The organism is Clostridium sediminicola (assembly GCF_050402865.1).
In the GTDB taxonomy this organism is placed as follows: Bacteria; Bacillota; Clostridia; order Clostridiales; family Clostridiaceae; genus Clostridium_AF; species Clostridium_AF sediminicola.
Genome location: NZ_BAABMF010000001.1, coordinates 691368 through 749038 on the forward strand (window position 1 = coordinate 691368; position 57671 = coordinate 749038).

Below are 57671 nucleotides of genomic sequence, written 5' to 3' on the forward strand. Positions count from 1 at the left end.
CCTAAAAAAAATACAAGAGACGGTTTTTTCAAAGAAACATTTGAAAATCCATTATTAGGGTTAGAAATAAATGAAGATCATTGGTTCTGTTATCCTGCAAAAGTGGGAGAGTTAATAGCTTATATATACTTTCATAGAGATTTGATGGCTCACGGAGTTACTCTCTGTAACTTATTTGAAATGGCAAAGCCTTCAGAATATAGAAATAAAAAACCAGACATAGTTTATGTATATGGTTGCAAAGATAATTCTGATGAGATAAAAACAGTATTCTATGATGATAAAGAAAACGACATTATGTTAGGTTACGTTAACTACTCTGACGATATTGACTATTTTGGATATATGAAAAAAATGGTATTGACCTTACACAATTTAATTATGATTAAACAAGGTGCTTTACCAATCCATGGAGCTATGGTGAATATTATAACAAAAAATGGTAATTCAGCAAATGTTATAATTATGGGTGACTCAGGTGCTGGTAAGTCTGAAAGTCTAGAAGCTTTTAGACGTCTTAGTGAAGATTATATTAGCGAAATGACAATTATATTTGATGATATGGGTACAATTAAATTAAATAATAACGATAAACCTCTTGGTTTTGGTACAGAAATTGGAGCCTTTGTAAGATTAGATGATTTAGATTCAGGATATGCATTTAGAGAAATGGACAGAAGTATTTTTATGAATCCAGACAAAATAAATGCTCGTCTTGTTATTCCTGTTGCAACTTATAAAGACATAATGCAAGGTTATCCTGTTGATATGTTCTTATATGCAAATAACTACGAGGACGGAGAAAATGGATACTTAGAATTCTTCCAAGATATAGATAAAGCAAAAAAAGTGTTTACTGATGGAGCTAGAATGACTAAAGGGACAACAACTGAAACTGGACTTGTGAAATCTTATTTTGCTAATCCTTTTGGGCCTGTGCAGAAAAAAGAAGAAACAGACAAATTAATTGATATTTATTTTGATGAACTAGCTAAATCTGGTGTTAAAATCGGCCAATTAAAAACTTGTTTAGGTATTAAAGGTAAAGAAAAAACCGGAACTGAAAAGGCCGCTGCAGAATTATTAGAAGCAATCAAAACATCTTTTAACTAGCAAAGAGCCAGCATATGCTGGCTCTTTTTTGACTTTCTTCATTTATTTGCTATAATATTATTTGCTTTATAAATTAGATTTGAGGTGAATTCAATGAATAAACAGAACATAAATAAACTAAAATTATTTTTTATGGGAATAGAAAGTAGATTCAATGATAACAATGATGTTTTTATATCAATCAATGTTGAATTTAAAAATGGTTTAAAGAAATTCTTAGGTAAAGGTGTCTTTGATAAAGGTCAAATTTCATATAACTTTTCAGGTTCAACAAATTTGTATCCTATCTCCAAATTGTTAAATAAAATTCTAAATGATTCAATAAATTTTGACGAACTAAGCTTTACATATAAAGAAAGAGGCACTTATATTTTAATCTCAGCTAATAAAAAAAATGTCACAATGACTTCAAAAGAACCACCTGAAAATGATTTGAAAGATTCAAATGAAAAACATCCTTCAACAACATCAACTCTTCTTAATAGAAACTACTATATTAATGCAGAAAAAGCTGCTCCATTACTTAAAGAAATAAATATAATGACTAAAGATGGTAAAATTAAGAATGATAAAATCAGAAAATATAACCAAATAGATCACTATGTAGAACTTTTAGATAAAACATTTGAAAATATACCCAAAAACAGAAAAATCGCCCTGCTAGATTGTGGCTGTGGAAAATCCTATCTATCTTTTGCCTTAAATTATTATTTAACAGAAGTAAAAAAAAGGAAATGTAACTTTATTGGTATTGACAAATCTGAAGAAGTAATCAATACTTCAAAAATAATAGCTCAAAAATTAGGCTACCGAAACATGGAATTTATAGCAATGGATATAAAAGATTTTGAACATAAAAACAAGATCGATGTTGTATTGTCTTTACATGCCTGTGATACAGCTACCGATATGGCTTTAGCTTTAGGTGTAAAAGTAAATGCGGATATAATAGTAGCGGTTCCATGCTGCCATAAAGAAATGTTAAAACAATATTCCTACAATCCTTTTGACAAAATTTTAAAGCACGGAGTATTAAAATCAAGAATGGCCGATATTCTGACAGATGGAATGCGTTCTTTATTATTAGAAGCAAATGGATATGAAGTATCTATCGTTGAATATATTTCTCCGTTAGAAACTCCAAAAAATTTAATGATAAGAGCCTTCAAAAAAAGCGACGAAAATCCTGAAGCAATGGATGAATATATGCAATTAATGTTAAACCTAAATGTTTCTCCTGCTTTATATAAATATTTATATGTAGAGGAATAAATACTTAACAACAATAAGTGTATGCTTTAAGCATACCTCTTATTGCTGTTTAATATATACATACTGTACTTTTTTATAAAATTCTAATAATTCCATCATTAAAATATGGAATTATATCATAAATATCTCTGCTAAAACAATGTTGCAAGTCATCCTTAAAGCCCTTGTTCAAAAGTAAGTTATAGTGATAACAATTTTTTAGTAGCGCAGGCAAATTATCCTTATAATTTTCATATAAAATTTTTGCAGACATGCCTATATCATTACAATCAATCTTATATTTCTTAGATAATTCATAAATTATTTTTCCCCCACAAATAATGTCATCTAAAGAAAACATTCCATTCGTTCCCGAACAAATAATTGCTAAATCTTTTTCACTCAAAAGTAACTTTTGTATTAATGCTGCAGAATTAAGAAAAGTTCCTATGTATAAATCCTCTGCATCTTTAGCCGAATCGATTGCTTTTGTGCCGTTAGTAGTAGTAAGTACTACTATTTTATCTTTAACTCTCTCTTTTGTATATGATAAAGGTGAATTACCAAAATGAAATCCCTGTATTTGTACAGCTTTTCTTTCTCCTCCAAGTATAATACTATCTTTATCTCCATTATTATGATAATATTGCCAAGCTTCTTCAACTTCCTTAACAGGTACAATAAATCTCGCACCATTATTCAGAGCTGTTACTATTGTAGAGGTAGCTCTCAAGACATCAATAACTATAGCAGTTTTTCCCTTTAGCATATTGGTATCAACTGTTTTCCAACTTTCATAAAACGATATTTTCATCAATTTGCCTCCATATACTAAATTTCCCCTTCCAATACACTAATCATCTTTAGAAGTATCTCATTCATTGGAGTTCTTATATTATGTTTTTCAGCCAATTTCACAATAGTACCTGCAAAAAGTTCTACTTCTGTCTTTCTGCCTGCTTCTACATCTTGAAGCATAGATGTTTTTCCTTCATCTGATAAATTATTTAATATTCTTAACCATTCTTCATAATCCTCATTATTTAAATTGATACCTTCATATTTAGATATTTCTATAACTTCTTTCATGGTTCTTTCCAATAATTGTGTTGCATTTTCATCTTTTTTTAAAACTCCATAAGGTACCCTTAGTACAGCTGATATTTGATTTATCCCAGTGTTAATCATGAATTTCCACCATAATTTTTTAATCATATTTTCTGGAATTATATAAGGTATTTCAGCTCTTTCAAATATATCTTTTATATCCTGTACTTTATTCGATAAATCTATATTTGTTTTCTCTCCAAAAAATATTTTACCTATATTTGAATACTTAGTTTCATTTTCAATTCTAACTGCATCAATTCCCACACACATAGAATATACTAATCTTTCTATGCCGAACTTTTCTCCAAGTATATCTTCGGATGATATACCATTCAATAAAGACATTATAATAGTATTTTTTCCTACAGCTTTTTCAATATTTCTCATTGCTTCAGATAAATGATGATTTTTTACAGCAACAATAATAAAATCAGCTTTTTCTTTAACCTTTTCTGGTATTACTGTTTGAAAAAAATATTCTTTGCCATTTACTTTTATTCCTTTTTTATACTTTTCACATCTTTTTTCATTAGCTATAATTGTAACTGATTCTGGATTCATATCATATAACTTAGCTGCATAAGAAGCCCCTATTGCTCCTGCTCCAACTACATAAATTGAATTTATTTTCAATTTTATTCCCCCTTGATTACTATTCGAGATTGCAAAATGAATAAGGCTTAACTTCAATATCCTCATCCACTTCAATCTCTAGTAGATTTTTATAAACTCTATTTTCTGATTCAATTCCCTCTTCGACTACTAAGGACTTCACCTTTAATTTATCAGCTTCCCTTACTAAAAATACTACTTCTCCATAACCAGCATAGTATGAAAAAGAAGCACTTACAGTTTCTTCAGGTAAATTATAATCTTTAAACTCTTCTAATGAATACGCTTCTCCGACATATGTTCCAATTTTATGTACTTCATCAATTTCACCTTTTATTATTAAATAAATATCGGTATAAGGGATTTGTCCTTGTAAATCATTTTCACTATTTTTATCTGACTGTGAGAAAACTTCATACTCAAATTGAACTAAGGCTTTTTTTATTTCTTTTTCATTACTATCTAAATTAAGGTTAGTTTCTGTTTCACTTTGGATAGCTTTATTAGAGTTTGAAATATTATTTTCAGGAACTTTCCTATTACAACTTATTAATAAAACAGAAAGAATTACTAATACTATACTAGTTTTAATTTTTTTCATTTTTCCACCTTCTTTCTTTAATAATTACAGTTAAATCACAAAAGTTATTCAACTTAAATCATATAATATATAATCATTATATATATACACATCTTATAATACAACAAAAACTAAGCTTCTTCACAAAACCACTAACCTCGACAAAATTACTTCACATGATAATATTCTAAATTTTAAAATATTACGATATAATAATATTGAATAAGTTAATCAGGAGGAAAGTATGATTAGAGAATTTAGAATAGAAGAAACAAACGAAATAATGGAAATATGGAAAGACTCTACAATAAAAGCTCATAAGTTTATACCAGAGAGCTATTGGCTAACGAATTATTCCTTAGTAAAAGAAATCTATATTCCAATGTCAAAGACATTTGTTTATATAGATAAGGAAAAAATTAAAGGGTTTATTAGTATCATTGATGATACATTTATTGGAGCGGTATTTGTTGATGTTAAATACCAAGGACAAGGTGTAGGAACAACATTAATAAACTTTGCGAAAAATATATATAGCAAATTAAATTTAGCAGTATATAAAGAAAATGAAAAATCAGTAGGATTTTATAAAAAATCAGGTTTTCTTATTGAAAGTGAACAAATAAATGAAGATACTGATAAAGTAGAATTCATTATGAGTTGGTCAATATAAACCGTATTCACTCAATTTCATATAAAGCCCAATAATTAGAAAACCAAATAATTTCTAAAAATACCGTATTATTCAGTTAAAATGAATTTTACGGTATCTTTATTTATCAATTCAAATAAAATGTGAACTTGTTTTATACTTTTTTCAATATTGAATAAATCACAAAATTTATAATACTATATCTCAATACCTGCCATTTTCATAAGGTACATAGCATTCCTTGTCTTTGAAACTCCTGTTTTAAGTTTATAATCGAAAAATATTTCATTATTCTTATAATATTCCTCAAAATGGTAGTTTTTAATTTTTCCCATTGACTCATCCTCTAAAGAAGAAAGTTCTAAATCATGAGTTGATACTAACCCAATGCCACCGTAAGATCTTAATTTATTTATTAAAATCTTTGCGCCCGTGTGTCTATCAATTGAATTGGTTCCTTTAAAGATTTCATCAAGTAAAAAGAAAACCTCTTCCTTTTGTTCTATAGCCTCAGTTATTTTTTTAATCCTGATTATCTCTCCATAGAAAGATGATATTCTTTTGTCAATATCATCATTTACTCTCATACAAGTATAAATATGTAATATTGGGCATTGAAAAGTAGATGCGCAAACTGCAGCACCTGTGTAAGCTAAAGCAAGGTTTATCCCTACTGTTCTTAAATAAGTACTTTTTCCAGCCATATTTGAACCTGTAATCAAAGAAATTGGAGATTTTTCATCAATATTTATAGGATTACTTATCCTTTTCCCAGTTATCAGTGGATGTGCAGAATTCTTAGCAATAATTCTTTTCTTTTCTGTAAATTCTGGTGTTACCCATTTAGGATTATCAAAATTTAAAATTGCTAAACTTGATAATGCTTCAAATTCCCCTAAAATCTCCAACCAAGAACCTAAGTTCTCTCCTGATTCTTTTTTCCACTTGTTAAAAGAAAAACATACTCTATAATCCCATAAAAATAATAAATCTTTAATAATATAAAACATATTCCTTCTATCAGATATAGATCTAACAATTTTTGAGAACTCATTCATAGAAGTATAACTATTTTGACCATTTAAATCCACTAGTTTCCCTTTTAACTCCATTAAATACTCACTTTGAAACTTTTTTTTATCAACATGTTTAATCATTGTAAAATATGTTTCTATATCTTTTTTATACTCGTAAATTGAGCTTAAATATTTAGCTCTCTCTCCATATCTAAATCCCGTAATAAGAATTTGAATAACAAATAATATAGCAGGTATAGTATAAGGAATTATACCAAACATAAAGTGCATTACTCCTGCTGAAACTGTGAAAATTGGCAAAATATTTATAATTATTTTCAAAGAATTATTCTCATAAAATACTACTTTGTCTTTACTCCATTGAATTAATTTTTCAGGTTTTTTAAGATTTTCACTACAAAGTGCATAAGCTTCTAATTTTTGTCTCCACCAAAGATTTTTAGCTAATTCTTTAATTGCCACTTGCCTTTTTGATATTAATTCTTTACTATTTGGAAAGTTTGACAATGAATTTTTTAAAGCATTTCTACCAAAGTATGTTCTAGCTGTATTAATGTATTGAAATAATGAATTATTTCCAAAAACATCTAAATCATAAGAAAAATCATGATTTGAATCAATGTATTCTTTCCCTGTGTCCTTAAAACTTTTCCATTCTCCTTTTGTTCTCTCTAAAGATTTTTTATTTATATCTATTATGTTATTACAAATCTTTCTTCTAATCATTAATTCTCCATGTTTTTTAGCTACAAGTATAAAACATAATACAGTAATAATAAAAATTACAAAAGCTAAAAGATAATTATTGTATTTGAGAAAATAAATGAGAAATCCTGCCCCTGAACAAAATATTAATAATCGTAAAATACTATAAAAATTACTTGTTTGTTTCTGTCTTCTATTTAAATTTGCGAATTTTTCGCTTCTGTTTTTATATATTGATGTTGTTTCTTTCATATCACACTCTCCCAAATTTATACTTTTACACTTAAATAATAACACATTAATAAAAATATTATTATTTATAAGAATTATGTTATTTTCAATATATCAACAAAATAACATTTTTATTAATAATTTATTTGTTTTGCTTAATTATTTATTTCATTTTATTAATTGACAAACGTGTATTTTGATAATATAATAATTATCATACTTTTATTATCTATCTATTAATTAATTTACGTATTTTTTATTACATTGTTAATTTAAAAAAATTTTTTTATTACTTTAATAATAAGGAGGGAATAATCATGGAAATAAACTTAGTAATTAATTCAATGTGGGTTTTAGTGGCAGCAATTTTTGTGTTTTTGATGCATGCTGGTTTTGCAATGGTTGAAGTAGGATTTACTCAATCAAAAAATGCAGTAAATATCATTATGAAAAACTTTGTAACAGTTTCAATTGGAGTTCTTGGTTTTTTTATTTTAGGATATGGTATTATGTATGGAAAGAATTTTTTGGGTATCTTTGGAACTAATCAATTTATTCTTTTTAATACTCCAGAAACTGTAGCGGGTATATCATTTGAGGTTTTCTTCTTCTTTCAAGCTATTTTTGCTGCAACTTGTGCAACTATAGTATCTGGTGCAATGGCGGAGAGAACAAAATTTTTATCTTATATAGCATTTTGTATTATTGCCACAACATTCATCTATCCTTTAGTGGGACATTGGATTTGGGGCGGTGGTTTTTTAAGTGTACTTGGTTTTAGAGATTTTGCTGGTGGTACTGCTGTGCATGCTGTAGGTGGATTTGCAGCGTTAGTTGGAGCTAAATTAGTTGGCGCAAGAGATGGAAAGTATAAGAATGGACAAGCTAAAGCTATTCCAGGTCATAACATCCCTTTAGGTGCTCTTGGCGTTTTGATTCTTTGGTTTGGTTGGTTTGGATTTAATCCAGGAAGTACTTTAGATATTACTTCACCGTTAACAGCTCATGCAGCTATTACAACATTACTAGGTGGTTCTGCTGCTACTATGTCATCAATGATTTTCAGTACAATTAGATATAAGAAACCTGATGCTGGTCTTACTTTAAACGGCGCACTAGCTGGTCTTGTAGGTGTTACTGCAGGTGCTTCCATGATTTCATATTTTGGTGCAATAATTATTGGTATTGTAGCGGGTATACTAATGATATTCTCAGTTGAATACATAGATACAAAACTAATGATTGATGATCCAGTTGGTGCTATATCTGTTCACGGTGTATGTGGTACTTTAGGAACTTTTGCTATAGGTTTATTTGCAACAGATGGTGGATTGTTCTATGGTGGTGGATTAAAATTATTAGGTATTCAAACACTTGGAGTATTAATTGTTGCTATTACTGTTCTAACTCTTTCTTATATAACCTTTACTGTTATTAAAAAGACCTATGGTTTAAGAGTTGAAAAACACGAAGAATCTCGTGGATTAGATGCTATGGAACACGGAATCTCAGCTTATATTGATCTATAGAATTGGAGGGATTATTAATGAGTGATAAGATGACTAAAATCGAAATAATTACAAGAAACAGTAAATTTGAAGAATTAAAAGAAGCACTTAATCAAATAGGTGTAACAGGAATGACAATGACACAAGTACTGGGTTGTGGAACTCAAAAAGGGGTAACTGAATATTATAGAGGTGTTCCTTATGAAATGAATTTACTTCCTAAAGTTAAGGTTGAAATAGTTGCTTGTGAAGTTCCTGTAGAAACAGTTATAGAAACTGCTGAAAAAATATTAAATACCGGTGCTATTGGTGACGGTAAGATATTTGTTTATAATATTGATACTGTTATTAGGATTAGAACTGGTGATAGAGATAGAGAAGCACTTAAGTAAAAAACTTTCCCCATTAAGGGGAAAGTTTTTTGGGGTGTAAGTTATAAGTTACAAGGTTTAAGTTTTTTTATTCAAGTCCATTATTCAATTCCCTAATATAATCCATTACAATATCATAATTACAATTTGATTCATGAACTAGTTTCACAATTGCAGAGCCTACTATTACTCCATCCACAAAAGGTTTCATTCTTTGGACATCCTCTTTTGTTTTTATTCCAAATCCTACGGCTATAGGTAAATCTGTTACTTCTTTTACTGTGTTTAAATATTCGTCAATTTCTTTATAAAAACTATCATTCATTCCAGTAACACCTAATGAAGATACGCAATAGATAAAGCCTTTTTTATTTTCTGTGATTTTTTTAAGTCTATCCTTGGAAGTTGGTGCTACTAATTGGATTAGGATAAGTTTATCCCTTTCTAACAATCCTTCTACTTCTTCCTGCTCCTCTAATGGTAAATCAGGTATTATTAATCCATCAATGCCTACATTTATACATTTATTTATAAATTTATTAACTCCGTAAGTTAATATACTGTTATAGTAAGCCATAAATACTAAGGGCATATCAGTGTTTTCTCTGACCTTTTCCACACATTCAAATATGCTTTTTATTGTTGTTCCATTCTGAAGAGAATCAAGAGCTGCTTTTTGGATGGTAGGTCCGTCAGCTAATGCATCTGAAAAAGGAATACCAATTTCAACTATTGAAGCCCCTGCTTGCTCATGAGTATAAATAAGTTTTTCAGTGTTCTCCATTGTAGGTGTACCCGCTGTAATATATGTTATAAGTGCTTTTTTATTCTCTTTTTTCAATTCTAAAAATTTCTTCTCTATTCTATTCATAATCTACCCCTCACTTTAAATGATCTACAAAATATTTGATATAGTTTGAACGTCCTTATCTCCCCTACCGGACAAATTAACCACTACAATTTCATCTTTATCTAGTGTTGGAGCTAATTTCATCGCATAAGCAATTGCATGAGCGCTTTCTAAAGCAGGAATAATACCTTCAGTTTTTGATAATCTTTGAAATGCTTCGACTGCCTCTCCATCTTTGATATCTACATAATCTACTCTTTTAATTGAATTTAAATATGCATGTTCAGGTCCTATACCTGGATAATCTAGTCCTGCCGATATTGAGTAGGCAGGTATTATTTGACCATCATTATCTGAAAGTAGCATTGTCTTCATACCATGTAATACTCCTACTTTACCTCCTGCAATTGCAGCTCCATGTTCGCCTGTTTCAATTCCCTTTCCAGCAGCTTCAACTCCAATTAATTCCACCTTTTTATCATCTACAAATGGGTGGAATATTCCCATAGCATTACTTCCTCCACCTATACATGCAATAATTTTATGAGGCAATCTTCCTTCTGCTTCTAATATCTGTTCTTTAGTTTCTATTCCTATGATTTTCTGGAAATCTCTAACCATAGTTGGATAAGGGTGTGCCCCTACTACAGATCCAATAATATAAAAAGTATCTTCTACTGCACTAACCCAATGTCTTATAGCTTCATTAGTAGCATCCTTTAAAGTACCTGTTCCTGATGAAACTGGTTGAACTTTTGCGCCTAAAAGATTCATTCTGAATACATTTAGCTTTTGTCTTTCAATATCTTCTTCTCCCATAAATACAGTACATTCCATACCAAATAAGGCAGCTCCAGTTGCAGTTGCAACACCGTGTTGTCCAGCACCAGTTTCCGCTATAATCTTTTTCTTACCCATTCTTTTTGCAAGTAAAATCTGCCCTATAACATTGTTGATTTTGTGAGCACCTGTATGATTTAAATCTTCTCTTTTCAAATAAATCTTAGCGCCACCTAATTCTTCACTAAATTTTTCTGCATAATATAGTGGAGAGGGTCTGCCCACATACTGTTTTAAGTAATAATTATACTCATCTAAAAATTCTTTATCCTCTATATATTTCTTATAATTCTCTTCAAGTTCTATTAGCGCGTTCATTAAGGTTTCAGGAACGTATTGTCCCCCAAATTCACCAAATTTTCTATCTAGTTTCATATTCTTTCACCTTCCTTATAAATTCTCTAATCTTTTCTTTATTTTTAAATCCATCTAATTCTACTCCTGAACTAACATCAACAGTAAAAGGTTTTATAATTTCAATTCCCCTTTGAACATTTTCAGAATTTAATCCTCCAGCTAGAATAATTTTATATTCTTTTGATAAATACTTTGCCCAATGCCAATTAAAACTTCCGCCGGAACCAGGGTCTTTTCCATCTAATAAAATTCCATCTAGGTTTTTATAATCTTTGATTAAATCTAAGTCTTTTTCTTCTTTTACTTTAAAAGCCTTCCATACTGGAACATTAATTTTTTCACATTCCTTTATAGATTCACTTCCATGCATTTGAACTATGTCTAAACCAGAAAATTCCACTATACTATTTATTTCTTCTGCAGTGGTATCAACAAAAACACCTACTGTCTTAATTTTTGAATCTAAGTTTTTGATTATTTCTTTTGCCATATACTTATCAACTTTTCTTTTACTCTTTGCAAAAACTAAGCCAATATAGTTTATATCACTAGAATATTCATTTATAATTTCCGTGTCTTTAACACGCTTAAGCCCACAAATTTTTATCTCCATAGCTACCCCTTAAAAGCATTTTTGAAACTCTCTGCTTTTTCTTTAATATTGTCACTTCTCATAAAACTCTCTCCCACTAAGATTCCATTAATTTTTGCTTTATTTAAAATTTCTATATGCTCTCTTTCTCTAATTGCACTTTCGCTTATAATAACTTTATCCTCTGGTATAAACTTTCTCAATCTCAAAGTTGTGTTTAAATCTTCTGAGAAATCTATTAAGTTTCGATTATTTATTCCAATTATATCTGCTCCAGCTTTAAGAGCTCTTTCAACTTCTTCTTTATCATGAGCCTCAACTAAAGGATCCATATTTAATTCTTTAGTGAGTTTGATAAAGTATTTTAATTCACTCTGGCTTAATATAGCTACAATTAGTAGAATTGCACTTGCCCCCGAAATTCTTCCTTCATATATTTCTCTCTCATTAATAATGAAGTCCTTTCTTAATATAGGTAGTGCACAGGTTTTGGAGATTTCATTAATATAAGATAATTTGCCTAAAAAATAATTTTCTTCAGTTAGAATAGACATTGCATCCACTGCATGCTCATATTCTTTTGCAATTTCCATAGGATAAAAGTTCTCTCTTATTACTCCTCTTGAAGGAGAAGCTTTTTTTACCTCCCCAATGATTGAAAGTCCATCTTTTTTCATAGCTTTGTAAAAACTAATTGGTTTAGAAAGAGATGAAACTATTTCTTTATATTCATTGATAGATTTAAAATCCTTTTTTAATAAATCTTCTCTTTTTCTTCTAACTATCTCATCTAATATCATTTTAAAACTCCTTTGTATAAGATGCATACTCCAATAACTTTTCATAAGCCATTCCACTATCTATAATTTCACTAGCCAACTGAACACCTGCTTTTACTGAATCCACCTTCCCAACAACATATAGCCCTGCACCTGAATTCAAAAGAAGCACATCTCTTTTTGCACCTTTTTTACCTCTAAGAACATTTCTTATTATTTCTGCATTTACTTTTGAATCTCCGCCTTTAATATTATCTAAAGAACTTCTTTCAATGCCAAAATCTTCAGGTCTTATATAATAGGATTTTATTTTTCCATCTTTAAGCTCAGTTACTTTTGTGTCACAGGTTATGGAGATTTCATCAAGTCCATCTTTCCCATGAACAACCATAGCTCTTTGAACCCCTAATTTACCTAAAACTTCTGCCATCACTTCTGTCAAATCCTCATGAAACACACCTAAGACTTGATATCTGGCTCTTGCAGGGTTGGTTAATGGTCCTAGAATATTAAACACTGTTTTAAAACCAAGTTTTTTTCTCACAGGTCCAGCATATTTCATTGCCTTATGGAATGTCGGAGCAAATAAGAATCCAATACTTGTTTCTTCAATAGAAGTTTTCACTTCTTCAGGTTTTAACATGATATTAACCCCTAATTCCTCAAGAACATCTGCACTCCCACTTTTACTGGAAACAGATCTATTACCATGTTTCACTACCGGAATTCCAGCAGCAGCACATATAAAAGCTGAAGCTGTTGAAATATTGTATGTTCCTCTCTTATCACCACCTGTACCACATGTGTCTAATGTATTAGTCTCCAATAATTGAAGCTTCTCTGCCTTATTTATCATAGCCATAGCTCCACCAGTTATTTCATCTATAGTCTCCCCCTTTAACTTTAAAGCTGTTAAAAAACTTGCTACTAAACATTCTTCAACCTTGCCTTCCATAATTTCTTCAAAAGACATCATCATCTCTTTAACAGTAAGATTCTTTTTTTCTACTACTTTATCTAATGCTTCTTTAAACATTTCATCACCTCATATTTTTATAAAATTTTGAATTATTTTCATACCTTCTGTTGTTAATACCGATTCAGGATGAAACTGAAGTCCTATCAATGGATATTTTTCATGTTTAACTGCCATAATTTCTCCATCCTGAACTTCCGCAATAATTTTCAATTCCTTAGGTAAATTTCCTCTTTTTATTGCCAAAGAATGGTATCTAGCTCCAGTAAAGGGATTACTTAACCCTTTAAATACTAAACTATTGTCATGTGTTACACTGTCCACTTTCCCATGGCATATTTTTTTTGCTTGAACAATATCCCCTCCAAATGCATGACCAATACATTGATGACCTAAGCATATTCCTAAAATAGGGATATGCTTATAGAATCTCTTAACCACATCAATACAAATACCCGCTTCTAATGGAGTTTTAGGTCCAGGAGAAAGAACTATTTTATCAGGTTTTAACGCCTCAATATCCTCCAAGCTAATACAATCATTTCTAAAGACTTTTACTTTTTCAAATTCACTTAAATATTGATATAAGTTATAAGTAAATGAATCATAATTATCAATTAGTAATATCATCCTTCTAACCTCCCAACAACTTTTACTAAAGCATTTATTTTGTTTCTTGTTTCTTCATATTCTAATTCTGGATTTGAATCCGCAACTATTCCTGCTCCTGCTTGTAAGTAAGCTGTTCCGCCTTTAATAAGCATTGTTCTAATTGTAATACACATATCCATATTTCCATCCATTCCAAAATAGCCAATTGAGCCACCATAGAAACCTCTTTTTTCCTTTTCAAGTTCATCTATTATTTCCATAGCTCTTATTTTTGGTGCTCCCGATAGTGTACCTGCTGGTAAAAAACTAGATAGTAAATTAAATTGATCATATCCAGGAGATAATTCTCCACCAACTAATGAAACAAGATGCATCACATGTGAAAAATTCTTAACTTTCATAAATTCTTCTACTTCAACAGTGCCAATCTTTGCAATTCGACCCATGTCATTTCTAGCAAGGTCAACAAGCATTGTGTGCTCTGCAATTTCTTTTTCGTCTGAAGCTAAATCTTCAGCAAGAATTCTATCTTCTTCTGGATTTACTCCTCTTTTTCTTGTGCCAGCAATTGGACAAGTCAACACTTTGCTCTTTTTCAATTCAACCAACATCTCTGGCGAGCTTCCCACAATTTGATAATCCCCAAAATTGAAGTAGTATAAGTATGGGGAGGGATTTAATCTTCTTAGCCTTCGATAGATGATGAATGGATTTTCCTCTGTGTCAATACTCCACCTTTGTGATAAAACCACTTGAAATATATCACCTTCATAAATATAATTCTTTGCTTTCTTTACCATATCCATAAACTGTTCTTTGGATGTATTGCTTTTAGCATAATTCTTATTTTCACATTTTCCAACAGTTTGTTTTATAGCTTCAAAACCTGTATTATGTATTTTCTTTTCAATGCTTTCAATTGCTATTTCTGCTTCCTTTTTTCCAAATTCATTATCTTCTTTTAGTACAACTATCTGGATTTCACTATAAAAATGATCATAAACAACAAATTCATCAACTAGCATTAGCTCAGCATCGGGGGTTTTTAGTCTATCAACATTTACCTCTTCTAACTTTTCATATTGCCTAATTACATCATAAGCTATAGTACCTACTGCTCCACCAATCATAGGAATTCCGGAAGTATTCTTAACTTTAAACTGACTAAAGTAATTTCTAATCTTATCTAAAACACTTCCATCTTTAACACTTCGTTTTTCCCCATCAAAAATTTCAACCCTATTCCCATAACTCAAAATTGAGCCATAAGGTTTTCTCCCAATAAAAGAATATCTACCTTGCTTAACATCCTTAGTTTCAAGTAAAAAACCTTTTTCATTACCCACTAATTTTTGAAACAATGTAATTGGTGTTTCAATGTCCCCTTCAATTTTCTTTGTATACGGTATTAGTATCTTTTTTAGTTGCCCCATAGTTATCCTCCTTTTATATACAAAAAAGACCCACTCATCCACTATATGGGACGAGAAGGTCTTCGCGGTACCACCCAATTTTAATAATGTATTGATCTTAGAAAAATGTATAAAAAAATACACCTCATCCATTTAGGACGAAATGCCATTATTTCGTTATACCACCAAAACATAATTATCTTTATCAGATACGGAGTATTTTCACTCGATATCCTACCTCTATAACGTGAGGTCACGGTCTCAGCTACTATAGTTATAAATATTCCAGTTCAACTATAAATTAAGTTTCACAATGGATTCTAAATACTATTTCACCTAACGTCTCATGGATCCATTCCTTATTGTTCAATGTTATCGGACCTCTCACCAACCGCCGACTCGCTGAAACAAATCCCAAAAGTACTCTTCCAATCAAAGACTTAACAATTTTAAGTTATTAAAAATTATAAACTATAATTTTTAATACGTCAATAATAATTCATAATTATTTATTTTAATTCATAATTATTTATTTTAATTCTATTTCTTTTATCATTATACTCTACCCTTTAAGTAATTCTGTCTTTCTTCATTTGGGAACTTCTCAATAGCATATCTGAGCATTGTCCTTGGCATTTGTTTATAGTGCTTATTTAAAAATTCTACTTCAACTTCTTTATCTCTCTTCCCAATTTCACGTAACATCCAACCTACTGCTTTATGAATTAAATCATGCTTATGTTTTAGTAAAATTTCTGCTATTGCTAATGCATCTTTATAATCTTCATTCTTGATGAAGTAAAAAGTTGACATTATGGCAATCCTTTGTTTCCATAAATGATCCTCTTTTGCTAGTTTATATAAAATTTCTCTATCTTTATTATCTAAATATGGACCTAATATCTTATGAGCTGTAGAATCTACCAAATCCCAATTGTTCACTCTATCTGCATTTTCTATATAAAAATCTACAAGGGCTCTTTTATTATCTTCTTTACTCTTTTCAAATTGGTGCACTAGAATTAAAAGTGCTGTCAACCTGTATTCATGAAAATCTTCATTTAATAAACTTTCTATATCCTGTAGGGAAAGATTTTTAAACTTTCTTGCCACTTTTCTTTGATTTGGTACAGTGACACCAATAAATACATCCCCTTCCCCATATTCGCCCGGTCCAACTTTAAAAAACCTAGGAAAAAACTCAGCTTTCTCTAGATCTATATATTTTTTAAGTTCTTCTTTTAAATTATTAATTTCAATACTCATTTTATACTCCCTCTCAATTTATAAGAATATATTTCCACTTGCCAAGTCTTCAAATCAACTTAAAACTAGAACATTACTCAGTTTTTATTTTTGACTTTCCATTTCTATTATATTATAAATGGCTGTACTTTAAAAATATTTGTTATGATTTTACATTTTTATATTGACTTTTCCAAATTACGGTTGTAAACTTAAATTAGAAATTACAATTGTAATCATAAAGGAGATGAAATGAAAATGTGTAAAATTCCCAAAATATCAAATTCTGAATGGGAAGTTATGAAAATAATATGGAGTCATTCTGAAATCACTTCATCCAATATTATCCATAAACTAAAGAATAAAACCCACTGGAAACCAGCTACAGTTAAAAGTCTAATAAACAGATTATTAAATAAAAATGCAATCGGGTTTAAAAAATTAGGTAATGAATATTTATATTTTCCTTTAGTATCAGAAAAGGATTATATAAAATCAGAAAGCCAATCTTTTATTAATAGAGTATTTAATGGTTCTATTAAATCTATGCTCTTAAACTTTGTTGAATCAAAAGAAATATCTGAATCAGATATAGATGAGTTAAAAAACATACTAAACCAAGCAAATAAAACGAAAGGTTGATAAGTATGGATATTTTTGAGATGATTGTACTTTCATCTATAATTGGCAGTGTAATTGTACTAATGATATTAATTCTAAAAACGTTATTTAAAAATAGTTTGAATTCATCCTTCCACTACTATATATGGCTAATATTAATCATAAAATTAATTCTTCCTTTTGGACCACAAACCCCTTTTAATATTTCTAATGTATATGAAAATTTCTATGTACAGAGTAGTACAAATGAGAATACTCAAAAAAAACAAATTTATACTTCAATACAAATTGAAAATACAGACTTAGAAGATTCAATTTCAATAAGTGATTTTCAATCTTCAAATAAAAATATAATTAATAATACTATCAACATACCATTGAAAACCAAAGTTAGTTTTGAAAATTCTTTTTGTTTTGTCTGGTTATTTGGAGTTGTGTTATTAATAGTTATATTTATTGCATCATGTAAAAAACTTAGAAAAATTATTAGATCTTCTATAAAAAATATTAACTGCTCACATAAAGAAATTCTACATAGTTGTATGGAAACAATGAATATAAGAAAAAAAGTAGAATTATCATATTCAGAGAAAATAGGTAGTCCTTCTTTATGTGGGTTTATTAAACCAAAGATATTAATCCCATCTAGTGTAGCAATAAATATTGGTGATGAAGAATTTAAGTATATTATTATGCATGAATTAACTCATTTGAAAAACAAAGACATTCTTATTAATTGGGTTATAACTTTGTTATCGATAATTTACTGGTTTAATCCAATCTTGCTCTATGGCTTTCATAAAATGAAACAAGATTGTGAAATATCCTGTGATGGTAAAGTTATTTCTTACTTAGATGAAGGAGAAAATGTACAATATGGAAATTCAATTATAAGAGTATTGGAATTAGCTAAGTTAAACGGTATCTCCAAACGACTAACGGGGACTACTTCAATGGTTTTTAATAGTTCTGAAATTAAAAGGAGGATTATTATGATCTCAAAATATAAAAAGTTAAATCTTAAAAGTATATTATTAGGAACTATCCTAGTTATTTTTATCAGTGTCATAGGGGTTGCCCTAAACACTTCCAATGTAAGCTCAGCTAAAAATAATGTTAAAGATACAGCATCACAATCTGAAACACCAGTGGAAGCTTCTAAAAGTACAGATATCCAATCATCAAATGGCACAACTACATCTAATGTAAAATCATCACAAACAGACAACTCAACTTCAATAACCCCTATCTCCTCTGACATAGTAATTTATAATAGCCACGCTGATGAGGATTATCCATCCGGAATGAAAGTAACTGATGTAGGTGCTTTACTCAATGATAAACTTGTTAAAGAAGGTCTTAATAGCCATTTTATAAAGTGTGACCCACCTATAGAATATATAAAATCATACCAAGCTACACGTGATTTAATAACAAAAAATGTGAAAGAATATTCGAATACTATTTTATTAGACGTACATCGAGATGTAACAGAAAAGACCAACTCTGATACAAGAAAAATACTATTTGTACTTGCTAAAAAAAGCCCACATTATGAAGCAAACAAAAAATTTATTGACAGTCTATTAGAAAATATCAAAACTTCAAACAGAGTTGAATCAGAAGTATTCTTTTATGAAACTGGAGTATCTTATTTCAATCAAGATCTATCTAAGAATTCAACACTTATTGAGATTGGAAATAATATGTCCAGTGACAGTGATATTGAAGATTGTGTAAATGCACTTGTTTCAGCACTAAAAAGTATTCAAAAGGTTACATCTAATTAATAGACGTAGATATTAAAAATAAGTGGATCAATCCAGATCCACTTATTTTTGGAATTTATTAAATTATTAACTTACAAGAACAATCTAAGCAAAGTACTAGCAAGTATTAGTATAAATGCTCCCCCTATTCGAGATGAAATCTGTGCAAATGGCATTAGTTCCATTCTATCAGAAGCAGATAATACTGCAACATCACCAGTTCCACCCATGTTAGCCATACATAAACCAGCTGTTATTGAAGATTCAATCGGATAAAAACCAACTAATTTTCCACCAATTCCACCACCTATAATTGTACCAAGTATTACTACAAATACTAGTACAAGATATTGCCATGTAAATGCATCAGCAACTTGAGCAAGATTTGTATAAGCTATGCCTATCCCTACTAATAAAGCGGCTGTTAAATTTGTCATAACAAATTCAAACCATTGTTTTGCTGCAAGTTCATATTTTCTTGGGATAGCTCCAACCATTTTGATAATTGCTACAGTTATTATCATACAAGCATAAGTGTGAATAGAAGGTATAAATTTATTCAAAATGCTTCCAAAAGTATAGAAAGTAACCGACATTAATAATCCAACACCTAACATCTTCAACTTTATTGTTGCATCTTCTTTTTCTTCAACAATTGAGTTACCTTCAACAACCATTAATTTGCCGTTACCAGTAAGAGCTGGTTTGACTTTTCCAAGTTTGTTTAATAAACCTCCAGCTACTATTGCCATAGAATTACCAAGGGCAACTGCCGGAACCATAACGGATAACATTTGAGTTGGATCTGTATTTAGCGCTTCTCCGAAAATTTTAGATAATGGAACTGCTCCAGCACCCATACCGCCGCCTACTATAGGTATACCTATATAGAAAATTGCCTCTTTGGCACCATATCCTATAAATGCTCCAACTAAACCAACAAGGCCTAGAGCTACTGCTACAGCACAAATTATTGCAGGAAGATATCTAACAGAAGCTTTTATTAATATCTTACGGCTCATTCCTAGGATACTTCCTGTTATCAAAGCTGCTATATAAAAATTTAAAAATCCTCCACTTTTCATAAATGTTATAGTGTTTTCAATTGAAGCTTCTGGCAAAACTTTAAAAGTAACTAAAGCCGCTGAAGCAAAGATAATAACTATTGGTCCTCCACCAAGAAAAGTATTTACAAATGGAGTTTTGTTACCGATTTCATTAAATATAGCACCGATAACCATCATTAGAGCAAATGCTCCAATCATACCTTTAGGTAAAACACCTAAGTAAGTAGCTAATAAAACCACAATAGAAATAATTGCAAATGCAGGAAAAGGTAATCCCATGATTTTGTAACCTTTTGATTCAGACATTATAATTCCTCCTTTTATTGATAAACATTACTGAAACTTAATTTATACATGTCCAAAATCTCAGGTATCAATGAGTTATGGACTTGTATGAATTTATAGTTGAAGTTGTTTATCTTTATATTAAAATTAAATTTTAGCTATGCCTTGTTCTTTAGCAACTTTAGCAACTTCAGAAGCAACTTTTTCTGCAACTCTTTTATCTAAAGCACTTGGAATAATGTATTCATCACTTAATTCTTCAACTGTTACCATTTTTGCAATTGCGTTAGCTGCTGCTAATTTCATTTCTTCTGTAATATCAGAAGCTCTCACAGAAAGTGCTCCTTTAAATATGCCTGGGAAGACTAAAACATTATTTATTTGATTAGGAAAATCTGATCTACCAGTAGCAACAATTCTAGCTCCACCTTTTTTTGCATCTTGGGGCATAATTTCAGGTGTTGGATTAGCCATAGCAAAAATTATAGCGTCTTTATTCATTGTCGAAACCATATTTGAATCCAACGCATTTGGTCCAGATACACCAATAAATACATCTGCTCCATTTATTGCAAGACTTAAATCTCCATCTAATTTTGAGTGGTTAGTCATTCTAGCAATTTCTTCTTGAGCACTGTTCATCCATTCAGAACCTGTAACTAAAATACCAGCTCTATCACACATTATAATATTTTTTGAACCTGCTAAAAGCAATAGCTTACATATTGAAATACCAGCTGAACCAGCACCATTTATAACAATTTTGGCTTCTTCTAAGCTTTTATTTACTAATTTTAGAGAATTAATGAGTCCAGCAAGAACAACAATAGCAGTTCCATGTTGATCATCATGAAAAACTGGAATATTTAGTTCTTCTTTTAATCTTTTTTCGATTTCAAAACATCTAGGAGCAGATATATCCTCTAAGTTAATACCGCCAAAAACTGGTTCTAAAAGTTTAACGGTATTTACAATTTCTTCTACATCTTTAGTTCTTAAACATATTGGAAATGCATCAACACCTGCAAATTCTTTAAATAATATTGCTTTACCTTCCATAACAGGGATTGAAGCTTCAGGTCCAATATCACCTAAACCAAGAACTGCAGTTCCATCAGATACTACTGCTATTATGTTTCCTTTAGAAGTGTATTTATAAACTTCATCAGAGTTTTCATGAATTTTCCTACAAGGTTCAGCTACACCAGGTGTGTATGCTGTGCTTAAATCTTCTCTACTTGTAATTTTAACTTTTGAAATAACTTCAATTTTACCTTTATTATCTTCATGCATTCTTAAACTTTGGTTGTTATAATCCATAATCATTCCTCCTGTTGATTACTGTTTTTGTAATATACAAATCTCTTAATTAAATAATAAAAAAAATTGGACAAAAAAAATACATTTAGAAAGAATTCTAAATGTTAAGCTAAATATAGTTATTATTGTTAAAGTGTTAACGTTTACTTAAATTGAAATTAAATCTTTATATATACTTATATTTGTTTGAAGGTCTTCCTCTTGTTCCATAATCATTTTTACATTTTAATTGACCTATAGATTCCATATATTCTAAATATTTTCTCAAGGTTACTCTACTCAAATTTATAGCTGTAGATACTTCCTCAGCAGTATAATATTTTGAGCTATTTTCTTTTAAAAAGTCACGAATTCTTTTCAAAGTTCGCCTATTTAAACCTTTAGGTAGTTCATTATAAACATTTGAAGTATTAATTTTAGTAATTCTATCAATATCCTCTTGATTAATTTTGTTTTTCATTTGTATTAATTCATATTTTAAAAGAAATCGTTCAAGAGCATCTTTAAATCTTTCATATTCGAAAGGTTTTATCAAGTAGTCAATTGCGCCTAAATTAAGTAGCTCTTTCAGTTTTTCTGTATCCTGCGCAGCTGTTACCATGATAACATCTACCATATTACCCTCATTACGTAGTTTTTTCAACAAAGACAATCCATCTAATTTCGGCATATAAACATCAAGTATTAATAAATCAATTTTTGTATGTTGTATTTTTCTTAGAGCAGTTTCTCCATCAAAAACTATGTCAACTACTTTGAATTCTTCTATACTCTCAACATAGTTTTTATTTATTTGCGCTACCATTGGATCATCCTCAACAATTAAAACTTTAACCATTTGTTCTCTCCTTTACGAGTATAATTGTGAATTTTGTACCTTTATTAATTTTAGATTCTACTTTAATACTTCCATCTAAATTCTCAACAATTTCTTTGATAAGATTTAACCCGCGGCCTCTTGATTCTCCTTTACTAGAAAACCCAGTAGTAAAGATCTTCGAAAAATTTTTTTCTTCAACACCTACTCCAGTGTCTTTAATTAATATTTTAATTTGTTTTTTTTCTTCTTTTATCAATAAATCTATTCTTTTATCAAAATCTTCATTTTGATTAATAGCATCTATGGAATTATCAATTAAATTACCTAAAATAGTGATAATCGAATTATTTGAGATTCTACCTATGTTTTTAGATAAATTACTATCCATATCTAATGATAGGATTATACCAGATTCTTTAGCTTTACTTATTTTTCCTAAAATCAGTGCTCCTATAGTAGGATCTTCAATATTTTTTATTACTTTGTTTATTATTAATTGTTGTTGCTTTGTTTGGCTTACTATATACTTTTTGGCATCAGTAATCTTGTTCATTTGTATTAGCCCAAGTATTACATGAAGCTTATTCATAAATTCATGAGTGTTTGCTCTTAAAGCTTCAACAATCTGTTTTACACCTGTAATTTCTTCTGCTAACTCTGTTACCTCAGTTTTATCTCTAAAGATAGCAACAGCACCCATAACCTTCTTCCCTTCTTTGATTGGAATTCTATTAGCCATAATTGTGCTATTACCAATATGCAGTTCTTTATTATATTCATAAGTGCCTGAAGAAAGAACATTAGTAAGCTTAGTAAAAGGAACAACTTCAGTAATATTCAAACCAATGATAGGATAATCTTTTATTTTTAAAATATCTATGGCTTTTTTGTTGCAATGAGTTATTACAAAGTTTTTATCTATTGCTATTATACCTTCTTCCATAGCATCAAGTACTTCTGTCTTTTGCAAATACAATTTACTTAGCACTTCAGGTTCAAATCCCAAAAGTGAATTTTTTATATTTTTAGAAAGCAAAGTAGCACTAATGATACCCATAAAAATACCGAAAAATGATATTAATAAAAATGCAGTTACAGCTCTTACTTTTTCTTCTTCAATACTTTTAGTAAGTGTACTTGCCATAATAAAACCAATTTGGATTCCATCTAAATTATATACAGGAGCAAAAGCTCTCAATTGACTCCCAAGAGTTCCAATTGCTTCAGATATATAAGACTCTCCGTTTTCTATAACTCTTACTTCATCACCACCAACAAAGGTTTTACCAATTCTATTTTTACTGGGGTGTGCATAACGAGTTGAACTCATATCTGCAACCACAAGAATATCAATTTTCTTTGTGTCTCTTAGTATAGTTTCAATATAGATTTGAACTTTACCACCTGGAGATTTATTAGAAAGTGAATTAATAATAATATCAGAATTTGCAACAATTCTAGCCGTATTCATGATATTTACCTCTATTTCTTTTCTAATACTTGAAAACTTCAACCTAATAAAAAAGGAAAGAGCAATTATAATTGATATTGTTATAACTAAAATATTCATTATCAAAATTTTTGAATGAAGTTTTAATTTCTTTTTTTTCACTGTATCCCCTTTCATTTAAGACGTATATTTAAAAGTTTATGTTTTTACTTAATAATTCTAATTATATCATGAATAAAAAAAGAACCCTAGATTCTCAATCTAGAATTCCCATATTTTATTCGGTCTTCATTATATAATTTCTTTACCCAACATTACATTCTTGTTTTAATTAATTTGTACAGTTGAGTTGTTTCATTTATATCACTAAGGTTTATAATATATATCCCATTATCTAAATAAATGTATATATATGAATCATCTGAATGTATAAACAAATTAGCTCTTCCTAAGTCTTCAAGTTCAAATTTACCTTTGTAATTATTCCTCAAATTAAGACCATTAATTTTTTTAGTAATTCTAGGCCTTGTCGAACTTAGTTCAATATTTAGGATATCTTTATAATAAATATCTGTCCCATAAATCCCACTAATATTAATTCTATCATTTTCTAAAGTAATTTTAGATTCTTGTGAAATATAAAATAAGGAACCAAAAATCAATAAGATAAAAATTATAATTGATCCAATAATAACTTTAACTCTTGTTTTTATTTTTCCATCTTCCTTATAATTATTTCCATCAAACTTTTGCGCTAGAATTAAAAGAGCAACTATATTTAAAGCCATTAAAAATATTGCTATTTCATATGCAAAAGGAATCCCTAAAAATGATAAAAATACTCCTATGAACAATATTCCACCTGACAAATACATAAATTTCCCCATAAATCTACTTAAACCTTGTATATCAACTTTTTCTTTTTTTTCATTTGACATAGTGTTGTATCCCGAGATTAGCCAATACATTTTGTACTTTGAAATTAACAATCCTACGATAATAAATAATACAGCTGTTAAAGAAAAAATTATTGCCATTATTTTCACCTTTTCCTTTCATTTATAAATATAATTATATCAAATTATATTTAAATATCTACAAACTTTTCAGCAAAAATACTGTTCAATATTACTATTAAAACAACTGTTATTGAAATAAAAATTATTGTAAAAATAAAATATATCAAAGTAATAGATTTTAATAACTTTAATAAAAATATTACTAAAACTCCTAAAACTGCTGTATAAACAATACCAACTAACATAAAAACCAGAACATTCATATTTTGTTTTACAGCTTTTTGAGGATTATCCCAATTTAGAACTGGTCTAATTAAATCTATTAGTATACCTATAGCATACAGTGGTAAACTTCCTAAGATTCCAAAAAAAATACAAATAAATATTGTTTCCATCTTTATTTGTACAAAGAAACTAATACCAATAAGCACAAATAGTATTCCAAATATTTGAATAAAAATACTTGTTAGCATCCTCCCTTTTATTTGGTCAATGGGCTTTACAGGTGCCAATCTATTTATCCAAAAATGTTTTCCCTCTCTTGAGAACGTAGTAGCCGCCGTTGGATTTATTGTAGCAAGTAACAAGAAAAAAGCAACTATTGCAAAGTCAATAATTCTATAAAATTCCCCATAATATTTTGTTAGTTCGCCAATTGCACTACTATCCGTAGTTACTGGCATAATAATTAGAATTAAAGGAATTATTATTACCGTACTAACACAATTAAATAAATATGCAGGTGTTCTTAACAATAATTTAAAATCTAATTTAAAAACTGCAATAAATGGATGAGATTTTTTCTGCAATTTTGCTTCTAAATCATTAGCTGTTAATTTTTTGTTTCCACTACTGCTTTCTTCTCCTCCAATTATTCCTCCTAAATATATTTTTTCCCCAACAAATAGTGTTGTCCCAAGTATAGCAATACTAATTACTATATACAGAATTATATTTATAAAACTCCAAATCCCATCTAAAATCAAAGCTTTTGTTACTATGATGCTCAAAGGGAAAGTAGCTCCAATTGTATTTACTAAACCCATATTATTTTCTAATAATTCTGCTAAATATAATTGTTCTTCCCCCATTGGAATTTTACTTGTCTCTTTAGAAATTAACATTTGAATACCTATTATGATTCCTAACATTATAAACATAGAAATAGTTCTAATTAAGTCTTTTTTTCCTTTAATATTAGTTACTTTCATAATTAATATTATTATAATTGTAGATATACCTAAAGGTGCAATAGGTACTACTAGCAAGGAAATCGTCGCAAAAATAATGAATACTAATCCTTTACCTTCGTTTATTCCATACGTTACTATAATAGGAATCAGGAATGGTAAAGTGAAAAGATATTGAGTAAGAACCATACCAATAAATTTTGATAGTATTATGTTTTTCGGCTTTAATGGCATAGGCAACAATATATTTATATCCTTCGAAAAATAATAAACCGACATTACATATACTAAACTGAATATTAAAATCACCATTGACGCAGAACTAAAAGCTATAGTTATTAAGGAATTAGTCTGATTAATCATCTTTAATCCAAAATACACATTATCGACAGCAATTAAAAATAACATATATGCTGGCATTAAACTGGCGATAACAAATACAAATAATATTGGCTTCCATAAATCTTTTTTTTGTTTAAATATTTTATATTTCATATCAGAAAATCCAAAACTTGAATTTAAATGAACTTTAGTTAATCCTATTAATTCTCTCATATTTCAGTCAACTCCAAGAATATATTTTCAAGGGATTCTTTATTTCCTACTTTTTCTCTTATTTCATTCATAGTTCCAACTGCAATAATCTTTCCTTTATTGATAATGGCGATTCTATCACAAATTTTCTCTGCGACTTCTAAAATATGAGTTGAAAAGAAAACACTTTTCCCCTCATTACATCGTTCCCTCATTATTTCTTTTAATTGAAATGAAGATTTTGGGTCTAACCCTACCATTGGCTCATCTAGAATAAATACATCTGGATCATGTAACAAAGCTCCTATCAAAACAATTTTCTGCTGCATGCCATGGGAATAACTTCCGATAGGATCATTTATAACTTCTCTAAGTCCAAAGGTTTTTAAATATTTATTTATTCTCTCTACTTTTAATTTACTTTCTACTCCATAAACAGTTGCAATAAAGTTTAAATATTCTATTCCTTTGATTCTTTCATAAACTTCTGGATTATCAGGAACATAGCTAATGTGCTTTTTGGCTTTTATTATCTCTTTTTGATTATCGATACCATTTATTTTAATGGCTCCTTCATCTGGTTTTAACAATCCTACTATCATTTTAATTGTAGTTGTTTTTCCTGCTCCATTTGGTCCTAAAAAACCAAAAATTTCTCCTGGTTTAATATGAAAATTAATATTATCTACAGCCCGAATTTTCCCCTTATTGTATGACTTACTTAAGTTCTCTATTTTTAACAAGATATCACCATCCTAAAAATTATTTATGTTGCATTTTAAATAATACAGCTAAAAGAAATTTAATTATTCAATGCGAAAATATTTTGATCAAAATTCTGTACAAAATCATCAAAATTATCTGGAGCAAGCAATAAGTATTTGTCTTCTAATTCCACTAACAACACTTTTGTTGAATTTGTATAAACGAGAGCTGACTCCCCATTAGCCAATTTAAACTTACCTTCTTTATAACTACCAGTTCCTGTTCCAAGTATCCTTTTGTTAGGTTGATACTCTTTTTCTTCATTCCAATCTATTACTTTTGCATTTAGAATTTCATTGTCCGTAACCTGAATACTAGTGAATCCAGAGATAAACTTAGCACTTAAAACATCCTTTTCTATTTCAATTCCATTGAACAAAGGCATAATAAAAATTGCTCCAATAACCACAACACCTGCTATTGCTCCAGTTATAATTCCAATTAAATCTTTCTTTGAATTTTTACTTCCCTTCCTATAACTGTAAATCCTTTCAAATAATATTGCTATTATAAAAATAGTAATCCCTATAGTAAAAAAACTACTTGAACCTGCTAATGATATTTTATACATATAATCACTCCTTTAAATATTTTATAATAATAAAACAATCATATCTGTTATATTTATATTATAACAGATATGATTGTTTTTCAATAGCTTTTGAAAAAGTTTTAGAAGTTAAAAATGAAACCCTTAAGTAAATTCACTTAAGGGTTTCATTTTTTATGCATGTTTGATTCTTGGCATACGCAAAGGCTCTTTTCCAAGCTCTGCCCATATATATTTCATAAATAACTCTGTTTTTAAATCTTTATACTGGGGATTATCCCATAAATTATTTAATTCTTTAGGATCATTCTGTAAATCAAATAATTCACCATAAGTTTTATTATAATAAACTGTTAATTTATATCTTTTATCAACATAAGTTTTCAAATGAATTGTAGTAGGTTCATGTCTATTTTCGCAGATTATACTTTCTCTAATCTCTTCTTTTTCTCCTAACCACACTTTACTCTGATCGATACCTGTCATATCACAAGGAATTTTTATTCCTGATAATGATAATATTGTTGGCGCAATATCAACTAATGATACTAAGCTATCGCTCTTTTTCCCTCTATTCACTTTCCCTGGATACTTTACAATGAACGGCACTTTTATCATATCTTCATAGTGAAAAGGTCCCTTCCTTATAAGTCCATGCTGACCAAAGAAATGTCCATGATCTGTTGTGAATATAATAATAGTTTCATTATCTAAATTTAATTCGTCTAATTTATCTAATATTTTACCAATGTACTTATCCATCATACTTACCATACCATAATACAATGCAACATCTTTTTTTAGTTCTTCTCTTTTTTGACGGTGTGAATGGCAACCATGAATTTCCCAACCAGTTTCTTTATACTCAGAGAAATCTGGTAGTTCTTCTTGAGTCATTTTAAAATGTGGTGGATTCTTATCATGCTCCCCTGGAACTAACCCATCCACAGTTATATTATCTGGATCATACATTGAGGCCCAAGGCTCAGGAACAAAATATTCTGGATGGGGATCGAAGAAACTTGACCACAAAAAGAAACTTTCATCATTTTCTTTGTACTCTTCTAATTTTGCATTAGTTCTATCAGCTATCCATGCATTATAATGATATTCTTCAGGGATATCCCATACTCCCCAATTTCGTTTTGCATTATAAAATCCATTCTTTTCTTTAACCAATTCCTCTATCCTTGGATATTCTTTTGGATCCATATTTCCAGTAGGTTTCAAATAATAATCACGCCAATTTTTAGCTCCTTTTTCTTCAAGCCATAATGCGTAATGTTGCCCTATATGAGCTTCATTTGTATGATTTCGTGCTAATTCAGCAACTTCAAAGCCATAAAATATCTCGTTATAATTTTTCCAAAAATCCAAATCCTGCATTATTGGATATGCTTCTAAAGACGGGTACTCTTCTGTTGATCGTAATGGTTGAAAATGTGCTTTACCAATAAGTGCTGTTCTATAGCCATTTGCCATGTAGTCCTCGCCTACTGTGTGTTCATCCTCTAATAACTTTGTTCCAAGGGTCCAAGCTCCATGTTGGCTGGGATATTTACCTGTAATTATAGAGGCTCTTGTCGGTGTACATGTAGGGTTTGGACAATATGCCCTCGTAAAAGTTGTACCATCATCAACTAATCTATCAAGATTTGGTGTAGAAATTTCATCATTGAAAGCACCTATTGTATTCCAATGCTGTTGGTCACTAGTAATTAATAATATATTAGGTCGTTTGCTCATACTTTACTCCTTTTTATTAATTCAATATTTGAACTTATTCTATATATTTATATTATGCTTTCTTTCATACCAGTACTTTACGAAAAATAAAAGCATACCTTTATTCTTTTACCGCTCCAGCAGTTAATCCTTGAATCATATATTTTTGTAAGAATATAAATAAAATCAACAATGGGATACTAGACATAACAGACACAGTCATAACATTGCCCCAGTCATAAGATAATTCTCCTAAATATCTAAGTGAAATACCTGTAGATAATGTACGTAATTTATCATTAGTTACAAGAGTCAAACAGTATAAATAGTCATCCCATGCTATTAAAAATGTATATAATCCAATAGCTAAAATTCCTGGGCTACACAAAGGAAGTACCACTCTAAATAATGCTGAAAATCTACCACATCCATCTATAGATGCAGCTTCCTCAAGTGCTCTTGGGATATCATCAAAGAAACCTTTCATAAGCCAAATACAAAATGGTACAGTAGCTGATGTTAATGCTAGTACAAGTCCCATCCTAGTATTTAATAGCCCTACATTTTTATAGGTTGAATATAATGCCGTTATTATACCTACAACAGGAAACATTGCTGTAGCCAAAAAAGCCATTAAAATAATGTTACTTCCTTTAAACTTATATCTAGAAAACCCATATCCACCTAATATAGAAACAAATACCGTTATTAATGTAGTCATACCTGCTGTTATAAAGTTATTAAAGTAATATGTCATAAATATTTTATCTTTTAAAATATTTATATAATTTTCTATTGTTGGATTCTTTGGTATCCAATCTGGTGGAAGTTTATATACCGATAAGCTACTCTTAAATGATGTTGTAAACATCCATAATATCGGACAGATTAGTAATGCAACCATAAAAATAACAAATAAATAATCCTTTAATTTAGCTTTTCTATTCATACTAACACCTCCTTAATCATGTACTGTTTTAAATAATTTATTGTATAATGCAGAGAATACTAACAATAATGCTAACCAAACTGTTGATACTGCTGCACCTTTACCAAAGTTTAAATTAACAAATGAATTTTTATAAGTCAAAATTGCCAATGTTGTTGTTTGATTCATAGGTCCACCACCAGTCATAATCCAGAACAACGGAAATTGCTTGAAGTTTTCAATAATAGAAATCAACAATGTTGATTTTATAACACTACTTAACATTGGAAGTGTTATATGGAAAAATGTTTGCATTTTATTTGCTCCATCAATTGTTGCAGCTTCAAATAAATCTTTTGGTATTGACTGAAGTCCTGCCAACATCATAATTGTCATAAATGGCATTTGTCTCCACAATGCAGCAATAGTTACACTTGGAAGAGCAAATTTCACACTAGTTACCCAAGCAATAGGTTCTTGTATAATATTTAATTTCACCAATAAATAATTAAGAACTCCATATTGAGGTTGAAAAATCCACATCCACAATAATGCTGTTATTACTGTAGGAATAACCCAAGGTAAGAGTACAATACTTCTAGTAAAACTTCTACCTTTCATATCTTTATTTAAAGCCATTGCTAATGCTAATCCCAATATAAATAATAATGCTACAACAAAAATCATATATTTAAACGTTGTAAAAGTAGAAGTAATTATTTCTCCTTCACTAAAAAGTTCTTTATAATTAGCAAAATTATTCCATGTGTTTGTATTATTTGCACTTAATTTATAATCAAAGAAACTCATAAAAACTGACTTCACTATTGGAAAAAAAGTTGTGAATCCTACGATTAAAACTGCCGGTAAAATTAGCGTTATAGCAAAAATTGTATCTTGTTTCTTTTTCCCCATCTTTTTAAAAATCTTGTTGGGTTTAAATCTGACTTCTTTACTTACAGAAGTTGAAGATTCATTCATAAATTAACCTCCCTATATAATGCACAGTGCACAGCTTACAATGCACCATTAATGTTGATTTTCTTGCAGAAAATCTTTAACTAATACTTTATATGCCGCTTAGATTAGTATAAAATTTTGTTTCTATTTTATAACACACTAGTATTCAATTTTATTATTGAATACTAGTGTCAATATTATAAATCTAAAATGTTTCTATTTTAAAATTTCTTTTAATTTAGCATCTAACTTCTTAACTGCATCTTCTGTACTTTCATTACCAATAGTAGCAGCTTGTACCGCAGAAGTAATTTCTAACAATGCATTTTCCATATTTGGATTTTGTTTAGCAAGAGCTTTTACTCCATTTAAACTATCCTTAATTGGACTAATAAATTCACCTGTTAACTCAACTGATTTTGTACCTGGTAAGAAAGGTAGAGTATTATAATATTCTTGTAACACTTTTTCTGAAGTAGCAAATTGTACAAATTTAGCAGCTGCTTCTTTATTTTTTGAATCTTTCATTATAAGAAGTTCATGTGCTTCTAAAAGACTTAATCCTTCTGTAGCTTTTGTTGCAGGCATTGGTGCAATGGCAACCTTCTCTTTTATTTCTGGATTTATACCAAACACTCCACTTGTTCCCCATACTTGGTCAAAATACATACCTAATCTTCCTATTGCCATTAAATTTCTTAAATCTTTCAATTTTGCAGTTTCTGGATTTAATTTATTAGTATAAATCTCTTTTAAGAAATTAAATGCATCAATGTTCTGTTGTGTATTTACATCTACTTCACCTTTATCGTTGTATATGCCACCACCATAACTGAACATAACACTTAAAACTGAATTTCCGCTTATTGGAACTGAAGCAGTTGTCTCACCTAAGCCATATACACTATTTCCATCTTTATCTTTAAGCTGGCTTATTTTTTCTGCATAATCAACCATCTCTTCATATGTTTTTGGTGGAGCATTAGGATCTAATCCTGCTTGCTCAAATAAATCTTTGTTATAAACCATTACGTAAGGACTGCATATCCATGGTGCCGCATATAACTTACCATCTGCAGACATAGCATCTTTAACCCCTGGATAAATATCATCTATGTATTCTTTGCTTAGCAACTCATCCAATGGTTCCAAATAACCAGAACTCACATACGCATTAAAACTAGAAGTTTCTCCATGTACAACATCTGGTGCATCACCTGCATTAGCCATTACCAATACTTGCTGTTTAAGGTCTCCATAAGGATAGCTAATGAATTCGATTTTAATATCTGGATTCTCAGCTTCGAAATCACTTGCCATTTTTGTGTAAAATTGCTCAGTTGCTTTTTCTAAAAGTCCATAAGTTGCAAATTTAATTGTAACTTTTTCATCAGTTTTTGCATCCCCACTTCCACTATTATCAGTTGAATTTCCACATCCAACTACTGAAAATACCATTGCAGAAGCAATAAGAGCTGTAGTAATTTTTTTAAACACATTCTTCAACATTGTATAACCCCCTATTTATTTTAATATTTGAATTAATGTATATTCACATATTAAAACGTTTACCCTTGTTTGTCAATGCCTTTTTTTACTAATTTACTGTTTGTTTTATAATTTCTTCTAATTTTTGTGAAGTTTCTTTGTGAAATCCACTCTATTATTTCATATTTTGAATAATTATCAGTTTTTTTTATCAAAAGTCAATTTTTTATGTAGTTAAAAATATTATTATTTGCTATACTAAAGATAAGCTTTAACTAAAATAAGGCTTGTTAAATTTTTTCAGATTCTGAATTTTCAAAATAAATAACAGGAGATTGTTTATGAAATTAAAAGATGTGAAGAAAAAAAATATATCTAAAATTTTAAAACTAATAAAAAAAGAAGGTCCTATATCAAAAAAAGATCTTTCAAAGTTAACTGGTTTATCTGCTGGTTCATTAACTGGTATTTGTAATGAACTTATCGATATACATGTTCTTGAAGAAGTTGGCTCTGTATCAAAATATAATTCAGGTAGAAAAAAAATACTGCTAAACATAAATTACAACTATAAAAAAGTTATTGGTATTGATATAAAAAATAAATTCACTACTATCTTAATTACTAATATTAATGGTGAAATAATTCACGAAAAGAAATTACTCACTGACAAAAGCATCGCCCCTCATGCTTTCTTAGAAAAAGTTTGCTCAAATTTAAAAAATATTTTATTAGAAAATAATATAGCGAATAATATGATTTTAGGTATTGGTGTTGGTATTCTTGGAGGTGTGAATAAAGAAAAGAATTCAACAGATTATCCTATTGGTTTTTGGAATACGGAAGTTCCCGTAAAAGAAATTTTAGAAAACTTATTAAATCTACCTGTTATAGTAGATAATAATGTTAAAAATTTAGCTATCCTAGAATTATTTTTAGATGACTCATTAGATAACTTCTTTTTTCTAAAGTACGGTAGCGGAATTGGAGGTTCTATTGTTTCTAATCAAAAGATTTTCTACGGTTATAATAGTTTAGCTGGTGAGATGGGCCATACAATATTACTTCCCTCAGGAGATTATTGTCCTATTTGTAAAAGAAGAGGTTGCCTAGAAAGTACTATTTCCTTCAAGGCCATCTTAAATAAAGTTTCTAATGAATTTAGCGATTCAAATTATCCATTACTATATAATTTAGCTGATGGAAAAAAAGAAAATATTTCTATAGAGATAATACTCAAAGCTGCCGAACTAGGTTCCGTTCAAATTTGTGAATTGCTAAGGTACTCTGCTGAATTGCTAGCAATTTCCATAATTAATACTATAAGCCTACTTTCACCCAAGAAAATTGTATTATGTGGTAAGTTATTCCAAAACAATCTCTATCTAAATTATCTATACAGTAATATTTATAATCTACAATTAATTGATATTAAAGACAAACTTCAAATAAGTAAGATTAGTAGTGATATAGAAAAACTAGCCCCTGCAATAACAGTTATTCATGAACTTTTTTATGATAAACTTTATTTATACCTATGATAAAATTAAGTATTAATCAAATATAAGCCAATATCAAATTTAAATATTGGCTTTAAAATTCTTTAACTTTTCTTTTGCTTTTTCTCTTAATTCCAATGTTTTTAAAAGTTTTTTTCCTAATTTGTATGCATTTAACATAACCTCTCCATCATTTTTAGCTTCACCCGCAGAAACTAACCTTAACACTTTAAGAACATCTACCACTCTATACCCCAAAGCTGTAAGAGTTTTTTCCATAGAAATAGCAGTATATCCCATATCATTTTCGTTATCTTGTTCACAAACAGCAATCACTGAAGCATATTTCCACCCCAAGGCTTCATTCAATCCCATCCATACCGAACGATCTTCTTCATCAAATATTTCATAACAATATAATCTATCTAAAAAAGCCTTCATATCCGCAGTCATATTATAAAAATAAGTAGGTGATCCAATGATCATAGCATCTGCTTCTAAAATCTTAGGATATAATTTTTGCATATCATCTTTTATAACACATTTATATGTATCTTTACACCCCTCGCATCCACAACAATCTTTGTAATTATAATCACTTAAATAAATTAATTCTACTTCAAAATTCTTTTTTTCAAAAGCTTTTAAAGCTTCTTTTACCAGAATTGACGTATTGCCCTTTTTTCTTCTACTTCCTACAATTCCAATAACTTTCACAAACAATCCCCCTATTCCAAATTATCTTTTACGTATTTCTAAGCCATACATATCATCAATCTTATCAGTCATAAAAGCAATACTGTCTTTTACTCCTTTATTGTAAATTTCTGGCGCTATATTTTCCATAATAAAATCCAAGAATAACATTGAAGCTAATTCTCCAATCTCTTCATCTCTCTCCTCATAGAAAAATTTTTTAATCTCTTCAATAATAAGATCTCTATTTTCTTTATTTAGCTCTATTTTTTTATTCATTTGTTTCCTCCTATTTTCTAGATAAATCTAAAAATTAATATAAATTGTTCTTAGATGATGCTTTCCTTCATTGTGCTTTATAAATTATATATATCTAGTTCTAACATAATCACTAAAAAATGGTGTTAATCTTTCATATGCTCTAATGATATTGTTAGGTACATCTACATGATCAATGAATCCTTTCCCTTCTGGTCCATACCCATTTTCATTATCAATTATTCTTGGTATTTCTCCCATAATTAATGACAAAAATCTTTCTATATCCCATAATCCATTAATATTATTAGTATAAGAAACATTTCCATTACCTATCTTCATTTGTGGTACAAGAGGCGCATAATTTATGAATCTGATATCTTTAACGTTTTTCCATTCTTTTTTAAATGATGCATAGGTCCTCAATTGCATTGTTGGGTCTTGAATCAAAATTACTGATTTAACTTCTTTCCCCGCATTTTGGATTACTTTCAATGATTCATTTGCATTGGAGCCACAATTAGTGGATTTATTTTCGGTAATTATACTTTCTTCAGCTATTTTACAATATTTACATAAAATCTCTTTAATAATTTCAGCTTCAGCTTTATCACTGCAGTTTATCTCTTTATATTTCATACTATTTTCAACGTTTCTTCTTAGTAGTTCAGTAGAATGTCCAATACCACCAACCACCATTAATTCTTTAGCTATTTTGTTTCTAAAAGCTTTTGCAGCAATTTCTACAGTATATATCAAACTATTCCCAAGTAAAATTAGCATATCTACTTTAAGTATCCCAAATTTCTTATATAGACTTTGTTCATTTAAAGAATCAATATCCCGTTTTGATAAAAATGAACTAATAATATTTATATCATTTATTTGCTCTTTAGTAATAGTTTTATTATTTTTCATATTACCTCCCAAGTGTTTATGAAATCTAATATTATTTATCCTACTAAATGAAAAACTATTTCTAACTATGCCACAAATAGTAATTTAGTTTGACTATATCGAAATCAATTACTATTATAACATAATTTAGCAATTGTTAAAAACATATAAATATTGGAGAAGATATTCCACATTTACCTCCACTTTGAATTATTTTTACAACATACCATGAGTTCTCTACTTTTGGTATAAAAACAATATTCCATTCAGCTCTATTAGAACATTTAAAGCCTTTCTCTTGGATTACTACACCCTTATTAGAAATTATCTGAATTTTATCAATGAAAACTTTGTTATCTTCAGCTAGAATGTTTAAATTAAGCTTATCACCAATAACCAAATTAATTATACTCCCCATCCAATACCCATTTCCAGTTACACTAAGCCTCAAAGTCTTAGTTTCTGTAGAGTATACTCTCCTTGCTTTAAGAGCTTCCATAATTGAAACTTTCTTTAAATTTTCAGCAATAATTACAGTTAAGTTATCTACTTTACCCCAATTTGCTGAGTGATTGTCTTGTCCATTTACGGCTCCTAAATGCCATCCTAAATCTAATATATTGTAATACTCTTCCTCATATCGCTGATATTTTCGTGGTGGAGAACCATTACCTACTTCTATTAAATTAATATATTTATCAAATTCAGGTATATATGATGGAATAGTCTTTAGCCTACATGGATGATTTATAGAAAGAACTATATTATCCTCATCACAAAGCCACTCATAAAAGCCTTCGATTTTTTTTCGTGTTTCTTTTTTTATAACAGATTGACTGTTAATTACATTCATGTGACCCCAAATTTTAGTATTCATTTCAAAGCCAAAGAAAGCTAAAAAATCATCATATTTATTATTAATATCATCAGCTTGGAATTTTAATATCTTCCATTTTGATTTTTTTTCTCCTTTATACATTACTTTTTCAAAAGGATATTCCATAGACCTATTTAAACTTCCTGAATGATCAGATACTATCAGAAAATCAAGACCGTTTTTCTTGGAACATTCATATGCATCCACAGGTTGTTTCATACCATCGGAAAAACTTGTATGTGCATGAGGTATTCCTAGATAAAAATTATATTTAGTAGTTTTATCTACGATTCTAAAACGCCACTTAAATTGATATGAATAACTACTACTATCTTTTATTAAGAGCTTCATATAATGTTCACCCATTTCCAAATCTTGAGAAGGTAAGTAACTTATATAATTATTTTCTACTTTAACTTGAACCTTTTCTCCATCAACAATCAAATTGACTGAAGTTAAATCTATAAACTCTTCTCCACTTTTTAATAAAGCACTTATTACAGTTCTTCTATTGAAAGTAGAAGTCATTTTTTCTGGAAATAGTTCAATATCTATTGGTGGATGAATTTTAATAACATCAGATGCTTTTCTTATATATAAGTTATAATTCTTTTTATCATAATTTACAATTCCTATAATATCAACTATATCTCCGCTTTCAATATGAGGTAGGTCTATATTATTTATATAAAGCTTATTTCCTAAATTATCATCTATTCTAGATTGTAGGTCACTGTGAAAAATTTCAATTCTAACATTTTTTAATTTTATTAGTTTACCATTACATTTTCTATTGCATTTTTTAAAAATACTTTTTATACTTATTTCTTTAGGAGAAGGAAGGCTATTATTTGTAAATAGTTTCTTAACTCTATATCTTTTAATTTTATAACTCCCTTTTCTTCTACTCAAAGTTCCATAAATTTCAACAAAGTCACCCTCAACAAGACTGATTTTGTTTTTTGCTTTATGCAAATTAATTCCACTTGTCTTGTCCTGAATATAAACTGAATTTCCAGACGAAATTACAATCCCTCTAATCCTAACATTAGTTCTACCTGATTCGTTCTTGGCTTCACTAATAGTAATTACATTTTTACAATATATTTTTTTATATAATTTATTACATAAAATCTTATTTAATTTATTCTTAAACTTTATTAAAAGTTTTATATTTAGCATAAAATCCTTCTTTTAATTATTTCTTTTAATATTCCTTATATATAATATTAGTACAACATTTTATATGTTACTTTAGAGATTATAAAATCTTATTCTAATATACATCTCTTTTGTTCAAAAAAACGTAGAATGTATACATTAGTAATATAATTTTACATAAAAAAAGCATTACACCCGAAAAGGTAAATGCTTTTTATTATGCAAATTTCTTATACAATTCATCAATAGATTCAACAATATAATTAGCACCTGCTGATTCTAATTCTTCTATACAACCATACCCATAAGCAACTCCTATTGAATGGAGATTGTTCATCTTTGCTCCAAGAACATCATGCTTTCTATCTCCTATCATCACAATTTTATCTGTATTTTTGACGTCTAATTCCTTTAATAAATATTCTATAACTTCTCCTTTGCTTGTCCTTGTTCCATCTAAGTTACTTCCTACTATTTTTAAAAAATACTTTTCCAATTTAAAGTGTTTAATTATTTTTTTTGCAAAAATTGTAGGTTTGGAAGTTGCGATAGAGATACAATATCCTTTATTCTTTAAATAACTAAGTAACTCTGGAATTCCAATATACACTTCATTTTCAAAAATACCTTTATCTTTGAAATATTCTCTAAAATTATCAATTGCTCTTTCTGCAGTTTCTTCATCAAAAGAATAATACTCCATAAAAGATTCTTTTAAAGGCGGTCCAACAAACTTTTGTAAATCCTTTAGTTCTACTTGCTCTATTCCTTCTTTTGATAATGCATATTGAATAGATTTTATTATACCATATTTTGAGTCTGTAAGCGTTCCATCTAAATCAAATAAAATATGTTTATACATTCAAACTCTCCTAATTTCATTTTTTTACTTAATAATTCACTTAATCTACTACAGCTGATTCTAAAATTCTAAATCCATTATTATCACAATCAATTTCAGCTTCTACTCCATAGGGTACTAATGTCATAGGTGCTGTATGTCCAAAATTCATATTATAAAGAATAGGCAAATCATCTCTTTTTACTTCATCTCTGATAACTTTTAAGTACTCATGTTTGTACTCATTGTAATATTTTTCATGTATTGGCTTCCCTATTATTATTCCATTTATCTTATCCAATATTCCTTGTGCAGCATAATTTCTCATCCACCACTTAATATAATCTGGAGTTGGCTTGTCTTCACTGGTTTCTAAAAATAAAATTTTATTCTCCCATTCTGCAAGGCTGGGCCAAATTTCTGTACCTTTCACAAATTCAAGAACTTCAATGCATCCACCTAATAATTTTCCTCTTACTTTTCCTTTACCTTGTAATACTTCATAGCCTTTATTTACATTCATTTTTCTTTTAATTTTACTATTCATTTTATCTGACCATTCTAAATATTCAGAAGTCCACTCTTTGCTAGATTCTATACTACCAATGTCAACAGAGTTAAATAAAACTTTATCAATCCACTTCTTAGTGTATTCATGCATATTTACATTTTCTGCAAATTCCCCTAGAACACTGGGACCATAAAATGATACTAGACCCGCTTTATAACACATTAAATGATTTGCTGTAGTATCAGAATATCCCATAAATATTTTTGGATTATTTTTTATAACATCCAAATTAATATATGGCAATAATCTTATCGTATCATCCCCACCAATATTTGAAAAAATTCCATTTATATCTTTATTACAAAAGGCTTCCATCATATCCTCAGCTCTTGCTTCTGGATATTTATATAAATACTCTGAACCTTTTAATGAATTCTTCATTTCAACAACTTCAAGACCAAATTTATCGCGGATTCTTTGTTTTCCTATTTCATATCTATGTTTAAATTCATTATCGCCAGCCATACCACTTGATAAACTAACTATTGCTACCTTGTCACCTTTATTTAATTTTTTAGGTTTTATCATTGAAAATCACCCCCTAAATATGTTTTAATTTATATATTAAAAGATTCTTCTTCCATAAAACTTACAATTTAACACTTTCAACTTACAACTCTCTTTTAAATCCCTTATATCTTGTGCCTTGAAAAGTCAATCTTCCACTATCTGATTCTACAAGTTGTCCAAATTCTTCTCCTGACAACATCAATTCAATTCTATCTCCACTTTCAACTTGAAAAGTTACATAATACGTTGTTGAAGTATGACTGTGCATATTATTACTATGATGATGTCTTGAAACATTGGTTCTTTTAGAAACAACTTTAGCTGCAACTGTTAAAACAGGTTGATTATTATTATAATTCCATTGTTTCATCCCTTTTACAGCTATAATTATAAACATAGTTATAACGATAATAAAAATCGTAACAACAAATATTGGCATAATCGTAAACATTCCATCAAAAATAGATGGCATCATAATACCTCCGATTCATTTATTTAATATTTTTTTGATAAATTTGTTAATTCCTCATCACAGACTCTAAATACAGTCCAATCATCCATTGGTATAGCACCCATTTTTTTATAGAACTTTATTGATGATTTATTCCAATCCAAACACCACCATTCAAGTCTACCGCAATTTCTTTTTATGGCCAATTTTGCAAGAAATGATAAAAAAACTTTTCCTAATCCTTCTCCTCGCATTTCAGGTTTTACATACAAATCTTCTAAGTAGATACCAGGTTTACCAAGGAAAGTTGAAAAATTATGAAAAAACAAAGCAAATCCAACTGGTTTACCTTTAAATTCACCAATAATTACTTCAGCAACCTTACGTTTAAACAATGAATCGTGCAAGGTTTCTTTTGTTGCTACAACTTCATGTAATAATTCTTCGTAATCTGCTAATTCCTTAATGAATTGTAAAATTAAATCTATATCTTCTTCTTTTGCGAATCTTATTTTAAAATCATTAATTGTTGTGTCTATTAAACTATCCATTTTTCTGCTCCTTAAAACTTATTTGTATTTATAGATATTTCATCTAAATAATTAATTTATACAATTATATCATAAGTATCATAATAAATTTCGGTTTAATTAAAATCAAATTATCTAAAATTTTTCTAAGTTAGCTCAATTCTGCAACAATAAAGCAAAGTATTAAAAGTTTTGTACAAGTATAAATTACTTGTTAAACTGGAAACTCAATACTAGGATAAAAAAAAGTCCTCTACATAAAATAAGATTGAAGAGAATCCAATAAACGCTACAAAGGATGGTGAATATAGTGAAAGAAGGATTGATACCAACCGCATTAGGTACAGTAGTAACTTTAGGTGCTTCTACACTAAGAGCAAGAAATAGGAAGGATATTAGAAAAAAAGATGTTGTTCCTATGGCCGAAACTGCATTAATTGGATTTGGCTTAGCTCATATAGTTTTAGGTACTATAGAGTTATTGGATAACAGAAAATAAGCTTCATTTCAAACATTTCCAAAAGGTGGCTCTACAATCAATATTGTATATCACCACCTTTTTTATTTTAATTTTCAAAGCTATACACCAATAAGTACCCAAATAAAATCTGATAAATAAATACAATATTCCATTGAAGTGTCGCTCTAATTACAATCGATTCTAATATACTATTATTAGCAAAAATATCGGTTGAAAAGTAAAATAACATTGATAGTCCAAAAAATAAGCTTGGAATTAGGAGTAAAATTACTTTTGATGAATTAGCTTTACGTTTTCTTCTATTTCCTACTACAAAATTTATCATTCCCATAATAATACCAAATGATGCATAAAAACAAAAATCAAAAATCATTAGTAAATAAGTATGATTTCCCCATGAATCATCAGTTTTTAGTTTATTTATTAATCCCTTAAAAGCTATAGCAATTATAAAATAGATCACTAATATTACAAGTTGAATAAAGCTTTTCCCCCATTTGTTTTTCACTCTTTTTCCTCCTAAAAGCAAATTATAGTTTGATTAACATTTTCCATTTACCAATAGTTTCAAACCCTATTCTATGGTAAACCTTTCCTGCTTCTGGATTGTCATAAAATAAGCATAAAGTTTTATCTTCATTCAGTAAATCAGAACATAACTTTGACAAACACTGACCCATTAAACCTTTTCCACGATACTCTTTTCTTGTTGCAACGCTTACAACCATTGCAGAATATTTGTTTTCTGCAGTTGTTTGTGCCGTAGTTATTGCTTCCCCATATTCATTCTTCATAAAGTATATTCTTCCAGCTTTAGTTGTAATTCCATTCTCAATTCGTTCAAGAGAATTTGTGTCAGTAGCATTAAATTCATCTATAGTTTCTAATAAATCATATATCTTTTTAGAATCACTTACTTTTGCTGTTAAAATATTTCCATAATCTTTTATGAGCTTTTCTTTATTTTTTAGTTCACAAAAATAAGTAGATTTTTCTTTTGCCCCTTGTACAATATCCTTAAAATCATCAACAATATTATTTTTACCTGAAATGATTTTTTTACCTTCATATTTATTAATTATCTCTTTAAATCCAGCTACATCAAAATTTGAATTCTTGTAATATGGTATAAAACTTTCATGATATCTAAGCAAAACACCTTCTATTTCCTCCTCATTATTAAAACTTCCCCATAAATCCATAAAATCCTTTTTAAATCCAAAATTTTCTATATCTCCAATTATAAATAAATTTATTGCAGCTTCCTCACTCAAAAATTGTAAAACCTGTTTTCTATCATTTTCACTAAGTTTTCTAATCATTTCGCACCATCCCTAAAATTATAGTAAACATTACGCAAACTTAATCTATAATTTATCATTTACTTCACCAACAAATTTTTCTAATTCTCTTCTATTTTTAAAAATATAAACACTCTTCTCTTCACAATTATTCCTTATCATTTTAAGTATTTCTTTTCTATTCTTCCTTCTAAAATTCAATACCCACATAAAAAATTCTAAATCTATTTTTTCTTTACACCCTTCTGTGATGTCAGGTCTCATCTTTCTTGAATACAAAAATCTTCTTTTAACAATACCCCATAAACAAAGCCATGTTGAAAAATCAAGATAAATAACAGTATCTGCTTCTTTCAACCTAACATCAATTGTAGATCTGTAATTACCATCAATTATCCATGAATCTAATTTAGTTATACTTTTTAACTTTTCTTTTAATTCATCTCTTGGTATAGATACCCACCCCGGCTTCCAAAACAACTTATCCATATAAAAAACTTTGATTCCTGTTATTTTAGAGAGGTTACGCGCACTGGTGGACTTACCTGCTCCTCCTGAGCCAAGGATCATTATTTTTTGCATACAGTTTCCCCTTTACCTCAATAAATATAAACTATTCATCTAGCTCTAGACTAAAACCTTTTTCCGGTCCTTTCCAAAGATGTTTTTTCATATCAATACATCCGTCATTTTTAAAAGTAATTCCCTCAGCTTTTAAAATCTGCCTTTGAATATCTGAAGAACCAAAAACGTATCCAGGTGACATTTCTCCAAATCTATTGACTACCCTGTGACAAGGTATTTTAAGATGCTCTGGTGTTGCTTTCATTGCCCACCCCACTGCTCTAGCTCCACTCTTTTTACCCAATAACCCTGATATCTGACCATAAGTTGCCACTTTGCCTTCTGGAATTTGAGAAACTATATTATAAACTTTTGTATAAAAGTTCTCCAATTGTCATTCACCCCTTAAAGTTACTTAATGTTAATTTGCAGCAGATGCCGCAGCTGTTGATGCAGTTATTGCAGCTATGGACGCAGAAGTTTGAGCAGCTATCAATGCCTCTATAGATATACTTAAAGTGGTCTGTATTAATTCATTATTGTTAGTATTTATATACTCATCACTAACTATTGCTGAAGCTAATAATACATTCATTCCTTTTCCAAGCCACTTGTATTTCTTTAATTTATTTAAATATTCTGCTACCTGCACTAAATCTTCCGTTATATTTCCATTCTTATCTAGCAGAGCTATTAATCCAAGCGATGCATAGAAATCAGAATATATTTTCAACTTATTCTCTTTTAATTTATCATAAACCTTCTTGCACCTTAGGGTAATTGTATTAACCTCTTCATTGCTAAATGATAGAATATGTGATAACAATTGCAATCCATTACTTTTACTAAACCCTAATTTATTTAAACTTTGATAATATTCTTCAATTGTATTAACAGTTTTATTATATCTAGAAAGCAAAATACTTAATGCATAATCATCTCCACTAGTTAGCAATGGATGATTTTTTTTCATATCGCAATATAGTTCATAAGCCTGATTTATTCTATTACTAATTAAATTATCTTCACTTGTAATTAATAATGCATAATTAGCTATAGGTAAATACATACTACTTTTGAAGCCTGCTTCTCTTAATTTATCATGATATTCCATCATTTTAGAAAATTTTCCTTCAGGATTTTCATATTGACTACACAAAAGCATTGCAGTAATAAATGTAGCTGTTCCTCTATAACAAGAAAAAACTCCGGTTTTTGACTTTATAAACTTTATCATTGTATCAATTTTCTCTTTATCGAACTCTTTATTTTTTTGAGTATATGTCAGTGCTGCAAAATGTTTTGATAAGTTATGTTCCCATTTAAACTGTTTTTCAATCTTTAAGTATAGCTCTACCATATTATCCACTTTAATTTTTACCGAGTTTTTCACAATAATTCCTCCCTTTTTTTAATGTTACCATAACTATTTCAGGCATATTATTTATCCTCAAATTTATATTTGAATTTCCAATCCCCCTACTAACTACTATATTACATTCTTTATCTTTATATATTCCCCAATCATATTTTGGAAAAAATTTTCTATCTGGCGATAAAAGTCCACCTAAATACGGAATTCTTATTATTCCTCCGTGTACATGTCCTGAAAAGACCAAATCGGCACCCCATTCAGTATAAGCTTCAAAATATTTTGGATTATGGCTTAGAAGAACATTTATTTCTCCTTTTTCACATACTCCTAATTTTTCTTCTATATAATCATTATTAATGAACTCTTTTCTGTTTTCATTTTCATTGTCTCCCCAATAGTAAGATAATTCAATTGTCAAACCATAAATATTAATTTTATCCTTACCTTTCAAAATGGAAACTTTTGAATTATCTAAAATTTTAGTACCTAATTTATTTAATTCAGTTATATAATTAAAATATATATTACTAGTGTTTGATTTCACTCTTTGCTCATGATTTCCTAAAATATAATAAATTGGATACTTATGAATCAGCCTTTTGACTAAATTTACACAAACTATACCGTTATCTTTTTTTCCATTCATCATGTCTCCTGTCATTAAAATAATATTGGGTTTCATACTATCTATAAGTTCTACTAATGTTTCATTGTTCTTGTTAAAAACTCTACTATGCAAGTCACTTAATTGAAGAATTTTGAATCCTTCAAAACTAACAGGTAACTTTTTTATTTGAATAGAATAATTAGTCACTTCAATTCCAATTTGATGCTTCATAATCATTATCCACCTTCACTTTATTTTAAACCATATTAATCTTTTGCTATGATTCTATAAAATATTATTTAATAACTTTGTTTAAATTCAACTATATTATTTTCTCTAAAGGTATACTTAATTACAAATACTATACTAATTATTAAAATTATTGAGGTAATTATACCTCCTTCTGGTCCAAATTTTCCACCGTTAATAATATTTTCTGTTGTATATTTTAAACTATATATACCATGAACGTCCTTACCACTTACATTGAATCCAAAAATATTTCCCTGAAAATAATTCCATGTAATATGATATCCTATAGACATCCACAAATCACCCGATTTTATAAACATTATAGCAAAAAGGATACCAACTAAGAAAATATTTAATAACCCTAAATAACTTACATTTGGGTTTAATAAATGCATTGCAGAGAATATAAGTGAAGATACCAATATCATTACCCACCTACTTTTCGTTTGGCCTAAAACAGTTATGCAATACCCTCTAGAAAATAACTCTTCATTAAAACCTACCAAGATAAATAAAACCAAGTCAATTATTAACCATTTAGTTATTTTAGGTTGTAAAAAACTATTTACCATTTCAATTTGCCCTGTAAAAAGTAAAAAGAAAAATATTAAGCTAATTGATACAGCACCGAAAATTAACCCATAAACCAAATTATTCATACTCTTCAATGGATTAACCAGCCCAAGATCTTTCAATGGTCGTTTATCGAATATTTTCCAAAATAGTATTACTGACAATATCATTATCCCCACTTGAATGAACATAACACTTGTGTTTAGCATATTATTTTCAGTAATAAGTTTTGTAAGTTCCTCAGGGCTTATGTCCCCACCTGCAGACAATAATACACTAGCAGAATATGCAGTAAAAACAATCATTGCAATTATATTTGTTACAACAAAAAATGATACATATGTTATTAAGATTTTCCACCCTGACCTTAATTGGCAATCTTCATTCTTAAAAACTTTTTTCATTATTTACAACCCCTTAGCACTTAATTTTGTTTCATATCTTCAAATAATAATATACCACAATATACCAATTAATTAAAATAATTATTCTATGGTTAAAATTTTTCATACAAAAAAGCCTTGCCAAATGACAAGACCTTTTTCTTTACTGAAAATTGCTAACAACAATCTCCCTCTTTTGCAATAAATCCAACACATTGTAAAACTTCTCTAGCTTCTGCAACTTTTGTTTCTTGAACCATTACTATTGGTCCTGTACATCCCATTCCACTCTCAGCATAGATTCCATTTTTCCAAAGTGCTTTTACGGCATCTTCAAGTTCCATTATATCTACTCCTGATAATGAACCTGTTACTACTTGCTTCGGTGGTGCTGTTATTTCTTCTTCATCTGAAGATTTTTTTGCATCTTTATTAAGAGATTCTAAAATTGAATTTAGTTTTGCATCTTTTGCTTTTTTGAATTCTGCTTTTGATTTTTCTACTACTTTACCTTTTGCAAGGTCTGCTGCATATTTTATAGCATTTGCTACAACTGGTATTCCTGATGCTCTTGATACTATTAGTATATTTCTTTCATATCCTTCTCCAACTCCAGGACCATATCCGTATCCTGTTGCTTCGTAGCTTCCACCTGTTGTGTAAGCTGAGAATACTTTCATCATAATGTTACCTGTTAAAGTATCTGTAATCATAACATCTGCAGTTCCAGCTAATAAGTCATTACCTCTCATTACGGCTCCGCCATCGGCACGAGCTGAGTCAGCAAATTTTATTTTATATCCGTTACTATTTAATTCTTTTAAAATACGCTCTACTTGTCTTGCTCCATCTAAGTTAAGAATTCCAACTGTTGGCTCTTCTATTCCCATAGATTTTGCAGTTATAATTCCGTGCAAAGCGTTTTTAACCATAGCTTCTACTCTGTTTACTGCTGCCGTTCCTGTAGTAGTAGCTAGGAACATTTCTTTTCCCATTCCTGGAGTTATTACTCTTCCTACTGTTGAAACTCCAACTGGGAAGTTATAGTGCATAGTTACACAACCTTGAAGTTCTCCACTATCTAATAACTCTTCCATTTTAGAGTACATTTCATCTTCACTGTTTGCTTCAACTATTGCAAGTTCTGTTTCAACCTTTGGTCCTATTAAAACAACCTCAATATTTTCAGAAGTTTTTGAAGCTAATTCTGCTGCTTTCAGAAGATTTTCAGTTCCATGTTCTGAACCTAAAGTAGTTATTCCTATTCTTACTTTCTTTCCAAATTGACCAGATTCAATTGCCTCTGATACTTCAAGCAATGCATTTCCAATCATTTCTTTAACTGAAGATTTACTCATTGTCATATAGTTCACCCCTATTCCTTTAGTAGAAGTGCTGCTAAATCTCTCATTGATTCTGCAATTAATGTTTTAACTTCATCTTGAGAAACACTTGAACCAGCTTCCTCTGTTTTGCCTGAATTTCTTTCTATAACAACTGAAACTCCATCAAATAGGTTAGTCATACGACCTAAGAACAAGCTTCCTTTTGCTACGATCATTACTTTATTTAAACTACCTTCTGTTAAATCATCCATAGCAAAACCTAAGTAAGGAACTCCTGATGGAATATGACCTTGAGTTGGAGCCCATCCTGGCATTCCATGTTTTTTGATAAATGGAAGTAATTCTTTTCTTTCAAGCTCTTTTCTCTTAACACCTAATGCACCAATCATTTTGTAGTTTCCTTCTGGTACATCTCCAGCTCCTGCTGGTTTAGTTACATCTGGATTTTGCATTTCAACTGAGTATTTATCTATATCAGTGATTTTTAATCCTGCTCTATCTAAAGGTGCCGCGATTAATGATGTCATTACTGCTTGTGGTGAAGAACCTGTTCCAACAGTATGTCTTCCTAAAATATCTGTTCTAATTACAGGGCTTACGCCGTCATTTTCACTAATTAATATTGCAAATCCACCTAATATATCTTCAAGTACTGGAATTCCTTTCTTAACATGGTCTTTTCCGTTCATTCCAAGCTTCGCTGTAGCACCACCAGCTACTATAACAACATTTTTGTATATTCCTGCTTGAACTAAAGCTGACGCTTCTATAAGTGCATGAGTTGGAGCAGCACAGAATCCTCTTGTATCAGAACCTGTTGCATTTACAGCACCAGATATCTCTGCTATAGATTTTGCAAAGTTTCCGCCACCTCTTTGGTTCATGTCTCCACATGCTTCTTCTGAACATTCAATTACATATTCAATATCTTCAACATTAATGTTGTTTTTAGCAACAAGATTTTTGAATGCAAGAACACCAGATGCTTTAACAACTAAGTTTTCGAATAAAACATGAGCAGTTAAGTTTCCATCTATATCATGAGCTTTTTTAACACATCCAACTAATTTCCCATCATTATAGATTCCTTCTCCATGAAGTTCGTTAACAATGTTCTCAATTTCTTCCATTGAGTCTCCATCTTGTAACTTATCTATCTCATCTTTGAATAATGGGTGATTAGCTAATTTTTCTTTGATGCTTGCAGTGATTTCTTTATTAAGTTTAACAAGTTCAAAAGCATCTGAAATCTTCATAAGACCAATAAACTCATCTTGTGGCATGATCTCACCAAATTTACCATCACGAGTTACACCTTCAACGCTCTTGTCGTACCAAGGCATCTCATATCCTCTTAATTCTTCTGGTGTCATGTTTCCTATATAAGCTTGGTTTGGTGCATAGTTAACCACTTCTTCAAATGGTCTAATATATTTAGAAATCTCCTTCAAATAATCTGAATCAGGATTTGTTATTTTCTCCATTGTTTGAGTTGTACCATTATGTAAAATCATGTCAGGAGTATTTACTAATACATAGCCAGTTCCTTTTATAACTGCATAGTTCATTTTGTTTTCCCTCCAAATATTTTTATAAATAAAACTTTTACTTACAATTTATTTAAATTTTTCATTTTATAATCTTATTTTTTGTTTTAAAAAATGAGTGATGTAAACACCACCCATTTTTATAATTATTTACTCGATGTTAAAGTAATAAGTTAACAGATTTTATTCAAATACTGTTTGCCCTTCAACTTCGGTTTGTAATGCTTCTAATGATTTTTCAACTATTTTTCTTCTTATTTTCTTCTCCTCAGCTGCATCCAAAGCTGGATTTCCAAGAGGATGTGGAATTGCTACAGCAGGTACAATTCTATTAGCTCCTACTGTTAAAGAGATTGGTACTACTGTACAAATATGTACAACAGGAAGTCCAGCTCTTTCAATTTCTTTTACCATCGTTGCACCGCAACGTGTACAAGTTCCTCAGGTTGAAGTTAATATAACTGCAGTTACACCATCAGCTATTAACTCCTTAGCTATTTCTTCAGAGAATTTTTTTGAACTACTAACAGCAGTTCCATTACCTGTAGTTGAGTAGAAGTATTGATGAAGTTCACCAATAATGCCTTCTCTTTCCATATCTCTTAAAACATCAACAGGAATTACTCTATCTGAATCTTGATTTGCGAAAACTGGATCATATCCACCATGTGCTGTTTCATGTGTTTCGTTAGTTAAATCATTGAATTTAGATATGTCATATTTTCCATATTTTGAAGCACTTGAAGATTCAATACGATCAGGATTACCTTTAGGTACAATACCTCCAGATGTTACAATAGCAATTTTAGCATTTGATAAATCCTTAACTGCAGGATTTGGCATTACTGTATCAAATACAGGCATTGCATATTCAGTAACAAAGTCCTCACCTTTTAATTTTTTAATCATCATGTCAACCGCTCTTTTTGCACCACGATCTTCTCTGAAAATATTTTTTCTAACACCTCTTGGAATATAACCTTCAGCTTTAGGTGACCCAATTTCCTCACCTTTTCCAAGTTTTATGGCAATCTTTGCTAAAGCAGGGGCTGCCTTTCGCATAGAAGCTGCAGAGTTTCCAGTTTCTATAATGTATAGATCTTTCTTATACATATCTGCACCTGGATTTTCAGCATACATAGCTGTTACAACTGGGATATTTAGTTCTTCTTTTACTGCTTTACATATAGTACCGCAAGCTACCCCATAACGACCTGCATTAAAAGCTGGTCCTGCAATAAATAAATCTGGGTTGTATTCTTTTATCATATTAAGAATTTCTTTTTTTGCTTCGTCTAAATTTTCATTGAAATAAGAATCTCCACAGATAACTGTAGCAACAATTTCACCCTCTTCTTTCATAGCATTTTTCAATGCTAAACCAGGGCCTACGATACCTTCTCTTATTTCAGGTTTTATATCTGCTTTTTCTTCTCCACCAATACCAGCAAAGAATTGATTTATATAATGAACTACTCTAATTTTGCTCATAAATTTCCCCCCTTTCTTATATTTACAGGAAAGTTTTTAAAGGTATTTGCAATATTGTTCTCTAATAGAAGACATTTCAGAAATTATATCATCTACATCTAAAACCATTTCCATCATGCCTATTTGCTCTTCGTATACTTCCTCATTTACTGCTTCTTTTACTTCTGGCTCTACTACGTGATAAGTTTTTAGTCCCAACTGGACTCCTGCTAATGAACCTGCGAAAGTAGGGTCTCCGTTTGTAACTGTTTCTGCTGCTAATCCTGCAGCTTCACCTTCTGCTGCACCTAAAAGAACTATCATGTTCTCTGCACCATACTTTTCAGTTAAACTTTTTACCCTATTTTGATTTTCTAGATCCATAGCACCTGCAGCTGTTCAGACAAAGCATTCTGTTGATGAAAAAACTATTTCAGCACCAGTACCTTTGATACATTCAGCTATTGCAGGACCAGGTATACCATCTCTATCGCCAACGATGATTACTTTTGCTCCTTCAAACATACTCATGTTCGATATCCTCCTTATTGTTTAGTTTCTTGTATTTTAATCATAATATTAATTATTTATTCATTAAAACTCTGTTGCCGACATTTTATTAAAGCCTAATTCATTTGTTGCACCTGTAATAACTTGAATCTCAGCTTCAATACTTCCATCTGCTCTTAAACTACCGTCAAAACCACCAGCAATTTTATCTATGTAATCCAACATTCCAATAACTCTTTCCATAGGTGGAAGAACTATTACCTCATTGGCATTTCCTCCAGTTACTACTGCATTAGCTTTTGGATCTGAATCAGCTAAAGATTGAGATGCACCATCTCGTCCAGCATATTCATCAGTAACGATTACAGTTTTAACTCCATTATCCTCTATTTTTTTACAATTCATGATTAAATCTGTATCAGGGTTACCAAAACCTTCTTGAGAAACTATAGCTCCATCTAATCCCAAGAATTTACAAAGCTTAGAAGTCCAATCAGAAGATCTTTCTTTATCAGCAAGGTATACTGTTTCATTCGTAATAATTACCCCTACAAAGTTTATATCTTTACCATGTCTTTCATATAAATCATGAATAATTGGATTGTTTAAGTGATGATAAGTAGTATTTTTATCACAAGCTGATACACAGTTACCACTAACAATTGCGCCATCCATAATTTCAGTAGGATAAAGAATTGTTGGAACTATTTTCTTTGCATCTACTCCATATACATAAGTATCATGCATAAGTCCTTGTGTTTGAAGCATATAAACATATCCAACTTTTGGTAGTTCAGGATATTCTTGAATACTTTCAAGTAATGGTTTTGTTTCATAAGATTCTATAATATCAGGTTCTACGTTTAATCCTGCTTCACCTAAATATTTAGCTACCCTAAATCCTGCTTTTCTTGCAGCTGCTTCATATTCATATTGAGATAATCCATCAGCTGGTTCAATTACTAAGCAAACATTATTTAATTTAGAAAAAGGAGTATAATCTGCTCCTGGACCACTCATATCAATAATACCTTCTTGGAATCCTACAATTCTACCACATGTAACTACAGCAGCTCCGCTTAAAACATGAGTTCTACCTTCTCCAACAGTATTAACTTTTCCCATTACTCCTGGAAAAATTGTTCCCTGTCCAGATACCTTAACTCTTGGTTCGATAACATCTTTAACAGGAGTTATTCTAGTTTTCTCACCTGGGTGCGCTAATTCAACTTTTACACTTTTGATAAATTCATCTTCCATAACAAGATCAATTATTTCATTTTCATTTACGTATAATACTCCATTTTCAACTTTAGTAATATCACCAAATTGAACGTCATTAATTTTTATTTTTCCTAATTCCAATAACATCTTGCTCACCTCCCTCAATATTTAAACCCATTCAGGTGAGCTTCTACTCACCTCATGGATAATAACTAACCTAAGTGTTTTTTGATCATAGCATCAATGTTAGATTTTGTTGCATCAGTTTTTGTCAACTCATCAATCTTTTCTCCATCTTTATAAAGAGATATTGTTGGAAGACCTAAAACCTTTTGAGAAATTGCTAATCTTCTAGCTTTTGAAGTATTTAATTTAGTAAATTTCATTTTTCCTTCATATTCCTCAGATAATGCTACAACATCAGGTAATAATGCTTCACATGGCACACATCCATCACCAAAATAATCAACTAAAACTAATCCTTCAGCTTCTAAAACCTCAGCTTGGAAAGTGTTTTTATCTAAAATAATCATATTTTCACCTCCTTAAACTTATTGTTTATATTTTATAAATTCTTATTCAGAATCTTCAACATATCTTTCAGCATTTACTGCTGCAATTGCTCCATCGCCTGCTGCTGTAATTACTTGTCTTAAAGATTTAACTCTGATATCTCCAGCAGCAAATACACCTTCGATATTTGTTTTCATGTCTTGATCTGTAACAATATATCCATGTTCCATTTCAATTTGTCCTTCATATAAACTACTAATAGGAGTGTATCCAATGAAAACAAATACTCCGAATATTCCGTCATCTTCATCAGCAAAGTACTCATTAGTTTCACCAGTTACAGTATTTTTAAATACAACTGATTCTACTATTCCATCTCCTTTAATTTCTTCAATTACTGCATTCCACATGAAGTTCATCTTATCATTTCTAAATGCTTTCTCTTGAATAGATTTAGCAGCTCTTAACTGGTCTCTTCTATGAACTATAGTAACTTTTCTTGCAAATTTTGTTAAATACAATGCTTCTTCAACAGCAGAGTCCCCTCCACCAACTACAAATACTTCTAATCCAGCGAAGAAATCCGCATCACAAGTTGCACAATAAGAAACACCTTTACCTGTAAACTCTTTTTCTCCTGGACAACCAATTAACTTTGGTTCTGCACCAGTAGCAATTATTACAGATTTTGCACGATACTCTCCTTTTTCGCATTTAATAACTTTAATTTTTCCTTCAAGCTGAACTTCAACAATATTATCACTTATTCTTTCAGCGCCAAATTGTTCAGTTTGATCTACCATTCTAGCTACTAAACTTGGACCACTTTCCTCTGGCATAGCACCCGGATAGTTTGCTATCTCATGAGTTATTACAATTTGTCCACCTGGACTATCTTTTTCTAAAATCAAAGTTTTCATTCTTGCTCTTGCAGCATAAAGTCCTGCTGCTAATCCAGCTGGTCCTGCTCCTAATATTACTACATCATATAAATTTTCCATTTTTACCCTCCTGCATGATAAATTGCTATCTTCCACCTAAAACTTTCCCAGTCATTTATACTCTTAAAATTGAATCATACTCTCTACCGCACCTTTAATGAGAGAATAATCTATCAATTGAAAATCTTCAAGAATTCCTTTAGTCCATTCAGGTGATTTTTTTATATTTAAAAATTTCTTTGTTACATCAATACTACCTTCAATAATCTGAAGTGATTTCATATCAAGTTTCCCTTTATTTTTTGATATCAAAACAGATTTATAAGGTGTCTCATTAGGTTTAACACTTCCTGAAAGAGGATGAGTTAAAATTTCATGTCCTTCATGTATTCTATTTCTTACATCCGATAGAACATCCAAGTAACTATTATCTTTCAAAAAAATTATTTCCATTTTTTCTTTATACTTCTCAGCTACCATAGGATTGTTTGTTATTAGTATGCTATTCAACTCACTCACCTCAAGATATTAATTATTACATTAATTATTTTTCATAATTTTCTGTCATATAACCCTAATTTTAAAAAATAAAAAAGAGAAGCATAGCAAACAAAGCTTGCCATACTTCTCTGTATTTAACCTGAGAGTTTCTTCTAATATTTAGAATTGCCCCTTTGGTGTCTATGAAAAAAATCATAAACTTTCCAGAGTTCTGTCAAAATACGGTCCTTTTTACCTGAGAATTTCGCTCTAAGTCAGACATTTCTTAAAACTTTTTCCTTCGGCGATCCAATTGGATTCTCTCCCGCATTCGTCAATCAGAATTATATTATGTTATCGTTTAAATTTCATTGATTATGTTTACATTATATCATTTTATTTAATATTTACCTTAACAAAACAGACATTATTTAGTATTATTAAGACATTTATTTTAGTTTTTTTAACAACTCACTTTATTTTTTATGAGGTATTAAAAAACACTTTAAATAGATTTATTTCCATTGAAAGTGTTAAGTTTAAAAATTGGCGGGAATATGTGGGAATCGAACCCACCCAGGACGCTACTAACGCCCCAACACGGTTTTGAAGACCGGCAGGCACACCAGCACCTATCTACTCCCTTAAAACATTTATTATGATATAACACTTTTCGATATTTGTCAACAAAAAACTTTGAGTAAAATTTCTTTACTCAGAGTTTTTTTGCTAAATTAGCGTTCTTTCATTTCCATTTCTTTTAGTTATCTTCATTTGGTCCAAATGTTCTAAAAATGTCACAGCATATTGTCTTGAAGTGTCAAGCGCTTGTCTTGCATCAGATATTGAAAGTTTACCATTTTCATCTAAAAAATCTATCAAAACATTCTTACCTAATTCATAATTTTCTTTATATAAAGCTAAATCTTGTGAAATTCTTATTAACTCCTCATTCTTTATTAATAATTCATATAAGCTCTTATACTCAAGTGCATTGTTTTTTCCTTCAGTTAATGATTTTAATTTTGGTGGAGAAAATTTAGCTTCTCTGAAAACTTTCAGAATATCATTTTTAATTAATTCTTGTTCAATAGTCAGTTTTATTTCGAATTCCTTTTTGCATATATAATTTCCTTTTATTTCAAATTCCTCGCTATTATTAAGTATTTTTAATACTTCTACATACATTTTATTTTTAAGAGTTTTCCTGAATACTTTAGTTTTCAATTCTTCTCTGGAAATTCCAACTTCTAAAGGCGATTTTTCATGAAAATCCTCTAATATTTTATTTATTTCAAGTCTCAAATCTTTAATATATTTTTTATGAATATAATTTACCTTACCACTTTGAGTCAACGCAAATATAACTGACTTATTTTGAAGTTCAGATAATATTTCAGCAATATTATCCACTTTTTTACCAGAAGCTTTGATTATATCTTCTTTACTAGGAAAGGTTGAACTAATTTTTTCAATTGTATGCGCAATAATCTCATCAATACTTCCTTCAGTTTTTATTTCTAGATTTTCTATATAATTCTCATCGAAACGTTTTGCTTTTTCCCCATTTGGCTCAATTATTATTCCTCCACCAATTGTATACATAGGTGAGTAGTTTCTTATTATAAATCTATCTCCTCTTTGAAGAGCCGACATATCCTCTAACCTAATTTGCACAAAACCAGATTCACCAGCTTTAATAATTTCTTTATCTAGTAAGATAATTCTTCCCATTATCTCAGATGTCCCTGAATAAAATCTTATTCTCTGCCTATTTTCCAAATCATTTTTCGCACTTTTTAGATAGAACAATTTAGAATCTACCATATAGGTTGATTCTAACGCTTGTGGAACGGAAATTATATCTCCTCTTCTAATATCTTCTTTTTTTACATTCATTAAATTAATAGCACACCGCTGACCCGCTTCTGCTATTTCACTTTTTTCTCCATGAATTTGAATGCCTCTGACCTTAGTTTTTAACATTTTAGGGTATATTAGTAATTCATCATTTACTTTTATAGTTCCACTAAGAACTGTTCCTGTAACTACCGTTCCAAAACCTGAAATCGTAAAAGCTCTATCCACAGGAAGTCTAAAATGTCCTTCTTTATCTTTTTCATCAGCTTTGTCTACGGTATCATCTAAAATTTCAATAAGTCTATCTATTCCATCCTTCGTTTTTGAAGATACACAAACTACAGGAGCATCTTTCAAAAATGTTTCATTTATTTCATCCGCAACATCACTTTTTATCATTGACATCCATTCTTCATCAACTAAATCAGACTTTGTTATTACTACAATTCCTTTTTCAACCCCTAAAAGCTGAAGTATTTCAAGATGTTCTTTTGTTTGAGGCATAATCCCCTCATCTGCAGCTATAACTAGCAAAACAACATCTATCCCCATAGCTCCCGCCAACATATTTTTAATGAATTTTTCATGACCAGGCACATCTATTATCCCTGCTCTTTTTCCAGATGGAA

Annotated in this window: 57 protein-coding genes, 1 tRNA gene and 1 riboswitch (2 of these 59 cut by a window edge); of the genes, 9 read left to right on the forward strand and 49 right to left on the reverse strand. The window is 29.7% G+C overall.

Annotation, left to right across the window (positions count from 1 at the left end):
- Positions 1-1113, forward strand: partial view of a phosphoenolpyruvate carboxykinase gene (locus tag ACQ3F0_RS03415; RefSeq protein WP_428863624.1) — the 3' portion only. It extends 642 nt beyond the left edge of the window; only the last 1113 of its 1755 coding nucleotides appear in the window; its start codon lies beyond the left edge, outside the window; its stop codon occupies positions 1111-1113.
- A gap of 93 nt (positions 1114-1206) precedes the next feature.
- Positions 1207-2385: a class I SAM-dependent methyltransferase gene (locus tag ACQ3F0_RS03420; protein ID WP_428863625.1), complete on the forward strand. Its 1179-nt coding sequence runs from the start codon at positions 1207-1209 to the stop codon at positions 2383-2385.
- Between the two features lie 73 nt (positions 2386-2458).
- On the opposite strand, the gene ACQ3F0_RS03425 is transcribed toward ACQ3F0_RS03420, so the two are convergent.
- The 3 genes from ACQ3F0_RS03425 to ACQ3F0_RS03435 are packed head-to-tail and all read right to left on the reverse strand — an operon-like array spanning position 2459 to position 4687.
- Entirely contained in the window at positions 2459-3178 is a 720-nt protein-coding gene (locus ACQ3F0_RS03425; RefSeq protein ID WP_428863626.1) for a 2-phosphosulfolactate phosphatase, read from the reverse strand.
- Between the two features lie 17 nt (positions 3179-3195).
- Positions 3196-4107 carry a ketopantoate reductase family protein gene (locus ACQ3F0_RS03430; RefSeq protein WP_428863627.1) on the reverse strand — a complete coding sequence of 304 codons (912 nt, stop codon included), beginning with the start codon at positions 4105-4107 and terminating at the stop codon, positions 3196-3198.
- A 19-nt stretch (positions 4108-4126) separates the two neighbouring features.
- Positions 4127-4687: a hypothetical protein gene (locus ACQ3F0_RS03435; RefSeq protein ID WP_428863628.1), complete on the reverse strand. Its 561-nt coding sequence runs from the start codon at positions 4685-4687 to the stop codon at positions 4127-4129.
- Between the two features lie 223 nt (positions 4688-4910).
- Between ACQ3F0_RS03435 and ACQ3F0_RS03440 the strand changes: the two genes are divergently transcribed.
- Positions 4911-5339, forward strand: coding sequence for an N-acetyltransferase (locus tag ACQ3F0_RS03440; RefSeq protein ID WP_428863629.1), 429 nt, complete (start codon positions 4911-4913; stop codon positions 5337-5339).
- 176 nt (positions 5340-5515) lie between these two features.
- Here the strand turns inward: ACQ3F0_RS03440 and ACQ3F0_RS03445 are convergent, their stop codons facing one another.
- A complete protein-coding gene (locus ACQ3F0_RS03445) occupies positions 5516-7312 on the reverse strand; it encodes a MutS-related protein (protein WP_428863630.1) in 1797 nt (598 codons plus the stop codon).
- A gap of 296 nt (positions 7313-7608) precedes the next feature.
- On the opposite strand from ACQ3F0_RS03445, the gene ACQ3F0_RS03450 reads away from it, so the two are divergent.
- On the forward strand, positions 7609-8820 hold the full coding sequence (locus tag ACQ3F0_RS03450) for an ammonium transporter (RefSeq protein WP_428863631.1): 1212 nt from the start codon (positions 7609-7611) through the stop codon (positions 8818-8820).
- Between the two features lie 17 nt (positions 8821-8837).
- The gene (locus tag ACQ3F0_RS03455) at positions 8838-9191 is read left to right on the forward strand and encodes a P-II family nitrogen regulator (protein ID WP_428863632.1); all 354 of its coding nucleotides are present in this window, start codon (positions 8838-8840) and stop codon (positions 9189-9191) included.
- A gap of 67 nt (positions 9192-9258) precedes the next feature.
- On the opposite strand, the gene trpA is transcribed toward ACQ3F0_RS03455, so the two are convergent.
- The 8 genes from trpA to ACQ3F0_RS03495 form a co-directional block, all read right to left on the reverse strand.
- Positions 9259-10041 (reverse strand): tryptophan synthase subunit alpha, encoded by a 783-nt coding sequence (trpA, locus tag ACQ3F0_RS03460; protein ID WP_428863633.1) that lies wholly within the window; start codon positions 10039-10041, stop codon positions 9259-9261.
- A 24-nt stretch (positions 10042-10065) separates the two neighbouring features.
- A complete protein-coding gene (gene trpB, locus ACQ3F0_RS03465; protein WP_428863634.1) occupies positions 10066-11235 on the reverse strand; it encodes a tryptophan synthase subunit beta in 1170 nt (389 codons plus the stop codon).
- Complete coding sequence (locus tag ACQ3F0_RS03470) at positions 11222-11830, reverse strand: phosphoribosylanthranilate isomerase (protein WP_428863635.1); 609 nt, start codon at positions 11828-11830, stop codon at positions 11222-11224. The genes trpB and ACQ3F0_RS03470 overlap by 14 nt, the downstream gene beginning before the upstream one ends.
- 2 nt (positions 11831-11832) lie before the next feature.
- Entirely contained in the window at positions 11833-12609 is a 777-nt protein-coding gene (gene trpC, locus ACQ3F0_RS03475; RefSeq protein ID WP_428863636.1) for an indole-3-glycerol phosphate synthase TrpC, read from the reverse strand.
- Position 12610: 1 nt separating this feature from the next.
- Complete coding sequence (gene trpD / locus ACQ3F0_RS03480) at positions 12611-13624, reverse strand: anthranilate phosphoribosyltransferase (protein ID WP_428863637.1); 1014 nt, start codon at positions 13622-13624, stop codon at positions 12611-12613.
- Between the two features lie 9 nt (positions 13625-13633).
- Positions 13634-14194: an anthranilate synthase component II gene (locus ACQ3F0_RS03485; protein WP_428863638.1), complete on the reverse strand. Its 561-nt coding sequence runs from the start codon at positions 14192-14194 to the stop codon at positions 13634-13636.
- Positions 14191-15609 carry an anthranilate synthase component I gene (gene trpE, locus ACQ3F0_RS03490; protein ID WP_428863639.1) on the reverse strand — a complete coding sequence of 473 codons (1419 nt, stop codon included), beginning with the start codon at positions 15607-15609 and terminating at the stop codon, positions 14191-14193. The genes ACQ3F0_RS03485 and trpE overlap by 4 nt, the downstream gene beginning before the upstream one ends.
- Before the next feature lie 534 nt (positions 15610-16143).
- Complete coding sequence (locus ACQ3F0_RS03495) at positions 16144-16854, reverse strand: DNA alkylation repair protein (protein WP_428863640.1); 711 nt, start codon at positions 16852-16854, stop codon at positions 16144-16146.
- 237 nt (positions 16855-17091) lie between these two features.
- Here ACQ3F0_RS03495 and ACQ3F0_RS03500 point away from each other — a divergent pair, with 237 nt between their 5' ends.
- Complete coding sequence (locus tag ACQ3F0_RS03500) at positions 17092-17475, forward strand: BlaI/MecI/CopY family transcriptional regulator (RefSeq protein ID WP_428863723.1); 384 nt, start codon at positions 17092-17094, stop codon at positions 17473-17475.
- A 5-nt stretch (positions 17476-17480) separates the two neighbouring features.
- Entirely contained in the window at positions 17481-19244 is a 1764-nt protein-coding gene (locus ACQ3F0_RS03505; protein ID WP_428863641.1) for a M56 family metallopeptidase, read from the forward strand.
- A 71-nt stretch (positions 19245-19315) separates the two neighbouring features.
- Here ACQ3F0_RS03505 and ACQ3F0_RS03510 read toward each other — a convergent pair whose 3' ends face one another.
- The 12 genes from ACQ3F0_RS03510 to ACQ3F0_RS03565 all read right to left on the reverse strand — a co-directional run bounded on the left by ACQ3F0_RS03510 (position 19316) and on the right by ACQ3F0_RS03565 (position 33345).
- Positions 19316-20596, reverse strand: coding sequence for a 2-hydroxycarboxylate transporter family protein (locus ACQ3F0_RS03510; protein ID WP_428863642.1), 1281 nt, complete (start codon positions 20594-20596; stop codon positions 19316-19318).
- 126 nt (positions 20597-20722) lie between these two features.
- Entirely contained in the window at positions 20723-21895 is a 1173-nt protein-coding gene (locus ACQ3F0_RS03515) for an NAD(P)-dependent malic enzyme (protein WP_428863643.1), read from the reverse strand.
- A 166-nt stretch (positions 21896-22061) separates the two neighbouring features.
- Positions 22062-22733, reverse strand: coding sequence for a response regulator (locus ACQ3F0_RS03520; RefSeq protein ID WP_428863644.1), 672 nt, complete (start codon positions 22731-22733; stop codon positions 22062-22064).
- Positions 22726-24327 carry an ATP-binding protein gene (locus ACQ3F0_RS03525; RefSeq protein WP_428863645.1) on the reverse strand — a complete coding sequence of 534 codons (1602 nt, stop codon included), beginning with the start codon at positions 24325-24327 and terminating at the stop codon, positions 22726-22728. The genes ACQ3F0_RS03520 and ACQ3F0_RS03525 overlap by 8 nt, the downstream gene beginning before the upstream one ends.
- Positions 24328-24479: 152 nt before the next feature.
- A complete protein-coding gene (locus ACQ3F0_RS03530; RefSeq protein WP_428863646.1) occupies positions 24480-25202 on the reverse strand; it encodes a DUF3784 domain-containing protein in 723 nt (240 codons plus the stop codon).
- 50 nt (positions 25203-25252) lie between these two features.
- On the reverse strand, positions 25253-26929 hold the full coding sequence (locus ACQ3F0_RS03535) for a putative ABC transporter permease subunit (protein ID WP_428863647.1): 1677 nt from the start codon (positions 26927-26929) through the stop codon (positions 25253-25255).
- Positions 26926-27651, reverse strand: coding sequence for an ABC transporter ATP-binding protein (locus ACQ3F0_RS03540; RefSeq protein ID WP_428863648.1), 726 nt, complete (start codon positions 27649-27651; stop codon positions 26926-26928). The genes ACQ3F0_RS03535 and ACQ3F0_RS03540 overlap by 4 nt, the downstream gene beginning before the upstream one ends.
- Before the next feature lie 59 nt (positions 27652-27710).
- A complete protein-coding gene (locus ACQ3F0_RS03545) occupies positions 27711-28244 on the reverse strand; it encodes a PH domain-containing protein (protein ID WP_428863649.1) in 534 nt (177 codons plus the stop codon).
- Positions 28245-28397: 153 nt separating this feature from the next.
- Entirely contained in the window at positions 28398-29969 is a 1572-nt protein-coding gene (locus ACQ3F0_RS03550) for a sulfatase family protein (RefSeq protein WP_428863650.1), read from the reverse strand.
- A gap of 100 nt (positions 29970-30069) precedes the next feature.
- Positions 30070-30897: a carbohydrate ABC transporter permease gene (locus ACQ3F0_RS03555; protein WP_428863651.1), complete on the reverse strand. Its 828-nt coding sequence runs from the start codon at positions 30895-30897 to the stop codon at positions 30070-30072.
- Between the two features lie 12 nt (positions 30898-30909).
- Positions 30910-31857, reverse strand: coding sequence for a carbohydrate ABC transporter permease (locus ACQ3F0_RS03560; RefSeq protein ID WP_428863652.1), 948 nt, complete (start codon positions 31855-31857; stop codon positions 30910-30912).
- A gap of 195 nt (positions 31858-32052) precedes the next feature.
- Complete coding sequence (locus ACQ3F0_RS03565; protein WP_428863653.1) at positions 32053-33345, reverse strand: ABC transporter substrate-binding protein; 1293 nt, start codon at positions 33343-33345, stop codon at positions 32053-32055.
- A gap of 320 nt (positions 33346-33665) precedes the next feature.
- Here ACQ3F0_RS03565 and ACQ3F0_RS03570 point away from each other — a divergent pair, with 320 nt between their 5' ends.
- On the forward strand, positions 33666-34865 hold the full coding sequence (locus ACQ3F0_RS03570; RefSeq protein WP_428863654.1) for an ROK family transcriptional regulator: 1200 nt from the start codon (positions 33666-33668) through the stop codon (positions 34863-34865).
- 39 nt (positions 34866-34904) lie between these two features.
- On the opposite strand, the gene ACQ3F0_RS03575 is transcribed toward ACQ3F0_RS03570, so the two are convergent.
- The 8 genes from ACQ3F0_RS03575 to ACQ3F0_RS03610 form a co-directional block, all read right to left on the reverse strand.
- Positions 34905-35540, reverse strand: a complete 636-nt coding sequence (locus ACQ3F0_RS03575) for a flavodoxin family protein (protein ID WP_428863655.1) — start codon at positions 35538-35540, stop codon at positions 34905-34907.
- Positions 35541-35561: 21 nt separating this feature from the next.
- Positions 35562-35798, reverse strand: a complete 237-nt coding sequence (locus ACQ3F0_RS03580) for a DUF2164 domain-containing protein (RefSeq protein WP_428863656.1) — start codon at positions 35796-35798, stop codon at positions 35562-35564.
- A gap of 84 nt (positions 35799-35882) precedes the next feature.
- Positions 35883-36695: a YdcF family protein gene (locus tag ACQ3F0_RS03585; RefSeq protein ID WP_428863657.1), complete on the reverse strand. Its 813-nt coding sequence runs from the start codon at positions 36693-36695 to the stop codon at positions 35883-35885.
- A 136-nt stretch (positions 36696-36831) separates the two neighbouring features.
- Complete coding sequence (locus ACQ3F0_RS03590) at positions 36832-38733, reverse strand: CehA/McbA family metallohydrolase (protein ID WP_428863658.1); 1902 nt, start codon at positions 38731-38733, stop codon at positions 36832-36834.
- A 196-nt stretch (positions 38734-38929) separates the two neighbouring features.
- Positions 38930-39574: an HAD family hydrolase gene (locus tag ACQ3F0_RS03595; protein ID WP_428863659.1), complete on the reverse strand. Its 645-nt coding sequence runs from the start codon at positions 39572-39574 to the stop codon at positions 38930-38932.
- Between the two features lie 40 nt (positions 39575-39614).
- Entirely contained in the window at positions 39615-40652 is a 1038-nt protein-coding gene (locus ACQ3F0_RS03600; RefSeq protein ID WP_428863660.1) for a S66 family peptidase, read from the reverse strand.
- Positions 40653-40734: 82 nt separating this feature from the next.
- Complete coding sequence (locus tag ACQ3F0_RS03605) at positions 40735-41106, reverse strand: DUF2500 domain-containing protein (protein WP_428863661.1); 372 nt, start codon at positions 41104-41106, stop codon at positions 40735-40737.
- A gap of 23 nt (positions 41107-41129) precedes the next feature.
- The gene (locus ACQ3F0_RS03610; protein ID WP_428863662.1) at positions 41130-41636 is read right to left on the reverse strand and encodes a GNAT family N-acetyltransferase; all 507 of its coding nucleotides are present in this window, start codon (positions 41634-41636) and stop codon (positions 41130-41132) included.
- Positions 41637-41925: 289 nt separating this feature from the next.
- Here ACQ3F0_RS03610 and ACQ3F0_RS03615 point away from each other — a divergent pair, with 289 nt between their 5' ends.
- Positions 41926-42114, forward strand: a complete 189-nt coding sequence (locus ACQ3F0_RS03615; RefSeq protein ID WP_428863663.1) for an asparagine synthase — start codon at positions 41926-41928, stop codon at positions 42112-42114.
- Positions 42115-42181: 67 nt separating this feature from the next.
- On the opposite strand, the gene ACQ3F0_RS03620 is transcribed toward ACQ3F0_RS03615, so the two are convergent.
- The 17 genes from ACQ3F0_RS03620 to selB form a co-directional block, all read right to left on the reverse strand.
- Positions 42182-42604 carry a hypothetical protein gene (locus tag ACQ3F0_RS03620; RefSeq protein ID WP_428863664.1) on the reverse strand — a complete coding sequence of 141 codons (423 nt, stop codon included), beginning with the start codon at positions 42602-42604 and terminating at the stop codon, positions 42182-42184.
- Between the two features lie 22 nt (positions 42605-42626).
- Positions 42627-43418, reverse strand: a complete 792-nt coding sequence (locus ACQ3F0_RS03625; protein WP_428863665.1) for a GNAT family N-acetyltransferase — start codon at positions 43416-43418, stop codon at positions 42627-42629.
- A gap of 45 nt (positions 43419-43463) precedes the next feature.
- Positions 43464-43979, reverse strand: a complete 516-nt coding sequence (locus ACQ3F0_RS03630) for a P-loop NTPase family protein (protein WP_428863666.1) — start codon at positions 43977-43979, stop codon at positions 43464-43466.
- 31 nt (positions 43980-44010) lie between these two features.
- Entirely contained in the window at positions 44011-44352 is a 342-nt protein-coding gene (locus tag ACQ3F0_RS03635; RefSeq protein WP_428863667.1) for an MGMT family protein, read from the reverse strand.
- A 30-nt stretch (positions 44353-44382) separates the two neighbouring features.
- On the reverse strand, positions 44383-45354 hold the full coding sequence (locus ACQ3F0_RS03640; protein WP_428863668.1) for a DUF4003 family protein: 972 nt from the start codon (positions 45352-45354) through the stop codon (positions 44383-44385).
- A complete protein-coding gene (locus ACQ3F0_RS03645; protein WP_428863669.1) occupies positions 45332-46174 on the reverse strand; it encodes a metallophosphoesterase in 843 nt (280 codons plus the stop codon). The genes ACQ3F0_RS03640 and ACQ3F0_RS03645 overlap by 23 nt, the downstream gene beginning before the upstream one ends.
- A 68-nt stretch (positions 46175-46242) precedes the next feature.
- A complete protein-coding gene (locus tag ACQ3F0_RS03650; protein WP_428863670.1) occupies positions 46243-47172 on the reverse strand; it encodes a CPBP family intramembrane glutamic endopeptidase in 930 nt (309 codons plus the stop codon).
- A gap of 155 nt (positions 47173-47327) precedes the next feature.
- Positions 47328-48509: a glycine/sarcosine/betaine reductase complex component C subunit alpha gene (gene grdD / locus ACQ3F0_RS03655; protein WP_428863724.1), complete on the reverse strand. Its 1182-nt coding sequence runs from the start codon at positions 48507-48509 to the stop codon at positions 47328-47330.
- Between the two features lie 17 nt (positions 48510-48526).
- Entirely contained in the window at positions 48527-50065 is a 1539-nt protein-coding gene (grdC, locus tag ACQ3F0_RS03660; RefSeq protein ID WP_428863671.1) for a glycine/sarcosine/betaine reductase complex component C subunit beta, read from the reverse strand.
- 162 nt (positions 50066-50227) lie between these two features.
- Complete coding sequence (gene grdB, locus ACQ3F0_RS03665; RefSeq protein WP_428863672.1) at positions 50228-51535, reverse strand: glycine reductase complex selenoprotein B; 1308 nt, start codon at positions 51533-51535, stop codon at positions 50228-50230.
- Positions 51536-51571: 36 nt separating this feature from the next.
- A complete protein-coding gene (gene grdA / locus ACQ3F0_RS03670) occupies positions 51572-52045 on the reverse strand; it encodes a glycine/sarcosine/betaine reductase complex selenoprotein A (protein ID WP_428863673.1) in 474 nt (157 codons plus the stop codon).
- Between the two features lie 63 nt (positions 52046-52108).
- Positions 52109-53395, reverse strand: coding sequence for a glycine/sarcosine/betaine reductase component B subunit (locus ACQ3F0_RS03675; RefSeq protein ID WP_428863674.1), 1287 nt, complete (start codon positions 53393-53395; stop codon positions 52109-52111).
- Positions 53396-53460: 65 nt separating this feature from the next.
- Complete coding sequence (trxA, locus tag ACQ3F0_RS03680) at positions 53461-53781, reverse strand: thioredoxin TrxA (RefSeq protein ID WP_428863675.1); 321 nt, start codon at positions 53779-53781, stop codon at positions 53461-53463.
- 42 nt (positions 53782-53823) lie between these two features.
- A complete protein-coding gene (gene trxB, locus ACQ3F0_RS03685; RefSeq protein WP_428863676.1) occupies positions 53824-54762 on the reverse strand; it encodes a thioredoxin-disulfide reductase in 939 nt (312 codons plus the stop codon).
- 63 nt (positions 54763-54825) lie between these two features.
- Positions 54826-55212 carry a GrdX family protein gene (locus ACQ3F0_RS03690; protein ID WP_428863677.1) on the reverse strand — a complete coding sequence of 129 codons (387 nt, stop codon included), beginning with the start codon at positions 55210-55212 and terminating at the stop codon, positions 54826-54828.
- Between the two features lie 203 nt (positions 55213-55415).
- A riboswitch (glycine riboswitch) is annotated at positions 55416-55520 on the reverse strand.
- Positions 55521-55729: 209 nt separating this feature from the next.
- Positions 55730-55826: transfer RNA gene (locus tag ACQ3F0_RS03695), tRNA-Sec, on the reverse strand.
- 85 nt (positions 55827-55911) lie between these two features.
- Positions 55912-57671: the 3' portion of a selenocysteine-specific translation elongation factor gene (gene selB / locus ACQ3F0_RS03700; RefSeq protein ID WP_428863678.1), read on the reverse strand. The gene runs 148 nt beyond the window's last position; only the last 1760 of its 1908 coding nucleotides appear in the window; the start codon falls outside the window, past its right edge; its stop codon occupies positions 55912-55914.

What these genes read in the sequence shown, in the direction of transcription:
- ACQ3F0_RS03420 (WP_428863625.1), top strand. Translation starts at nt 1,207, where the DNA reads ATGAATAAACAGAACATAAATAAACTAAAATTATTTTTTATGGGAATA.
- ACQ3F0_RS03425 (WP_428863626.1), bottom strand. Translation starts at nt 3,178, where the DNA reads ATGAAAATATCGTTTTATGAAAGTTGGAAAACAGTTGATACCAATATG.
- ACQ3F0_RS03435 (WP_428863628.1), bottom strand. Translation starts at nt 4,687, where the DNA reads ATGAAAAAAATTAAAACTAGTATAGTATTAGTAATTCTTTCTGTTTTA.
- ACQ3F0_RS03440 (WP_428863629.1), top strand. Translation starts at nt 4,911, where the DNA reads ATGATTAGAGAATTTAGAATAGAAGAAACAAACGAAATAATGGAAATA.
- ACQ3F0_RS03445 (WP_428863630.1), bottom strand. Translation starts at nt 7,312, where the DNA reads ATGAAAGAAACAACATCAATATATAAAAACAGAAGCGAAAAATTCGCA.
- ACQ3F0_RS03450 (WP_428863631.1), top strand. Translation starts at nt 7,609, where the DNA reads ATGGAAATAAACTTAGTAATTAATTCAATGTGGGTTTTAGTGGCAGCA.
- ACQ3F0_RS03455 (WP_428863632.1), top strand. Translation starts at nt 8,838, where the DNA reads ATGAGTGATAAGATGACTAAAATCGAAATAATTACAAGAAACAGTAAA.
- trpA (WP_428863633.1), bottom strand. Translation starts at nt 10,041, where the DNA reads ATGAATAGAATAGAGAAGAAATTTTTAGAATTGAAAAAAGAGAATAAA.
- trpB (WP_428863634.1), bottom strand. Translation starts at nt 11,235, where the DNA reads ATGAAACTAGATAGAAAATTTGGTGAATTTGGGGGACAATACGTTCCT.
- ACQ3F0_RS03470 (WP_428863635.1), bottom strand. Translation starts at nt 11,830, where the DNA reads ATGGAGATAAAAATTTGTGGGCTTAAGCGTGTTAAAGACACGGAAATT.
- trpC (WP_428863636.1), bottom strand. Translation starts at nt 12,609, where the DNA reads ATGATATTAGATGAGATAGTTAGAAGAAAAAGAGAAGATTTATTAAAA.
- trpD (WP_428863637.1), bottom strand. Translation starts at nt 13,624, where the DNA reads ATGTTTAAAGAAGCATTAGATAAAGTAGTAGAAAAAAAGAATCTTACT.
- ACQ3F0_RS03485 (WP_428863638.1), bottom strand. Translation starts at nt 14,194, where the DNA reads ATGATATTACTAATTGATAATTATGATTCATTTACTTATAACTTATAT.
- trpE (WP_428863639.1), bottom strand. Translation starts at nt 15,609, where the DNA reads ATGGGGCAACTAAAAAAGATACTAATACCGTATACAAAGAAAATTGAA.
- ACQ3F0_RS03495 (WP_428863640.1), bottom strand. Translation starts at nt 16,854, where the DNA reads ATGAGTATTGAAATTAATAATTTAAAAGAAGAACTTAAAAAATATATA.
- ACQ3F0_RS03500 (WP_428863723.1), top strand. Translation starts at nt 17,092, where the DNA reads ATGTGTAAAATTCCCAAAATATCAAATTCTGAATGGGAAGTTATGAAA.
- ACQ3F0_RS03505 (WP_428863641.1), top strand. Translation starts at nt 17,481, where the DNA reads ATGGATATTTTTGAGATGATTGTACTTTCATCTATAATTGGCAGTGTA.
- ACQ3F0_RS03510 (WP_428863642.1), bottom strand. Translation starts at nt 20,596, where the DNA reads ATGTCTGAATCAAAAGGTTACAAAATCATGGGATTACCTTTTCCTGCA.
- ACQ3F0_RS03515 (WP_428863643.1), bottom strand. Translation starts at nt 21,895, where the DNA reads ATGGATTATAACAACCAAAGTTTAAGAATGCATGAAGATAATAAAGGT.
- ACQ3F0_RS03520 (WP_428863644.1), bottom strand. Translation starts at nt 22,733, where the DNA reads ATGGTTAAAGTTTTAATTGTTGAGGATGATCCAATGGTAGCGCAAATA.
- ACQ3F0_RS03530 (WP_428863646.1), bottom strand. Translation starts at nt 25,202, where the DNA reads ATGGCAATAATTTTTTCTTTAACAGCTGTATTATTTATTATCGTAGGA.
- ACQ3F0_RS03535 (WP_428863647.1), bottom strand. Translation starts at nt 26,929, where the DNA reads ATGAGAGAATTAATAGGATTAACTAAAGTTCATTTAAATTCAAGTTTT.
- ACQ3F0_RS03545 (WP_428863649.1), bottom strand. Translation starts at nt 28,244, where the DNA reads ATGTATAAAATATCATTAGCAGGTTCAAGTAGTTTTTTTACTATAGGG.
- ACQ3F0_RS03550 (WP_428863650.1), bottom strand. Translation starts at nt 29,969, where the DNA reads ATGAGCAAACGACCTAATATATTATTAATTACTAGTGACCAACAGCAT.
- ACQ3F0_RS03555 (WP_428863651.1), bottom strand. Translation starts at nt 30,897, where the DNA reads ATGAATAGAAAAGCTAAATTAAAGGATTATTTATTTGTTATTTTTATG.
- ACQ3F0_RS03560 (WP_428863652.1), bottom strand. Translation starts at nt 31,857, where the DNA reads ATGAATGAATCTTCAACTTCTGTAAGTAAAGAAGTCAGATTTAAACCC.
- ACQ3F0_RS03565 (WP_428863653.1), bottom strand. Translation starts at nt 33,345, where the DNA reads ATGTTGAAGAATGTGTTTAAAAAAATTACTACAGCTCTTATTGCTTCT.
- ACQ3F0_RS03570 (WP_428863654.1), top strand. Translation starts at nt 33,666, where the DNA reads ATGAAATTAAAAGATGTGAAGAAAAAAAATATATCTAAAATTTTAAAA.
- ACQ3F0_RS03580 (WP_428863656.1), bottom strand. Translation starts at nt 35,798, where the DNA reads ATGAATAAAAAAATAGAGCTAAATAAAGAAAATAGAGATCTTATTATT.
- ACQ3F0_RS03585 (WP_428863657.1), bottom strand. Translation starts at nt 36,695, where the DNA reads ATGAAAAATAATAAAACTATTACTAAAGAGCAAATAAATGATATAAAT.
- ACQ3F0_RS03590 (WP_428863658.1), bottom strand. Translation starts at nt 38,733, where the DNA reads ATGCTAAATATAAAACTTTTAATAAAGTTTAAGAATAAATTAAATAAG.
- ACQ3F0_RS03595 (WP_428863659.1), bottom strand. Translation starts at nt 39,574, where the DNA reads ATGTATAAACATATTTTATTTGATTTAGATGGAACGCTTACAGACTCA.
- ACQ3F0_RS03600 (WP_428863660.1), bottom strand. Translation starts at nt 40,652, where the DNA reads ATGATAAAACCTAAAAAATTAAATAAAGGTGACAAGGTAGCAATAGTT.
- ACQ3F0_RS03605 (WP_428863661.1), bottom strand. Translation starts at nt 41,106, where the DNA reads ATGCCATCTATTTTTGATGGAATGTTTACGATTATGCCAATATTTGTT.
- ACQ3F0_RS03610 (WP_428863662.1), bottom strand. Translation starts at nt 41,636, where the DNA reads ATGGATAGTTTAATAGACACAACAATTAATGATTTTAAAATAAGATTC.
- ACQ3F0_RS03625 (WP_428863665.1), bottom strand. Translation starts at nt 43,418, where the DNA reads ATGATTAGAAAACTTAGTGAAAATGATAGAAAACAGGTTTTACAATTT.
- ACQ3F0_RS03630 (WP_428863666.1), bottom strand. Translation starts at nt 43,979, where the DNA reads ATGCAAAAAATAATGATCCTTGGCTCAGGAGGAGCAGGTAAGTCCACC.
- ACQ3F0_RS03645 (WP_428863669.1), bottom strand. Translation starts at nt 46,174, where the DNA reads ATGAAGCATCAAATTGGAATTGAAGTGACTAATTATTCTATTCAAATA.
- ACQ3F0_RS03650 (WP_428863670.1), bottom strand. Translation starts at nt 47,172, where the DNA reads ATGAAAAAAGTTTTTAAGAATGAAGATTGCCAATTAAGGTCAGGGTGG.
- grdD (WP_428863724.1), bottom strand. Translation starts at nt 48,509, where the DNA reads ATGAGTAAATCTTCAGTTAAAGAAATGATTGGAAATGCATTGCTTGAA.
- grdC (WP_428863671.1), bottom strand. Translation starts at nt 50,065, where the DNA reads ATGAACTATGCAGTTATAAAAGGAACTGGCTATGTATTAGTAAATACT.
- ACQ3F0_RS03675 (WP_428863674.1), bottom strand. Translation starts at nt 53,395, where the DNA reads ATGTTATTGGAATTAGGAAAAATAAAAATTAATGACGTTCAATTTGGT.
- trxA (WP_428863675.1), bottom strand. Translation starts at nt 53,781, where the DNA reads ATGATTATTTTAGATAAAAACACTTTCCAAGCTGAGGTTTTAGAAGCT.
- trxB (WP_428863676.1), bottom strand. Translation starts at nt 54,762, where the DNA reads ATGGAAAATTTATATGATGTAGTAATATTAGGAGCAGGACCAGCTGGA.